At 50.6% G+C, this 57,671-nt stretch carries 52 protein-coding genes and 4 pseudogenes (2 of these 56 cut by a window edge); 38 read left to right on the forward strand and 18 right to left on the reverse strand.

Features of this window, described 5'->3' with window-relative positions; translation table 11 throughout:
• The 3 genes from DB847_RS17040 to DB847_RS17045 all read left to right on the forward strand — a co-directional run.
• Positions 1-352 carry the 3' portion of a glutathione S-transferase family protein gene (locus DB847_RS17040; protein WP_108651779.1) on the forward strand. Its footprint begins 341 nt before the window's first position, so only the last 352 of its 693 coding nucleotides appear in the window; its start codon lies beyond the left edge, outside the window; it ends in the stop codon at positions 350-352.
• A gap of 252 nt (positions 353-604) precedes the next feature.
• Positions 605-787 (forward strand): helix-turn-helix domain-containing protein, encoded by a 183-nt coding sequence (locus DB847_RS25130; RefSeq protein WP_199911603.1) that lies wholly within the window; start codon positions 605-607, stop codon positions 785-787.
• Positions 788-861: 74 nt separating this feature from the next.
• Positions 862-1,506: a substrate binding domain-containing protein gene (locus DB847_RS17045; RefSeq protein WP_199911604.1), complete on the forward strand. Its 645-nt coding sequence runs from the start codon at positions 862-864 to the stop codon at positions 1,504-1,506.
• A gap of 64 nt (positions 1,507-1,570) precedes the next feature.
• On the opposite strand, the gene DB847_RS17050 is transcribed toward DB847_RS17045, so the two are convergent.
• Together DB847_RS17050 and DB847_RS17055 are read right to left on the reverse strand one after the other, a co-directional pair.
• A complete protein-coding gene (locus DB847_RS17050; protein WP_108651780.1) occupies positions 1,571-2,290 on the reverse strand; it encodes an SDR family oxidoreductase in 720 nt (239 codons plus the stop codon).
• Positions 2,291-2,611: 321 nt separating this feature from the next.
• The gene (locus tag DB847_RS17055) at positions 2,612-4,063 is read right to left on the reverse strand and encodes an alanine/glycine:cation symporter family protein (protein WP_108651781.1); all 1,452 of its coding nucleotides are present in this window, start codon (positions 4,061-4,063) and stop codon (positions 2,612-2,614) included.
• 431 nt (positions 4,064-4,494) lie between these two features.
• Here DB847_RS17055 and DB847_RS17060 point away from each other — a divergent pair, with 431 nt between their 5' ends.
• From DB847_RS17060 to DB847_RS17090, 7 genes are all read left to right on the forward strand, one after another.
• On the forward strand, positions 4,495-6,132 hold the full coding sequence (locus tag DB847_RS17060) for a peptide ABC transporter substrate-binding protein (RefSeq protein ID WP_108651782.1): 1,638 nt from the start codon (positions 4,495-4,497) through the stop codon (positions 6,130-6,132).
• A 327-nt stretch (positions 6,133-6,459) separates the two neighbouring features.
• Positions 6,460-7,842 carry an APC family permease gene (locus DB847_RS17065; protein ID WP_108651783.1) on the forward strand — a complete coding sequence of 461 codons (1,383 nt, stop codon included), beginning with the start codon at positions 6,460-6,462 and terminating at the stop codon, positions 7,840-7,842.
• 267 nt (positions 7,843-8,109) lie between these two features.
• Positions 8,110-8,580, forward strand: coding sequence for a CBS domain-containing protein (locus DB847_RS17070; RefSeq protein ID WP_108651784.1), 471 nt, complete (start codon positions 8,110-8,112; stop codon positions 8,578-8,580).
• A 107-nt stretch (positions 8,581-8,687) separates the two neighbouring features.
• Entirely contained in the window at positions 8,688-8,945 is a 258-nt protein-coding gene (locus tag DB847_RS17075; protein ID WP_108651785.1) for a hypothetical protein, read from the forward strand.
• Positions 8,946-9,230: 285 nt separating this feature from the next.
• Entirely contained in the window at positions 9,231-10,019 is a 789-nt protein-coding gene (locus DB847_RS17080; protein ID WP_108651786.1) for a helix-turn-helix transcriptional regulator, read from the forward strand.
• Between the two features lie 90 nt (positions 10,020-10,109).
• Positions 10,110-11,768, forward strand: coding sequence for a LytS/YhcK type 5TM receptor domain-containing protein (locus DB847_RS17085; RefSeq protein WP_108651787.1), 1,659 nt, complete (start codon positions 10,110-10,112; stop codon positions 11,766-11,768).
• A gap of 7 nt (positions 11,769-11,775) precedes the next feature.
• Complete coding sequence (locus DB847_RS17090; protein ID WP_108651788.1) at positions 11,776-12,507, forward strand: LytR/AlgR family response regulator transcription factor; 732 nt, start codon at positions 11,776-11,778, stop codon at positions 12,505-12,507.
• 16 nt (positions 12,508-12,523) lie between these two features.
• Here the strand turns inward: DB847_RS17090 and ggt are convergent.
• Positions 12,524-14,298: pseudogene (gene ggt, locus DB847_RS17095) on the reverse strand (gamma-glutamyltransferase).
• A gap of 428 nt (positions 14,299-14,726) precedes the next feature.
• On the opposite strand from ggt, the gene DB847_RS17100 reads away from it, so the two are divergent.
• Positions 14,727-15,506, forward strand: a complete 780-nt coding sequence (locus DB847_RS17100; RefSeq protein ID WP_159084703.1) for a substrate-binding periplasmic protein — start codon at positions 14,727-14,729, stop codon at positions 15,504-15,506.
• Positions 15,507-15,636: 130 nt separating this feature from the next.
• Here the strand turns inward: DB847_RS17100 and DB847_RS17105 are convergent, their stop codons facing one another.
• Complete coding sequence (locus tag DB847_RS17105; RefSeq protein ID WP_108651790.1) at positions 15,637-16,857, reverse strand: OFA family MFS transporter; 1,221 nt, start codon at positions 16,855-16,857, stop codon at positions 15,637-15,639.
• Positions 16,858-17,372: 515 nt separating this feature from the next.
• Here DB847_RS17105 and DB847_RS26140 point away from each other — a divergent pair.
• From DB847_RS26140 to DB847_RS17120, 3 genes are all read left to right on the forward strand, one after another.
• Positions 17,373-17,795, forward strand: coding sequence for an MFS transporter (locus DB847_RS26140; RefSeq protein ID WP_267897719.1), 423 nt, complete (start codon positions 17,373-17,375; stop codon positions 17,793-17,795).
• A complete protein-coding gene (locus DB847_RS17115; RefSeq protein WP_159084705.1) occupies positions 17,711-18,517 on the forward strand; it encodes an MFS transporter in 807 nt (268 codons plus the stop codon). The genes DB847_RS26140 and DB847_RS17115 overlap by 85 nt, the downstream gene beginning before the upstream one ends.
• A gap of 161 nt (positions 18,518-18,678) precedes the next feature.
• A complete protein-coding gene (locus DB847_RS17120) occupies positions 18,679-19,032 on the forward strand; it encodes a DUF1971 domain-containing protein (RefSeq protein WP_108651793.1) in 354 nt (117 codons plus the stop codon).
• Between the two features lie 42 nt (positions 19,033-19,074).
• On the opposite strand, the gene DB847_RS17125 is transcribed toward DB847_RS17120, so the two are convergent.
• Positions 19,075-19,713, reverse strand: coding sequence for a YIP1 family protein (locus DB847_RS17125; RefSeq protein WP_159084706.1), 639 nt, complete (start codon positions 19,711-19,713; stop codon positions 19,075-19,077).
• Between the two features lie 165 nt (positions 19,714-19,878).
• On the opposite strand from DB847_RS17125, the gene tsaA reads away from it, so the two are divergent.
• From tsaA to DB847_RS17145, 3 genes are all read left to right on the forward strand, one after another.
• Entirely contained in the window at positions 19,879-20,601 is a 723-nt protein-coding gene (gene tsaA, locus DB847_RS17130; protein WP_108651795.1) for a tRNA (N6-threonylcarbamoyladenosine(37)-N6)-methyltransferase TrmO, read from the forward strand.
• A gap of 75 nt (positions 20,602-20,676) precedes the next feature.
• Entirely contained in the window at positions 20,677-21,435 is a 759-nt protein-coding gene (locus DB847_RS17135) for a tetratricopeptide repeat protein (protein WP_108651796.1), read from the forward strand.
• A 1,466-nt stretch (positions 21,436-22,901) separates the two neighbouring features.
• Positions 22,902-23,879 (forward strand): ABC transporter substrate-binding protein, encoded by a 978-nt coding sequence (locus DB847_RS17145; RefSeq protein ID WP_108651798.1) that lies wholly within the window; start codon positions 22,902-22,904, stop codon positions 23,877-23,879.
• Between the two features lie 98 nt (positions 23,880-23,977).
• Here DB847_RS17145 and rsgA read toward each other — a convergent pair whose 3' ends face one another.
• On the reverse strand, positions 23,978-25,021 hold the full coding sequence (gene rsgA / locus DB847_RS17150; protein WP_108651799.1) for a ribosome small subunit-dependent GTPase A: 1,044 nt from the start codon (positions 25,019-25,021) through the stop codon (positions 23,978-23,980).
• A 535-nt stretch (positions 25,022-25,556) separates the two neighbouring features.
• Between rsgA and DB847_RS17155 the strand changes: the two genes are divergently transcribed.
• From DB847_RS17155 to DB847_RS17165, 3 genes are all read left to right on the forward strand, one after another.
• A complete protein-coding gene (locus DB847_RS17155; protein ID WP_108651800.1) occupies positions 25,557-26,189 on the forward strand; it encodes a 2OG-Fe dioxygenase family protein in 633 nt (210 codons plus the stop codon).
• Positions 26,190-26,216: 27 nt separating this feature from the next.
• Positions 26,217-27,455, forward strand: coding sequence for a cysteine desulfurase-like protein (locus DB847_RS17160; protein WP_108651801.1), 1,239 nt, complete (start codon positions 26,217-26,219; stop codon positions 27,453-27,455).
• A gap of 135 nt (positions 27,456-27,590) precedes the next feature.
• Positions 27,591-28,226: a CerR family C-terminal domain-containing protein gene (locus tag DB847_RS17165; RefSeq protein WP_159084707.1), complete on the forward strand. Its 636-nt coding sequence runs from the start codon at positions 27,591-27,593 to the stop codon at positions 28,224-28,226.
• Positions 28,227-28,307: 81 nt separating this feature from the next.
• Here DB847_RS17165 and DB847_RS17170 read toward each other — a convergent pair whose 3' ends face one another.
• From DB847_RS17170 to DB847_RS17200, 7 genes are all read right to left on the reverse strand, one after another.
• Positions 28,308-28,982: a hypothetical protein gene (locus DB847_RS17170; RefSeq protein ID WP_108651803.1), complete on the reverse strand. Its 675-nt coding sequence runs from the start codon at positions 28,980-28,982 to the stop codon at positions 28,308-28,310.
• A 253-nt stretch (positions 28,983-29,235) separates the two neighbouring features.
• Positions 29,236-29,577 (reverse strand): hypothetical protein, encoded by a 342-nt coding sequence (locus tag DB847_RS17175; protein ID WP_159084708.1) that lies wholly within the window; start codon positions 29,575-29,577, stop codon positions 29,236-29,238.
• 227 nt (positions 29,578-29,804) lie between these two features.
• Entirely contained in the window at positions 29,805-30,815 is a 1,011-nt protein-coding gene (locus DB847_RS17180) for a phospholipase D-like domain-containing protein (RefSeq protein ID WP_108651805.1), read from the reverse strand.
• A 729-nt stretch (positions 30,816-31,544) separates the two neighbouring features.
• Complete coding sequence (locus DB847_RS17185; protein WP_108651806.1) at positions 31,545-31,844, reverse strand: hypothetical protein; 300 nt, start codon at positions 31,842-31,844, stop codon at positions 31,545-31,547.
• A gap of 132 nt (positions 31,845-31,976) precedes the next feature.
• Positions 31,977-33,086, reverse strand: a complete 1,110-nt coding sequence (locus tag DB847_RS17190) for an ABC transporter permease (protein WP_234418422.1) — start codon at positions 33,084-33,086, stop codon at positions 31,977-31,979.
• Complete coding sequence (locus tag DB847_RS17195; protein ID WP_108651807.1) at positions 33,083-34,012, reverse strand: ABC transporter ATP-binding protein; 930 nt, start codon at positions 34,010-34,012, stop codon at positions 33,083-33,085. Before DB847_RS17195 ends, DB847_RS17190 begins: the two co-directional genes overlap by 4 nt.
• 9 nt (positions 34,013-34,021) lie before the next feature.
• Positions 34,022-34,948 carry an HlyD family secretion protein gene (locus DB847_RS17200; protein WP_159084709.1) on the reverse strand — a complete coding sequence of 309 codons (927 nt, stop codon included), beginning with the start codon at positions 34,946-34,948 and terminating at the stop codon, positions 34,022-34,024.
• A 157-nt stretch (positions 34,949-35,105) separates the two neighbouring features.
• Here DB847_RS17200 and DB847_RS17205 point away from each other — a divergent pair, with 157 nt between their 5' ends.
• Together DB847_RS17205 and DB847_RS17210 are read left to right on the forward strand one after the other, a co-directional pair.
• Positions 35,106-35,330 (forward strand): hypothetical protein, encoded by a 225-nt coding sequence (locus DB847_RS17205; RefSeq protein WP_159084710.1) that lies wholly within the window; start codon positions 35,106-35,108, stop codon positions 35,328-35,330.
• Positions 35,327-36,925 (forward strand): pyridoxal phosphate-dependent decarboxylase family protein, encoded by a 1,599-nt coding sequence (locus tag DB847_RS17210; protein ID WP_108651810.1) that lies wholly within the window; start codon positions 35,327-35,329, stop codon positions 36,923-36,925. The genes DB847_RS17205 and DB847_RS17210 overlap by 4 nt, the downstream gene beginning before the upstream one ends.
• A 309-nt stretch (positions 36,926-37,234) precedes the next feature.
• Here the strand turns inward: DB847_RS17210 and DB847_RS17215 are convergent, their stop codons facing one another.
• Positions 37,235-37,690, reverse strand: a complete 456-nt coding sequence (locus DB847_RS17215) for a universal stress protein (protein ID WP_108651811.1) — start codon at positions 37,688-37,690, stop codon at positions 37,235-37,237.
• Between the two features lie 99 nt (positions 37,691-37,789).
• Positions 37,790-37,975 carry a hypothetical protein gene (locus tag DB847_RS24490; RefSeq protein ID WP_159084711.1) on the reverse strand — a complete coding sequence of 62 codons (186 nt, stop codon included), beginning with the start codon at positions 37,973-37,975 and terminating at the stop codon, positions 37,790-37,792.
• A gap of 297 nt (positions 37,976-38,272) precedes the next feature.
• Between DB847_RS24490 and DB847_RS17220 the strand changes: the two genes are divergently transcribed.
• The 9 genes and pseudogenes from DB847_RS17220 to bla all read left to right on the forward strand — a co-directional run bounded on the left by DB847_RS17220 (position 38,273) and on the right by bla (position 45,306).
• Positions 38,273-38,671: a DUF2170 family protein gene (locus DB847_RS17220; RefSeq protein WP_108651812.1), complete on the forward strand. Its 399-nt coding sequence runs from the start codon at positions 38,273-38,275 to the stop codon at positions 38,669-38,671.
• A 3-nt stretch (positions 38,672-38,674) separates the two neighbouring features.
• The gene (locus DB847_RS17225; RefSeq protein WP_108651813.1) at positions 38,675-39,364 is read left to right on the forward strand and encodes a PspA/IM30 family protein; all 690 of its coding nucleotides are present in this window, start codon (positions 38,675-38,677) and stop codon (positions 39,362-39,364) included.
• Complete coding sequence (locus DB847_RS17230; RefSeq protein WP_108651814.1) at positions 39,364-40,404, forward strand: potassium channel protein; 1,041 nt, start codon at positions 39,364-39,366, stop codon at positions 40,402-40,404. The genes DB847_RS17225 and DB847_RS17230 overlap by 1 nt, the downstream gene beginning before the upstream one ends.
• Positions 40,397-41,029: a YjfK family protein gene (locus DB847_RS17235; protein ID WP_108651815.1), complete on the forward strand. Its 633-nt coding sequence runs from the start codon at positions 40,397-40,399 to the stop codon at positions 41,027-41,029. The genes DB847_RS17230 and DB847_RS17235 overlap by 8 nt, the downstream gene beginning before the upstream one ends.
• A gap of 17 nt (positions 41,030-41,046) precedes the next feature.
• On the forward strand, positions 41,047-41,463 hold the full coding sequence (locus tag DB847_RS17240) for a DUF350 domain-containing protein (RefSeq protein ID WP_108651816.1): 417 nt from the start codon (positions 41,047-41,049) through the stop codon (positions 41,461-41,463).
• Between the two features lie 179 nt (positions 41,464-41,642).
• A pseudogene (locus DB847_RS17250) lies at positions 41,643-42,079 on the forward strand (DUF1190 domain-containing protein).
• 74 nt (positions 42,080-42,153) lie between these two features.
• A pseudogene (locus DB847_RS17255) lies at positions 42,154-43,244 on the forward strand (glutathionylspermidine synthase family protein).
• Between the two features lie 443 nt (positions 43,245-43,687).
• Positions 43,688-44,182, forward strand: coding sequence for a porin (locus tag DB847_RS17260; RefSeq protein ID WP_108651819.1), 495 nt, complete (start codon positions 43,688-43,690; stop codon positions 44,180-44,182).
• A 233-nt stretch (positions 44,183-44,415) separates the two neighbouring features.
• The gene (gene bla / locus DB847_RS17265) at positions 44,416-45,306 is read left to right on the forward strand and encodes a class A beta-lactamase (RefSeq protein ID WP_108651820.1); all 891 of its coding nucleotides are present in this window, start codon (positions 44,416-44,418) and stop codon (positions 45,304-45,306) included.
• A gap of 375 nt (positions 45,307-45,681) precedes the next feature.
• Here the strand turns inward: bla and DB847_RS17270 are convergent, their stop codons facing one another.
• Positions 45,682-46,125 (reverse strand): hypothetical protein, encoded by a 444-nt coding sequence (locus DB847_RS17270; RefSeq protein ID WP_108651821.1) that lies wholly within the window; start codon positions 46,123-46,125, stop codon positions 45,682-45,684.
• A 743-nt stretch (positions 46,126-46,868) separates the two neighbouring features.
• Between DB847_RS17270 and DB847_RS17280 the strand changes: the two genes are divergently transcribed.
• The 7 genes and pseudogenes from DB847_RS17280 (at position 46,869) to DB847_RS17310 (ending at position 54,698) form a co-directional block, all read left to right on the forward strand.
• Positions 46,869-48,164: an MFS transporter gene (locus tag DB847_RS17280; RefSeq protein WP_108651823.1), complete on the forward strand. Its 1,296-nt coding sequence runs from the start codon at positions 46,869-46,871 to the stop codon at positions 48,162-48,164.
• 88 nt (positions 48,165-48,252) lie between these two features.
• Positions 48,253-49,025 (forward strand): annotated as a pseudogene (locus DB847_RS17285) (type III pantothenate kinase).
• 117 nt (positions 49,026-49,142) lie between these two features.
• Positions 49,143-49,907 (forward strand): substrate-binding periplasmic protein, encoded by a 765-nt coding sequence (locus DB847_RS17290; RefSeq protein WP_108651824.1) that lies wholly within the window; start codon positions 49,143-49,145, stop codon positions 49,905-49,907.
• Positions 49,908-50,067: 160 nt separating this feature from the next.
• Positions 50,068-50,814: a substrate-binding periplasmic protein gene (locus DB847_RS17295; RefSeq protein ID WP_108651825.1), complete on the forward strand. Its 747-nt coding sequence runs from the start codon at positions 50,068-50,070 to the stop codon at positions 50,812-50,814.
• Positions 50,815-51,246: 432 nt separating this feature from the next.
• Positions 51,247-52,539, forward strand: coding sequence for a phenylacetate--CoA ligase family protein (locus DB847_RS17300; protein ID WP_108651826.1), 1,293 nt, complete (start codon positions 51,247-51,249; stop codon positions 52,537-52,539).
• A 137-nt stretch (positions 52,540-52,676) separates the two neighbouring features.
• Complete coding sequence (gene hemA, locus DB847_RS17305) at positions 52,677-53,888, forward strand: 5-aminolevulinate synthase (protein ID WP_108651827.1); 1,212 nt, start codon at positions 52,677-52,679, stop codon at positions 53,886-53,888.
• Positions 53,889-53,996: 108 nt separating this feature from the next.
• On the forward strand, positions 53,997-54,698 hold the full coding sequence (locus tag DB847_RS17310) for a 4'-phosphopantetheinyl transferase family protein (RefSeq protein WP_108651828.1): 702 nt from the start codon (positions 53,997-53,999) through the stop codon (positions 54,696-54,698).
• Between the two features lie 541 nt (positions 54,699-55,239).
• Here DB847_RS17310 and DB847_RS17315 read toward each other — a convergent pair.
• Together DB847_RS17315 and DB847_RS17320 are read right to left on the reverse strand one after the other, a co-directional pair.
• On the reverse strand, positions 55,240-56,112 hold the full coding sequence (locus DB847_RS17315; protein ID WP_108651829.1) for a glycosyl hydrolase family 18 protein: 873 nt from the start codon (positions 56,110-56,112) through the stop codon (positions 55,240-55,242).
• Between the two features lie 311 nt (positions 56,113-56,423).
• Positions 56,424-57,671, reverse strand: the 3' portion of a protein-coding gene (locus DB847_RS17320) for a glycoside hydrolase family 1 protein (RefSeq protein ID WP_108651830.1). It continues 138 nt past the right edge of the window; the window shows 1,248 of its 1,386 coding nt (coding positions 139-1,386); its start codon lies beyond the right edge, outside the window; its stop codon occupies positions 56,424-56,426.

A 57,671-nucleotide genomic window follows, 5' to 3' on the forward strand; every position in this document is an offset into this window, starting at 1 on the left:
CACCTTGACTCAGCGGATCCAGAAGCTGAGTCACGCCTTCGCCAAAGCCGAAGCACAATTCAAAGCAGGCCCCTTGTTCAACGGTGATTCTCTTAGCCGTGTTGATCTTGCCTGGCTCCCATTACTGCACCGTGCCCATATAATTCAATCGCATACCTGTTTTGATATGCTCGAAGGCTTCCCAAAAATGAAAAAGTGGCAACAAGCCCTTATAACAACCGGCCTCACTGACCGTTCTGTTTCAAAGGATTTCGTAGAAAATTTCACAAGCTTCTATCTTTCCAACAAAACTTATCTGGGAAGAGGCGCGGACTGCCCGGCCCACTCAACCGGCGGTTGTGACTGCTGCTAAAGGGTCTAACCGATTCACAGGTGTCGAGCCAAAAGCCGGCACCTTCATTATCTATCATCAAGTGTAAGCCTAACCCAGCTTAACGAGCCCCCTTATCATCCCGACACGCTCCTGACCACAAAGAAAATAATTAGAACCAGCCGCAAGATGAAGCAACTTTATACCGGATTAAAGGCGGGTTATTGTTGCTATATAAACATGAATATAAAATACTGTTTCTTAAAAGAGACTAATCAATCATCAAAACAACATATGCTGAACACCATTAACCTTGCCGACATCCGCTCCTTCGTGTTGATCGCCGAGTTAGGTAACTTTACCAAGGCGGCTGAAACACTCGGGGTATCCCGCTCCCATGTCTCGCGGCAGATCAGCAATCTTGAAAAGCAGATGGGGTCACCCTGCTGGTCCGCACCACCCGTACTCAGCGCCTGACCCGGGCCGGTCAGGAGTTCTATGAAAAGTGTGAAGCAGCCCTCAATGGCATCGATCAGGCGTTGATCGCCGCCGTGGATGATACCCGGTCCGTTCGAGGGACGATTCGGATCAATTGTGTCGGGGGTTACCTGGGAGAGGAGCTGATCGCCGGTATGCTCTGTGAATTTTTGCAGGAGTATCCGGATGTCAACATCAACCTTGATTTTAGCAGTCACCGCATCGATCTGATTGAGGATGAGTTCGATCTTGCCTTTCGGATGGGCAAACTTGAAGACGCAGGGTTTATTGCCAGAAAACTGCTGGATCTCACCATGGTTACCCTGGCAAGCCCCGCCTATATCGAACGCTACGGCGATCCTGAGCATCCCAGAGAGCTTAGTGAGCATCACTGTCTGAGCGGATCGGTCAAAAAATGGAGTTATCGAAACATTCACTCCCCGGAACTAAGCTTCGATGCCCAGATCAGGGGGCAGCTTGAGTGTAAAAATGGCCGGGTGATGCTGCTGGGAGCCTTGGCAGGAAACGGGATCATCCGGGTACCGCTTATCTACTGCCAGCAGGAGGTCCAGCAGGGAAGATTGCGGCGAGTACTCAAAGAGTGGGAGATCCCGGATGTGGAATTTTCAGCCCTTTATCACAGGGATCGATATCAGCCGAACCGGTTGCGAACCCTGATAGAGTTTATGAAAAGCTATTTTGAAAACCTTCGGGGCTAATGCCTTGAATCCCGGCCAAAAAAATGCGCCCTGAGGCGCATTTTTTATCTGAAACCGGGCCCGATTAAGGCTCCTGGCGAGTTGCCGCCAGCACGATTTCACGAATGCAGACATTCTGTGGCTGCTGGTAAGCGAAGCTCACGGCGCGGGCGATATCGTCAGCCACCAGGGGCCCACCCATGGTGCCCTTCCACTCTTCATAGCCATCGCGAATTTCACTGGAGGTGGTGTGAGACAACAGCTCAGTCTCAACGGCGCCCGGTGCAATGGTGATGACGCGAACATTGGAAGCAGCAACCTCTTCACGTACATTCTCTGAGATCGCATGCACCGCGAACTTGGTTCCGCAATAGGCTGCATGGTTTCCAAAGGTCTTGCGACCAGCAATCGAGCTAATGTTGATGATGGTCCCGGTATTGCGGGCCTTCATTGGCGCAAGCACCGCCTGCATCCCGTTCATCAGACCCAGAACGTTGACATCAAACATGGTCTTCCACTCAGCGCTATCTTGAGTATCCAGCTGACCCAGCAGCATCATGCCTGCATTATTCACAATGGCATCGGCAGGGCCATACTCGGCCTCGGCCTTAGCGATCGCCTGCTCAAAAGAGGCCTTATCGGTCACATCGACCTTTTCACACATTGTATTAGGCAGATCCATGGCTTGCAGGCGCTCAATGCGGCGTGCCAGCAGCAGCAGAGGGTGTCCCTCATCACTCAAACGACGGGCAATCGCTTCACCAATACCAGAACTTGCACCTGTAATCACAACGAGCTTTTTCATAACATTTCTCCGATTGAATCATGGGGCAACAAGATGGCCTGAGCCTTAACTGTTGCGATGGAGGTATGCTACGCAAAAGGGATTTGTTGATATATAGGGGTTTAATCAAATCACTGTTGCCATATAGCAACAATATGGGTGCAGCTGATGGTGAAGGGATCAGGGTATTCCATCCTCTCTTGGGAGTAGATCAGATGATTCCGCAGGGGTAGTAAGCCGAAGGAGGCAGTGAAATGGCTAAACAGACCAGGGATACATCGATGCCCAATAAAAAAGAGCCCGGATAACGGGCTCTTTTTATCTCTTTATCAACTTACATCTTTATGATTTAGAAGGTTCCTGAGGTTTTTGGGCGTTATTATCCCAGATCCCCTCAACCACCTTACCCTTGAGTTCAGGGTAGTCATTGAGATCAAAGGTGGGCAGCTTGCCTGCATCCAGCTGGCGGTTATAGTCTTTGGCCAATTTGACCGCGACGCCGGATAAGAGCAGGATCGCGACCAGGTTAATCAGTGCCATGATCCCCATGGAGGCATCGGCCATCGCCCAGACCACAGGTAGCTCCCCCATGGCCCCAAACATCACCATTGCCAGCACACAGATCCTGAACAGGGTCAGTCCCGCCTTATGGTTATGCTCGAGAAAAATCAGGTTGTTCTCGGCATACATGTAGTTCGCCACAATCGAGGTAAAGGCGAAGAACAGGATGGCGATGGCGATGAAGGTATTTCCCCAGCCCCCTACTTCGGCAGACAGAGCCCTCTGGGTGAGCTCGATTCCGGTGATCCCTGAGCCCGGCTCAAACTGCCCGGAAACCAGGATAATTGAGGCGGTACAGGTACAGATCACGATCGTATCCATGAACACCCCCAGCATCTGCACATAGCCCTGGGATGCCGGATGCGGCGGGTAAGGGGTCGCAGTCGCTGCCGCGTTTGGTGCCGAACCCATACCTGCTTCATTCGAGAACAAGCCGCGCTTGATACCGTTCATCATCGCCTGAGAGATGGCAAAACCAACGGCGCCCCCTCCGGCTTGCTCCAGTCCGAAGGCGGACTTAACGATGAGGGAGATGATCCCGGGCAGCTCACCTATGTTCATCATGACAACCACCAGGGCAATCAACAGATAGATGAGCGCCATGAAGGGCACCACCAACTCCGCAAAGCGGGCGATGGCCCGGATCCCGCCGAAGATGATCAGTCCGGCTGCAATCACAATTGCAAGACCCGTCCCCCAGCTTGGAATATTGAATGCCACCTGCATCGCGGCCGAGATCGAGTTAGCCTGCACCGCATTAAACACCAGGCCAAAGGCGAGCAGTAAGCACAAAGAGAACAGGACTCCCATCCAGCGTGCTCCCAGACCCAGCTCCATGTAATAAGCGGGCCCGCCCCGATAGTTCCCGTCATCATCTTTCACTTTGTAAAGCTGTGCCAGGGTACTTTCGGCAAATGCAGTGGCCATCCCGATGATGGCAATCAGCCACATCCAGAAAATGGCTCCCGGCCCTCCCAGGTAGAGGGCTACCGCAACCCCGGCGAGATTTCCCGTTCCCACTCTTGCCGCCAGGCTGGTACACAGAGCCTGGAACGAGGAGATCCCTGCAGCATCGGCTTGGCGGCTGTTTTTCAGAACCGAGAACATGTGGCCAAAGTGGCGGATCTGGATAAATCCAAAGCGGAGGGTGAAGTAAGCCCCGGCGAATAGCAGCAGATAGATGAGGATTTTTCCCCACAGCAAACCATTGATAGCAGCAATCAATTGTTCCATTGTAAACCCTCTTTATCAGGTGTGATCTGTCACATTTTTATTAGCGTTGTTTTTTTAATCGCATAAATTACAAGCGCCGCAGACTAGCATACGCACCAAAAAACAGCGCGTGATCCAGATCACAGTTCAATATTCACAAAACCCCCAGGCAACCAAAAATCCACCAGCAGATCACATAAAACAAACAATGCATCGTAATTCCAAACACAAAAACCGCTTTGCGATATCGAAAATGAGACCAAATTATTGTTTAAGTCTATTTCACAATATGTCACAGCGTAACCCCGGGTCACAATTTGTTTACCTTTACCCTATAGCTATTCACTCCTGGGTAATATTTATGCACTCTGAAGGCTCCATCAAGATTGATGGCATGAATTAGAAATCAAAGGAACACCCTGATGTGACAGTCATTTCAACATGGAGTTTTTATGTCCCCCAATCCTCTTTTTCGATTTACACTTTTTTGCTGTGCTCTCTTCTCACTCGGCTTATCAACCCTGTCTCAGGCCGAAGCTACAAGCCCTTCTACGCAACTCGCCAAGGTTCAGCAGCTGATCCGTGGCAATCGTGCAGAGCCCGCGACCCTGGATCCACAAAAGGTTGAGGGAGTCCCAGCTTCCAACATCCTTGCGGATCTCTTTGAGGGGCTGGTCTCCATCGGCCCACAGGGTATGATGGTTCCGGGAATCGCCACCCACTGGGAAAACAGCAATAACCAGATCTATACCTTCCACCTTCGCCACGCCAAGTGGTCCGATGGAACGCCGTTAACGGCTAAAGATTTCGTGTTTGCCTGGAGAAGAGCGGTCGATCCCAAGCTTGCCTCGCCATACAGCTGGTTTGTTCAGGAAGCCCATATCACAAATGCCGATGCCATCGTCAATGGCAAGCTCCCTCCCTCAAAACTGGGAGTTGAGGCACTGGATCCTTACACGCTTAAAGTCGAGCTATCTCAACCGGTCCCCTACTTTGTGCAGATGCTGGCCAACACTACCTTCTATCCTGTGCCACAAAAGGTGGTTGAGAAGTATGGTGAGAAGTGGACCCGCCCCGAGCACATGGTTTCAGACGGTGCGTATCAGCTTAAAAGCTGGGTGGTGAATGAAAAGATAGTCGCGGTGCGCAACCCCTACTACTGGAACAACAGCCAGACCCATATCAACCAGGTCACCTACCTGCCGGTCACTAAGCCGAACACCGAGGTAAATCGCTACATGGCCGGAGGAATGGACATGACCTACCAGATCCCGACCGATCCAGCCCAGTATCACCGGCTAAAGGAGGATATGGGGAATGAGCTTCAAACATCCGGGGTGATCGGCAACTACTACTACAGCTTCAATATGAAGCGTAAGCCGCTTAATGATGTCCGGGTGCGCAAGGCTCTGGCCTATGCGATTGACCGTGAAATCATCGCCAAAGATGTGTTGGGCGAAGGGCAGCTCGCCGCCTATACCTTTACCCCGCCGGCAACGGCTGGCTTTACCAAACCGAGCCTGCCCTGGGAGAAGTGGTCTCAGAAAGAGCTGGATCAAAAGGCTCTCACACTGATGAAGCAGGCGGGATATGGCCCGGAGCACCCACTGAAAGTCACCCTGCTTTACAGCCCCCATGGTTATGATAAGAAAATTGCTCTCGCCATCGCCTCGATGTGGAAAAAGCTCGGGATTGATGTCTCGCTGAATAATCAGGAGTGGAAGGTCTACCTGGATACGCTCAAGCAGTTTAATTTCGATATTGCGGTCACCGACTGGTATGGGGACTATAACGAGCCCAGCACCTTCCTGGGGCTGTTGCTATGTGGTAACCCTCAGAACAACAGCGCCTACTGCAACAAAGAGTATGACAGCATCTATCAGCACAGCGCCCGTCTGACCACCGCCAGGGAGCGTGCCCAATCCTATGACGCGCTGGAGGAGATCATCAACCGCGACATGCCGGTCGCCCCGATCTTTGACTTCGTCACCACCCGGCTGGTCAAGCCCTATGTCGGCGGCTACTCAGATAACCCGCTAGACAAGGTCTACACCCGCAAACTCTATATCAAGGCGCATCAAGTCAGCTAACTCAGTCCCCCACCTGCCTGTCGCAGGTGGGAGATCTCCTTCCTTAAGGTCCCTTCAATAAAAAGTCAAAATCTGTTGAATTTGTAAAAAGATTAGCTTTCTTTAGCTAATTCACTTTCACCCCGGGAGTAAATATTATATTTTCCTTGCCCTTATCCGTTCAGAATTAAATCTATCCTGACCAGGATAGACTGAATAATTTAGTGTAGTGCTCGCTCTTCCCGCCCGGCAGTCCGATCCAATCTCTGCTGGGTTGTGGAGCAATTAACGGCCGCTGCATACACTCGATTTAACTGTTGAATAAGTCACAGCAAGGTAACTGGCAAGATGAAAGACTCCCTGAAGCCCAAATTTGGACTGTTCACCGCCTTCACCATGGTGGTGGGGACCGTGGTTGGTATTGGCATCTACTTTAAGGCAACACCAATCCTGGCGAATACGGGAGGCTCTGAGCATTTTGCCCTGATCGCCTGGGTCAGCGGCGCTCTTTTGACCATTATCGCCGGAGTCGTGGTCTCTGAGCTTGCCAGCATGACCCAAAACACTGGAGGACTACAGTCGTTTGGCGATCAGACCTGGGGCAGAGCCTTCGGTTTTGTGATCGGCTGGAGTCAGTCGGTGCTCTATATGCCGTTGACCCTCAGTATCATCTCTTTTTACTCGGCTACCTTTACCCTGATGTTTCTGGGGTGGCCCCTTAGCCTTAAAAACCTGATGCTGTTTACCTATGGCTACTACATAGTGATCAACGGGATTAACTTTATCTCCTCCTCCCTGGCCGGTCACCTGCAAAAAGTAATGACAGTGCTTAAGCTGATCCCGCTGCTGGGGATCGCCATCACCGGGCTATTTTTTAGCGGTGACGCCTCCACCAGCCTGCAGATGAGCGGCGCTACTGTCAAAGATCTCTCAGCCTTTACCGCCATCTCTACCGCGATGATCCCTGTGCTGTTTGCCTTCGAGGGGTGGATCTTTGCCTCAACGGTTGCCCGCGAGATCAAAAACCCTCAGCGTAACCTGCCAATCGCAATCATCGGCGGGATCGTGGTAATTGCCGCCGTCTATCTGCTGTTCACCATCGGCCTGTTGCATGTGGCTCCGGGTGCAGAGTACGCCTACAACTCGGGTGAAGTGAATGTGTTCAGCGCGGCCAATGTGCTGTTTGGCCCCCTGGGAGGAAAGATCATCCAGTGCTTCATCGTGATCTCTGCTTTGGGAGTCCTCAATGGCTATTCTCTCTACTCCCTGAGAATGCCCTACTCACTGGCACTTCGCGGTCCCTTCCCCGGTTCCAAAAAACTATTGAAGATATCGCCTCGCACCAATATCCCCAGCAACTCAGCCCTGTTTATGAACTGCTGGACCCTGGTTGTCATCAGCATCGGCTTTGGACTCTATGGACTGGGACAAAGCCATGTGTTTGATATTTTTGGCGATGTTCCGGTAGCTCTCTTCTATATCTTCTACCTGACCATCATTGCCGGGATCTGGCGACTACGTTACACCCGCCCTCAGGCACCCCGCCCCTTCCGGGTGCCATTTTTGCCACTGCTGGCGCTGATCGCCATCCTGGGCTCTGCCTATGCCGTGTATGGTGCCTTTATCTCCCACCCCTACTACATGCTGGGCTCGGTCGTGGTCGCCCTGCTGGGATTGGTTATCTATAAAAAATATAAGATTGCAGCCCAGCACGGCGAACAAGAGCACTAAGAATGACTCCCCACTCAGGCTCTTCGCAGCTGTGAGTGGGGAGAGTCACCTCAGGCGATCCACTAGCTGAACCTCACCTAAACAAATAATTAACATCTATTTTTCATCTTTGAAACTTTCTGTTAGGGTAGATCTCTGCCGGGGAAGATCAGCGAACTCACCTTTTTGCCTTTCATTTCTGATCCCTGACCCTTGGGTCAACCCCTGGTATCTCTTTTCATAACTGCCGCTTCTCACCACCGGGAAGCTGAGCAAGGAGGCCAATCCATGCTAATCCAAGATGTCATGAGTCGTGCTGTAAAATCTGTTTCTCCCGAAACCAGCTTGCAGGAGGTTGCATCCCTGATGTGCCTGCAGCGCTTCTCCTCTATTCCAGTCATCGATAGCCAGGGGATCCTGACCGGTGTGATCGCCGAGCGCGATATTCTTAAGTTCCTGTTTCCGGATATTAAAGATCTGATGGAGAGTCCCAGCGCGATTAACTTTCAGGCCCTGGAACAAGACTATCGCAAGATCTTCTCGATGACAGCTGCCGAGCTGATGAGTAAGCAAGTGATCAGTGTGACGCCCGATTACCCCCTGCTAAAAGCGGTCGCAGTGATGGCTCGCCACAACTTCAGACGCATTCCTGTGACCCAGGAGGGTGTTCTGGTGGGTATGGTCAGCATGGGGGATATTCACCGTGCAACCTTCATCAAGAGCTTTTCAGGCAGCCCGCAGCTCACAGAAACCGCTTGATTTTTATGGCGCCGCCAGGCGCCTGTTTTAAACCTTTGGCAGATCTGCCATCATTAAAACTACACAAGGAGAGATTGCAGCCAACGAGCCGAACTAAGGAGTTGTGGATGCGCCATGTAGCCTGGAATACCCCCTTTCATAAGTACTCTCCCAGCATTGAACTTGCAGGAATCGAAACCGACGATCAGGGATTTATCGTCGTCGTCGCCCCCAATGGCCCCGACTGCTATCCCAAATGGGCGGTCGCCTTCCACAACTTGGTGGCCTATCAGATGCTCCCGGCTCAGACCTCCCTTCCCCAGACGTTTCCCCTTCCCCCGGATGCTACCCAGTGCAGCTATATTATTGAAAAATCCCCTGGATAGAGGAACTCACCCGCTTGGCTCGTCTGGGTCTTCAACAACCTTTCACTTTGTGCCATTATCTGCTGCTTGGACAGGGACACGTGTTGCATCTGATCGCCGATGAGCAGCCCAGCTTTATGCCGATTAATCAGCCGCGTCATTTCAAATCCAAAAAGGTGTAGATTTTTTAAACAATTGAGGGTATAAATACGCACCTTAATGGGCTCACAGCTGAGTCACTTTGAATTTTTTGGTGCTGTATTCACCTTTCTCTAGCGCTCTATTGACTTGCCTAAAGGAGTCGAGATGTATTCGCAACCTGCTGCACAATCTATCCAACCTGCTCGTATTCGTCATGCTGAAATGGTCAAAGAGTTGACCGGTAGCCTCCTGGATATCGAAGGGGTCGTAGCCTGTGTCGTCATGATCATTCTTCGTGGCGGAGAGCGCAGCTGGCTTAGCTGCAGTAAGAGTAATAGTAACAACCAGGTCAGTTGTGACTTCTTTAAAAATGGCCTGTATCGTGCCGATATCCTAACTCAGGGAGCCTTTCTCGGTAAAAACCGGGTGATCTTTCCTGAGGAGTATGTGCACCTGGATGAGCTGGAAAAAAGTTATTTCCAACACCTGCTGAGCTACGGCCTGCACCGCTGCTATTCGCTGGCGCGCAGCTGCTCGGATTGTCATATTCTGGTTCACTGCTACAGTGATGAATCTCCGACAAACCCGTTCCAGTTTTATGAAAGAACGGTTTCACCGCTGGAGCAGTTTACCGCGCAATTTATTGATCGCACCATGGAGCTCTACTGTGAGGAGCTGCCGCAGCTGAGTTACTCGCGCTTCTCCCAGGACGAAAAATACCGTCAGCATGTCCTGACACGTCGCTCCGACCTGCCTGAAACCCAATTCAGTCGTTCAGAGCTGCAGGTCCTGTACTGGAGTGCTCAGGGTAAGACCGCCGAAGAGATCGCCTTTGTGCTGGATATCTCTCACCATACGGTCAAAACCTATCGCCACCGCTTGATCAAAAAGCTCAATGCAACCAATATGACCCATGCGGTCTATCTGGGAAAACAGCTTTCGCTGATCCCCTAAGCCGGTGGTCGCACCATGAATCCCAAGAGGACCAGGGCTTGCCCTGGTCTTTTTATTTCCCATCACAATAAAGCAGGATGAGGCACAGGTATGTATCAGGAACAGTTGATGATGTTACTCGGGGTATTAGAGCGAGCGGCGTTACTCTTCATGGTCCTGTTCCTGCTGACCCGTACCACACTATTCCAGCAGCTGTTTAAAAAGCGCGAGTTCAAACCCACGGAGCTTGCTCTGATCTCGGGATTATTCATCCTGTTTGCGGTGTTCAGCACCTATACCGGGATCCGGGTAGCCGGCTCCCTGGTAAATGTGCGGATTATCGCGATCCTCTCCGGTGGGATCCTGTTTGGTCCCTGGGTCGGCATTCCTGCCGGGCTGATCTCCGGAGTTCACCGCTACATCATAGATGTGGGTGGTGTCACCTCGATCCCCTGCCTCATCTCCAGCATAGTGGCAGGCCTGCTCGGAACCTGGATCCACCTGCGCTGCAAGAAAAATCAGTACTGGATCTATGGCATGCTCAGTGCCATGACCTGTGAGATCCTGACCATGCTGCTGATTGTCGCGCTCTCTCCCCAGAGCGGCCCGGGGATCGTCAAGCTCATCGCGTTTCCTATGATTGCCGGCACCGCCTGTATTGGCCTGATTATCAAGCTCATCCAGGGGCTGGATGATGAGATGGAGCTCATCGCTGCCCGCCAGGCCAAGCTGGCACTGAACATCGCCAACCAGACCCTTCCCTACTTTCGGGAAAATCATCCGGACTCACTCAAGCGGGTGTGCCAGATCATCCGAGACGACATAGGTGCCGATGCGGTCGCCATCACAGATACCCAGGAGGTCCGGGCCTATGTGGGAGTCGGTGAGCAGGCCCATTCCTCGGATAAGCTATGGGAGATAAGCCCCATCACCCGCCAGGCGGTCCAGAGCCGGCAGTTGATCCTAAGCAATGATCTCACCGATAACCTGTTTCGCTCTTTGCTGATCATCCCGCTGACCGAAAATGAACAGATCTCCGGGACCCTCAAGATCTACTACCGCAAGAAGCACAAGATCACCCAGTCCCTCCAGGAGATGGCGATCGGCCTGTCCCATCTCATCTCGACCCAGCTTGAGGTATCACGGATTGAGCAGCTCAAGAGTATGGCGAGCAAGGCGGAGTTTTCGGCACTGCAAAGTAAGATTAATCCGCACTTTCTGTTCAATGCTCTCAATGCCATCTCCTCTCTGATACGGATCCGTCCCGATGATGCCAGAGCCCTGATCGCACATCTGGCGGATTTTCTGCGCTTTAACCTGGAGCGCGGCCAGGAGATGATCGATCTTCAGGAGGAGCTCAAACAGGTCAGAGACTATATCTCCATCGAACAAGCCCGCTTTGGTAAAAAACTTAAGGTGGAGTTTGATGTGGATCCCGTGGATTGCCAAATCCCCTCTTTGTTGATCCAGCCTCTGGTGGAAAACGCGATCCAGCACGGCATCCAGCCCAATCGGGGTCCGGGGGTCGTCACCATTATCGTCAAACAGCTAAGCGATCGGATCAAAATCACGATCCGCGACTCGGGTCGAGGGATCAGCCACCGGGTGATCGAGCGACTGCGTCTTGGCAAAATGCCAAGCCAGAGCATCGGCCTGATGAATGTCGATCAGCGGGTGCTCCTCACCTATGGTCACAGACTTGAGATCAAACGGCTGGAGCCCGGCACCGAGATCTGCTTTTATATCCAGGAGCATCCGGAAAAAAAATGAGGCCATGATGTTAAAAGCCATAATTGTTGAAGATGAGTACCTGGCGCGCGAAGAGCTGAGTTACCTGGTTGGGGCTCACAGTCAGATCGAGATTAAAGCATCTTTTGAAGATGGGCTGGAGGCCTTTAAGTACCTGCAGGATCACAAGGTTGACCTGGTGTTTCTGGATATTAACATCCCCTCGATTGACGGCATGATGCTGGCGAAGACAATCGCCAAGTTTGCAGAAAAGCCACTGATCATCTTTACCACCGCCTACAAGGAGTTTGCGGTGGATGCCTTTGAAGTTGATGCCTTCGACTATATACTCAAGCCCTTTAATGAAGAGCGGATCTGCGCCGTATTGCAGAAGATTGAGGCCAGGCAGCTCATCCGTAATCAACCCGGCTTACCCGGGGCCCCCACAGTAACCACCATCAATCTGTACCGGGATGGACGCATCCTGGTGACTGAGGTAGCCGAGATCAATTATGCCGTCGCCGACGAAAAGCAGACCCTGGTCTTTACCGCCAATGGCCAATTCTCGGTGCCAATGAGCATCAGTGAGCTGGTTGAGCAGCTGCCCGCCGAAAGTTTTTTTCGCTGCCACCGCTCCTATTGCATTAACCTTCGCAAGATCAAAGAGATCACCCCCTGGGTGAATAGCACCTACCTGCTTAAGCTCTATGATGAGAGCCGGGAGATCCCGGTCAGCCGCAGCAACCTCAAGCAGTTTCGTCAACTGCTGGGATTAAAGTGACCAACCGGTAATTAGGCTACTGTGCCTTCGCCTCACCAATGGCTAAGGCCCCGGGGCGCCTTGGATCGGCGACTCCCAGGGTCCCCTTTCCTTTGCCCAGATACTCCACACTATTGGCAGAGCCCATCGCATTGAAAGGCACGACCTGATGACCCATCTGCTGCAGCCTTGCCAGGCTGTCCTCGCTGATCCCCTGCTCATAGCTGAGCTGATCCGGCCAGAGCTGGCTGTGGATCCTCGGTGCACTGACACTCCCCGCTAGGTTGAGCCCCTGATCGATACGGTTGAGGATCACCTGCAAGGTGGTGGTAATGATCCGACTGCCTCCCGGGGTACCGGTTGCCATGAAGGGCTCTCCCTCGGGGGTCAGCACCAGAGTCGGAGTCATTGAGCTCAAGGGGCGCTTGCCGGGGCTATGGTGTTAGCTTCTCCCTGAATCAGGCCATAGCTGTTGGCGGCGCCAGGTTTCGCGGTAAAGTCATCCATCTCATTATTGAGCAGGAACCCTGCTCCCGGGACCGTATAGCCATTGCCGTAGCTCCAGTTCAGGGTATAGGTGTTGGCCACCATGTTGCCCGCCTGGTCGATCACCGAGTAGTGGGTGGTATTGTTACTCTCAAGTCCCACCGGCTTTAAGTAGGAGATCTTGATCGCCGGGGTATGCTTGCTGGCATCTATCTTTTTAACCAGGGTGCTGGCATAGCTTTTTGAGAGCAGCTTCTGTTGGGGGATATCCACAAAATCGGGATCACCGAGATAATAGTTGCGATCGTTATAAGCGTAATTCATCGCCTCGGTCAGCAGATGAAAATAGCGGGCATTGTTACTGCCGATGACCGGCAGATCATAGTTCTCAAGGATGTTGAGCATCTCTACCAGGGTGATCCCTCCTGAGCTGGGAGGCGGCATGGATAACACAGTATATCCGCGGTAGGTTCCCCGCACCGCAGGCACCACCTTAGCCTGGTACTCTTTAAGATCCTTAAGGGTTATAGAGCCCCCGTGTTGCTCCATGGCCGAGACGATCTGATGAGCAATCTTTCCCTGATAAAAAGCCGAAGCTCCCTCTTTGGCAATCAGTTTAAGGGTGCTCGCCAATTGGGGCTGCTTCCAGAGAGTTCCAGGGGGAAGGGCCTTACCCTCTTTGGTGAAAAACTTATGCCGGGAGCTTGGGTCTTGTTTCAGTAAGCCGGAGGCTGCATCAATCGACTCTGATAGCTCCCTGGTCACAATAATCCCATCCTCGGCAAGCTTGATCGCAGGCTGCATCACCTGCTTAAGGGTCAACTTGCCATATTTGTGTTGTGCCAGGACAAGCCCTGCCACGGTGCCCGGAACTCCGGAGCTCAGATAATGGCGGGTCGCAAGGGCACGGTTCACCTTTCCCTTGTCATCCAGATACATATCATGAGTAGCTGCCAGCGGAGCCATCTCCCGATAGTTGATCGCCACAGCCTTATGCTCTTTGGCGAGCCAGACTAGCATAAAGCCACCACCACCAAGATTTCCCGCCTTAGGAAGAGTCACCGCCAACGCAAACCCGGTTGCCACCGCAGCATCCACGGCGTTACCCCCCGCTTTTAGGATCTCTGCGCCCACCCGGGCTGCTACCGCCTCCTGAGCTGCCACCATCCCCCCGGGAGACCAGACGGGATGATAGAGCTGGCGACTCTCCTGAATCGCTGGCACCACCTCGGGAACACCAGCCCTGGCAACAGCCCCAATACTGGTGATACCAACCAAAAATGCGACCCATAGTCTTAGTAACATGCTCATCTCCCTGCTGATCATTTTGCAATCACCTTATGATAAACCGGAGCTGAACGACAACCATAAATCGTAGTTTTCTTATATTAAATTCACAATAGCTAAAACATTAGGTTCTCCAGGAAGCCTATCCGGCTATAGCTATCCATGCTTATGATCCAGCAATTTTTGGCATGCCGGTTCCGCCTGCCTTAGCGCTACTGGTATCTTGCTTTTTACCCCGCCAGCAACCACCATTTATGATAAATGCCGTTGGGGTATCGCCTTATGTTTTTCCACCATCACAGGCCGCAAATACGACTGTCATCTCTCTTAAGCGACCTTGCATCTAATCCGGATCCCTTGTTGTGATGAGTCCCTGGTTGCTTCATATAATAACCAGATATCAATCGGCTCATAATGCCTGGTCGAAATACTTCAGCGACTCAAGGTATCAACTTAAATTGATTCGAATGTTCTCTTTCTTTTTAATTCGATTCAAAAAAATATTAATCATTATTCTGTTGGCTCTATCTATTCCCCTTAGCCATTCATCACAAATCGTTAATGTCGGTGGCTATATCTTCCCTCCCTTCGTATTTGTAGAGTATGGCCAATATAAAGGTTTGACCCTGGATCTAATCAAGGCACTGAACCAATATCAGGAGGAATTCAAATTTCAATTTGTACCTATCTCATCCAAAGGCAGGTACTCTTCATTTGAGTCAAATAAATTTGATCTGATTTTCTTTGAAGATAAAAAATGGGGATGGGATGGATATCCTGTTGTTTCATCAAGGGTTATCCTGACGGGTGGAGAGAAGTACATCGCCCTGTCAGTACCGGGAAGAGATCGAAGCTACTTTGATGACTTTAGTGATAAAAGGATCTCCGTTGTTCGAGGTTATCACTATGGATTTGCAAACTTCAATGCCGATGAGGTATTTTTAAAAACAAAATTCAATGCCCATATCGTCAACTCTCCAAAATCCTTGATTAGGCTAATTCTCTTAGGAAGAGATGATATAGCAGTGGTGACAGAATCATATCTGGAGTTGTACTTTCAAGAAAACCCTATGGATAAAGATAAAATCATTGTCTCTGATAAGTATGATCAAATATATCAGCACACAATTTTACTGAGAAAAGGTAGTGCCTTGAGTCTCAACGAGCTCAATGACTTGCTAAACGGCATGAAGCAATTCGGCATATTAAACGAGATCTTTTCTTCATACAATCAACCAAAACCCTGATGTCAAACCAAATAAAGCCTTTAGCAGGGAATAGTTTCTATATTAATCCTACAGTCAGGATTTTAGTTGTCATAGATATAATCAGGGGGCCTATAGCCCCCTTTAAAAGATGTTCAGAGTCAATCACCCCTTAACTGGCAGATATCGCCACCTCGGGAGTAACAGGTTCTTTTGCAGAGGATCTGACGGGTGTCAGGGTCAAAGAGAGTAGCAGTGAAATCACCAGCAGGCTGAAAATCACCCAGAAGGTTGCAATGAAACCACCAAACAGGGATGCCACGATCGATCCCAGCAGGCTACCGATCCCAAAGCCAAGATAGATGAGACCATAGTTCTTGGTCAGATGCTCCAACCCAAAGAAGTCACTCACCAGGGAAGGGTAGACGGTAATAGAGCCACCAAAGCTTATCGCGATGCAGGCAACTGCCAGATAGAACAAGCTTTCGTTGAGCGGAACAAACAGCAGCAGGCAGATCCCGACCAGGCTAAAAGTCAGCGCGATGCTGATCACCCGGATGCGCAGCATCTTGTCAGACAAAACCCCCAGTGCCAGACGTCCACCCAGGTTGGCAATCGCAATCACGGCAACGGCATTGGCTGCAACCGAAGTGGTCAGATGCACATAGTTTTCCCCGATATCCTTGGCAACCCCGATCACATACAGGCCGCTCATACAGGCTGTCAGGAAAATCAGAGCCAGCATCCAGAACTGAGGGGTCCGCATCGCCTGAGGCAGAGTCAGGTTGCGCACCCTGTTCACTCCCTTGACCAGCTGCTGCTTAGGCGCATCTGTCATCATCAATCCACCCAGGATCACCATCAGCATGGCGATCACACCCCACAGCTGGAAAGTCGCACTCAGACCAAAGGCTCCCAGAAGTTTGGTATTGATAAACTTAAAGCCCAGGCTTCCCAGGCCATAAGCACCGATTGAGAAAGCCGAGATCAGGCCTTTACGCTCGGGGAACCACTTTACACAGTTGGAGAGGGTCATCAGGTAGCCGGTCCCATCGGCAAAGCCCACCAGCAAACCGGCAAAAATATACAGCATCATCAGGTTACTGACATAGGCGGTCAGGAAGAAGCTGCCTCCTAATAACAAACCTGCAGCAATGGTCACCGCCTTGACCCCGAAGCGCTCCTGCATCTTGCCGGACAGTGATGAAGCAACCGCCAGGGAGAGCGTCAGAATACCAAAGGTGAAGGCCACACTGCTGAGGGGCTCATTCAGTTTACTGGAGAGCTCTGCATTAAACAGGCTCCAGGTATAGACAGAGCCCAGTGCAAACTGGGTCAAAATGGTCCCCAGCAGGGTCATGATGCGAATTCTATTGGTGTTGGATTGGTCCATGATGACTACTCTTGTTTCGCCTGATTGTAGTTTCGAAGGGGGAGAAAACTCCCGAATGGATGGCAAAATTACAAAGAAACCACACGAAAACAACAGGTATGGCGAGATAAAAAATGAGATGCATCGGGCAGGAATGAAATGCAAACATAGTGCATGAAATGCAACTGTTCAGCTATGGTAACAAGCTTATAACCTTAGGTGATATATTATTTCCAAAAACCTAGAAATATAAATTGACCTTGGCTGAATATTCCCTTAACTTGGAGTGCAATTCATCATCCGGTGCCACGACTACCATTTATCAGACGATGCATCACCCGGCTCGTAGATCTTGATTTTATAATCCGTTCGGCACCATCCTTGGACATTAAGGGGAGCGTCATGCAAAAGCTCACTGCACCCAGATATTCCTTAGCCTACGGCTGGTTTATGTGGCTACTGATCACACTGTTTTACGGGTTGGATTATTTTCAACACACGGCCCCAGTGTATTGATTGAACCTATTGCAAGCACCATGCATACCAGCACACAGACCATCGGCGATCTGATGAGTGTCTACTTTCCTGTTTATGCGGTCTTTCAGATCCTTGCCGGCTACCTGCTGGATCGCTACAAGCTACGCTTGATCCTGAGCCTTGCGGTTGCCATAGTCGCCGGTGGTTTATTGATGATCGCCATCCCCTCCCTTGGCGCCATTCTGGCTGGCCGGGTACTTATTGCCATCGGCTCTGCATTCGCTTTTCTCGGAGCATTAAAAACCGCCTCTATGTGGCTTCCCGAGAAGGTGTTTCCAGTCGCCGTGGGCCTGATTAATACCATGGGAGTCCTGCTGGGGGGATCTTCGGCCAATATGTGCTCAGTATCATCATCCAGGATTATGGCTGGCAAAATGCGCTCTACTATATTGCACTGGTTGGCTTTATTCTGGCTGCAGTGATCCTGCTACTGTTTCGTGAACGCAGACCAGCGCTACCACAAATCTCAGAGACTCCCTCTTCCGGCCACGGAGTTCTGCTCTGGTCGGTGATGCAAAGCCCCGGAGTCTGGGTTCTGGCTCTGTATGCCGGGATCATGGTGGGCGTGGTGGTGATTGGGTTCTCTGAGCTCTACAATGTGATTTTCACTCAGAAGATCCTGGGGCTTGGTCAAGAGCAGGCGGCCTCGATTACCATTTTGACCTTCATCGGCATCGCGGTCGGAGGGCCCCTGCACGGTGCAATCTCTTCGCTGTTTCGCAAAAACACCAGCTGGATGCGGATCTCTGCCGTCATCACTCTACTGCTATTTGCAACGGTTCCACTTTTTATAGTGACCGGGGTAAAAAGTGTGTGGCTGGTCCGGGTGCTCTACTTCAGCCTGGGCTTTTTTGTTTCCAGCATGCTGTTAAGCTTTGATGTGGTGCGCAATATTGTCCCAAGCTCACTGCACGGCACCGCTTTTGCGCTGATCAACCTGACCATCAGCCTCATCGGTTTTGCCTTTCAGATCATCCTGGGGCATCTGGAGAGCGCTCTGCAATTTATGGACTCTCCAGTGCACCCACTGCGCTCCTATACGCTGTCACTGCTGCTGATCGCCCTGCCGCTGTTGATTGCTGTGCTACTGGTGATATTCAAAGTAAAACCCAATAACACAGAGCCACTGCTCGACCCCAACTAAGGTGGCCACTCCGATCACTTCAGTAAATAGTAACCGGTCCGCTGTAGATCCCCGGGCCGGGCCAAAAATCGAGTCTGACCCGTCTCGACTCAAGGTTGGTCAATTACAGACTCAAAAAGCTCGGCCACCACAGGTGGCCCCCAAGAGTTAAGGAGAAGCAGATGCATACAAATGATAACTCTCTTCCACAAGGCGCGGTTAAGGTTGGATCGACACCCAGTTTTACTCAGGATACGGTCCCACAGGGGCTGCTGAATAACCACCTGGCGCCCAAAGGTAAATTTGGGTGCCTGGTCGTCGAGCAAGGCTCTTTGGAATTTGTCTGGGAAGATGACTCATCCAAGGCTATCAAGGTAACCCCTGAGCAGCCTGTACTGATTCACTCAGAGCGCTTTCACCATCTAGTTATCACAGGTGAAGTCCTGTTCCATGTTGATTTTTACCGCGAGTCAGATAAGGAGGGCGCCATCCCCGAAAAAATGGGAGAGCGCCCGGGGCAAAGCTTTATCAGCTAACCTGAATAAGCATGATTCCGGAGAGCTGCTCCGGAATCATGCTTATGCAGTGAAATGGATCACCAGCCCACTGATGACTCCCAGCGGGATCACAACCACCAGACTTGCTAAAATTGCATTCCCCAAGGCTTTCCAGGCAGAAAAACCCTGAACCTCCGCCAGGCACTTCAAAAACACAATATAAGCCCAGACGATGATCACCAGCTTGATTAAAGCAATCATCAGCACCGCCAGTGACATCCATATCTCACCGCTAAATTCAGGGGGCTGGCTGGTGAAAATAATCGGTCCGAACAGAGCAAAAGAAGGGATCCAGAGCAGGAGTGCCCAGATCTTCGGCACCGACGACCAGGCATGGGCAGCTCTAAGTGCCAGCTGATCCGCTTGCCCTCCCAGCCAGCGGCCGGTCCAGCCCAGCAACCAACTCCCGACATAGAGGACAACCACTCCCAGTACTGCTCCCCCGACAATCGCCACCAGCAACAACCAGGGAAGTGCTAAACGATCGCCCAAATTACTATCACCACTGCGCTCCAGCGCCTCTGCGATTCCGGCAACCATCGCAAGGCATAACACCATTTTTCTGGGATTATGCTCGACAATCTCACGGATCGTCGCCCGGGGGCGGATCCAGATAGAGAGCCAGGGGTTACAGGCTCGTTTCACCAGGTCATCATTCATTACTTCCACTCCACTCACTGCATCTATGCTCTGTATGAATCCATTGATTGTAGAGGGTTCGATGCTGAATGAACATCTCCCCAGACTTGAATTCATCCCCCTCAGGCTTCGCCAACTCCGGCGGCTGTGTTAAATTGAGCCACTCGGTTTTCTCATCCTGACATTATGAATCACAATATCGAAGCGATCGGGACTGTTTACTCCCCCTATCGCGACAAGTTTGCAGTACCCCGTCAACCCGGGCTGGTTCCCTCGGCCAAGGGGTATATTGAATTGAAAGCCCCCTATGATGAGGCGGAAGTTGTCCGTGGCCTTGAGGAGTTCTCACATATCTGGGTGCTGTTTCTTTTTCATCAAAATATGGACAAGGGGTGGACTCCGACTGTGCGCCCTCCCCGCTTAGGCGGCAACCGCCGGGTCGGGGTCTTTGCCAGCCGCTCTACCTTTCGCCCCAACGGCATTGGCATGTCGGTCCTCAAGCTGAGTCATGTAGAGCAGCAATCGGGAGCTATCCGCTTATGGGTCGAGGGGTTGGATCTGGTGGATGGCACCCCTGTCGTCGACATCAAGCCCTACCTTCCCTATGTGGATCAGCAGCCAGATGCTCTGGGGGGGTTTGCCCCCGATGCCCCGCAAACCCAGATGCAGGTTGAATTTAATGATGAGGCCAAACAAGCGTGCAAGCAGCACAGCCGGAAGCACCCTGAACTCAAAATGCTGATCACTGAGCTGCTGGAGCAGGACCCCCGCCCCGCCTACCGTAAAAAAGATGAATCACTGCAAAGCTATGGAATGAGCCTTTACCACCTCAATATTCGTTGGGAGGTTGAGGGAGATAAAACCCGGGTCATCGAAATTGTGCCTTCCGGGGAGCTGATTTCACAATAGCCTGATGTCACTGAGTTAAATTAAGTTACCAGCCACGCCATAGAGAGCGTTGATTGAGCTAAATTGGAGAATACTATGAAACGCAGCCTGGTTTTGATCGCCGGAGTTCTGTTTACCAGCCAGCTATTTGCCAACAGCCTGACCGATGACCTGATGCAGCAGGCAAAAGATGGCGTCGCCAAAGCCCAGGAACAGATCGGTGTCCTGTATGCCAAGGGCAAAGATGTGGTGCAGGATCATGGCTCGGCGATTGAGTGGTTTAAAAAATCGGCAAACCAGGGGTATGCCAAGGCCCAATATGATCTTGGGATCGCCTACACCAAGGGCTATGGCGTCACTCAGGATTATAAAGAGGCAGCCAGCTGGTTTGAAAAATCCGCCGAGCAGAACTATCCGCCTGCACAGTATGATCTTGGCCTTCTCTATCTGTATGGCCGGGGTGTTCCTCAGAACTACGACACAGCGATCAAGTGGCTGGAGCAATCAGCCAAGCTGAAACTGCCTCGCGCTCAGTACAAGTTGGCTTCACTTTATGACAAGGGTGTCGGGGTCCCGCAAGATCACCGGCAGGCGGCAGATTACCTCAGGCAAGCTGCCGAGCAGGGCTATACTCAGGCTCAATTTACCCTGGGCTCTTTCTATGCATCCGGCAAGGGACTGACTCAGGATTATCAGCAGGCCTATATCTGGTACTCGCTGGCTGCCGCTAAGCTTAAAGGCAAGGAGGAGGCGGATGCCATGGTCAAGCGGGATCAGGCGGCGCGCCACCTGAATAAAGATCAACTGGAGAAAGCTCAGCAAACGGCTCGCAAGCTGTTTGATGCACAGAAGTAAGGTGTCCTCTGGATCTCCCGACTAAGCGATAAGGGGAAGACGATCTTCCCCTTATGATCCCCTCTCTCCCCGATATCTGTGCTATAGGCACCAATCAATTGACCGAAGGTCAAGCTATCCAGATTCGCTTTACACCAAAAGCGAGCCTTTTATATATCCTGCGGATGGCTACTTGCCACTGCGTGACAATTGTCGGTCTCGCCCGACTGGCGAGTCACTTTTCTATCAAGAAAAGTAACCAAAAGTTCGCTCCGCGCTGCGAGTCCCTCCGCAAAGCTGCGCGCAACTCGGCATCCTGCCTCGAAAACAAAATAGTGGATTTATCGTTCGCCTCGGCGCTCGCTAACGGGGTTTAAACTCCCCTTTGATTCGCACCGAAGGGGCACGTTGGTGTTTGAGATTGAAGGATATGGATATCCTGAAAGCAGGGTCGAGCCATGGATGGCTCGTTTCTGCGTATCTCATAAAACCAGTGGCTCTGAGGATCAACGCGAATCAGGGGGCACCCTCGGGGTTGTTAGGGGAACTGGGTGAGCAGTTCCCTTGACCCGTAGTCCGCGGCCGGACAATTGTGCCACAGGCACAAAAAGCTGACCGCAGGTCAAATCACTGAAATTCACTTTGTACCAATAGCGAACTTTCATTGTGCTGCGCACGGCTGATTTGCAGCTTTGCTGCAAGTGCTGGTGTGACCGGCGGCAGGCAAAAGAGTGCGCTCGCCCGCACCCTCTTGCATCTCCCCGGGCGCCCCAAATCTCGCTTTACCCTCGTCTCACCTAAGGATCAAGGCACCACTTAGACATCACGTCCATGTGATGACTAAGCTCTCGCGATATCCCTATCGCTCAACCTTAATCCTTAACGGTTCGCCTCGGCGCTCGCTCACGGGGGGATCATGTTCCTTTCTCCGACTCAACTATAGAGGAAATCTAAGTTTTTATGGGTTAGAGGCAGGATGCCGAGCCACGCAGGTCGATGTCGGGGCGTAATTGCGTGGCAATGAAGCGAGAAGCAGGGATGCTGAACTGGGGAAGCCTATAGGGACATAGGCGCATCGTTCCGAAGTGAGCCTTTGGTTACTTTGAGCGATACCAAAGTAACTCGACCGCCAGGCGAGTATCGCTATATGACGAATCCATCAATCCAGACGGCTGCAAGCCAAACAACAAAAATATCTGGGTGTCCTTGGGAGTGCAGAGGAGGTTGGACAAGCAATCCCCTCTGGTCGCAGTCCGCGACCGGACACCTGTGCCACAGGCACAAATTAGCTGACTGCAGATCAATCCATTGAAATTCGCTTGAAGCATCTGCCACCAGACAGCAGATATCACAACAGCCAGGATTGGATCGTCAAATTTAACTCCTTTCAAATTGGGAGCTCAGCCTCTAGCTTTAAAGTATCGGAAGCTCGGCTCTGCGGAGCCCTGTAACCTTACGAAACGAGGTACTTGCAGATGAGATGTTGGATGCTATGCCTAACTCTGGTGCTGTTTTTTCCCGGCTTTTCTTATGCAAAGAGCTCAAAAGTCCTGGTGATCGAGAGCTATCATGCTGAGTATCCATGGAGCCAGAGTTATCGGGAAGGGCTTGAGTCGACCCTGGGTCCTGACTACCAGCTTGAGTACTTTGAAATGGATACCAAGCGCCTCCCTCAGAAACAACACCTCAGAAAAGCCGAAGCGGCCTGGGAGTCTTTTTTGAAAACTAAGCCGGATCTGGTTGTGCTGGCTGATGACAATGCGACCCGCTATTTAGGACCTATCCTGGCACTTCAATCCATCCCTGTGGTCTATCTTGGGCTAAATAATAACCCAAGGGATTACAGCGTATATGGAGCAAAAAATATTACCGGAGTGCTGGAACGCCCCCTGATCAAACGAGCCATCGCCTCGGCAGGAAGCATCTTCACTCCCCGTCCCAGACAGGCGCTCCTGTTGCTTGATAACAGCAAAACATCTCTGGCGATCTTTCAAGATCTTGCCCAAGGAAATCCCAGCCCAACATTTTCTCAGATCCGGGTCGATATCCGCTTAGTGGGTGAGTGGAATAGCTGGAAACAGCTGGTCTTAGAGAGCAAAAAGAACAACTATGATCTGCTATTTGTTGGCCTGTATCATACCCTGCTTGACCAGAATAATCGTCACATCCCAGCCGGTGAGGTGCTACGTTGGACCTCTGAGCACACCCCAATTCCCCCCTTGGGGTTATGGGAGTTTTCAGTTGGAAAAGATAAGACGATCGGTGGGCTGGTACTTTATGGTAAAGAGCAGGGAGTCGAAGCGGCTCGCCTCATCCAACAGATCCTCAATCAGGGGGGCTCGCCGGGTCAGATAAGACCTGTGACCGCACAGAAGGGTCACTTCCTGTTTAGCAAGACGCAGTTAACCAAATGGCATGTTAAGCTGCCCGATAAGATAGAGAAAAAATCCAATTGGGTTGAATGATCACCAGAGTCAGGCCATCTCCCGCCTTACAGACGGGAGATGATCCCAATTTGGCAACGCAAGTCACCATCACTCGTGGAGCCTGATCCTCTATATATTTAATCGCGTTTCTTGCGCTGCCGGACCTCATTTTTTACTGAGCGATAGAAGCGCCCCAGAGAGCGATCCCGGGCGCGCTTTTCGGCCAGAGATTCACGGTTCAACGCCTGCTCGCGAAGTAGCTTCAGGTAGTTGGTCAGACGCCTCTCATTTAAGCTGCCAGAGCGGATGGCTGCCCGTACCGCGCAGCCCGGTTCATCAAGGTGCTGACAGTCACTAAAGCGACACCTATCTGCCAGAGCATCGATATCGGCAAAGGTCTCGCGGATACCGGCCTCACAATCTGCCAGCTGCAGCTCTCGCATGCCCGGGGTATCGAGTAAGATCCCGCCAGTTGGCATAAAGTGCAGCGAGCGCCCGGTGGTGGTGTGACGTCCCTTACTGTCGTCCTCACGAATCGTCCCGGTCTTCTGCATCGTTTGGCCCAGCAAGGTGTTGATCAGGGTGGATTTACCAACCCCGGAGGAGCCGAGCAAGGCGATGGTTTTACCCGGCCGACACCAGGGTTCAAGGACCGTCACGCTCTGGGGATCCAATCCGTTGACGGCTTCCACCATCAGCAGCGGATCCAGTGTCTGTACTTGTCTGACAAACCCACCAGGATCGTCACAGTGGTCGGCCTTGGTGAGTACAACCACAGCTTCGGCTCCGGCCTGTTTGCTCAGTACCAGATAGCGCTCAATACGACTTAAGTTAAAGTTCTCGTTCAATGAACAGGCCACAAAAACCGTATCCACGTTAGCAGCAATCAGCTGAGTGGCGACTTTGCTGCCGGATGCCTTGCGGGAAAACAGGGACAAGCGCTCCAGCAAACGAACGAACCGCCCCTGACTATCCAACAGTAGCCAATCTCCCACTGTCAGCTCGGGCATATTCGGGGTAAGCTCCAATCGCTGCCGGCCGCACTCTCCGATAAGCTCAACCTCACTGCGGTGTTGAGCCATGACTCGCAGGGCAGTGAGATTTTGCCACTCTTCGAGGGTGAATTGTTGCTGAAAAAATGCAGACCAGCCCAGTTTGGGCAGGGAGTAGTTTGTGATCATAGAAACCCCTGACGCATAGCGCCATAAAGATAAGATATCAGGGGCAATTGGCCCCGGCTTAGAAACCGGGCAGCGGGCTCAACTTAACAGTGAGGCTAACGCACTACCCGGAAGGTGGTTACTACAATCATCAATACCCTCCGGTTCAAATTCGTTTTTCGAGTGGCCACTATATCAAACACCACCGCAAGGTCAAATTCGGCCCCTCCACTGCAGCATGCAGGTAACAGATGGCAAAGTTCTCATCGCCACTTATCTAAACGCTCCCGGGCTCTGCTATTAACCTGCAGGCCAGACTTTGAGACCCTTTATGCAACGCAGGCTCCCTCAGGGCCGCTCTCAGCAGAAACACACCAGAGCCATTCCCAGCCTGCGGACAATGACAAAATGGCGCCACCCCAATCTTTTATTCCAAAACAGACGTCATTTTCCACAAAAAATTCGATCCTGATCACCTAAATACAAAAATAAATTGGTCGATGTGAAAAAAGGTGCTATTTATATTAACTCAAAATTAACAAATGAGTAACATGAAATGGAGAGCACTTTTCTTATCGAAGCGTTTCAGGCGCCCGGCCAATACGCAGAAAAACTGGGTCAGTTCTTTGAAACCCTCGAGCCCGATCCCTACCTTGAAAGCAACTGTCGATTTCGAGCTTTTTCCCGCTATCGGAAAAGCGAGCAAGGCATTGAACGCTTAGATGGCAACAACTTCATGCAGTCCTCGGATGTAAACCGCCTGATTGGTGATGTTGAACGCAGTTTCGAGCATATTTCACCTGAGCTTGAGCAACAAGCTGAGTTCCAATACCTGCTGAATGCTTTTATCGAGCGGACCGGTATTGATAGCGAAAAAACTCCGATTGGAGTGCATCAGATCCGGGTGACCTGCTCCTGTGATCTTTCAGGCTCCCCGGCCCCTGAAGGGATCCATCAGGATGGTTTCAATTTCGTTGGGATCTTTTGTGTCAGGCGTGAGAATGTTCGTGGTGGCTATACCCAGATCTTCTCTGCCCCCGTCGATCAGCATCCTCACCTGAGCAGTACCCTTGAAGAGAACCAGTTCATCATTCTCAATGATAAGCGCTACTTTCATTATGTTTCCGAGATCCAGCCCGCTGATAAACAGCAGCCTGGGGTGCGCGATGTCTTTGTCCTCACAGCCTGATATGCAACCACTCTTCTGGAGTCACATATGACCTTTTGCCCCAAGACCGTCCGGGAGCAGTTCCCGGCCCTGCAGCAGCAGATCAAAGGATCTCCTGTATGCTTTTTCGATGGACCCGGAGGCTCCCAGGTCCCCCAGTCCGTATTAGATGCGATGACAAACTACCTGGGACGCTACAACTCCAACCTGGGTGGCTCGTTTTTTTCAAGCCATAAGACAGTTGAGCTGATGGAGCAGGCTCGCCAGCATGCCCAGGCTTTACTCAATGCCCCATCGGAGCAGAACATAGTATTTGGGGCCAATATGACCTCCCTGACCTTCCTGCTGAGTCGGGCTATCAGTCGCAACTGGCAAGCCGGTGATGAGATCATAGTGACCGCACTGGATCACTATTCAAATGTCTCAAGCTGGCAGCAAGCCGCTCAGGATAAGGGCGCTGTCGTTCATCAGGCCCGGATCAACGAAGATGACTGTACCCTGGATTACGAGCACCTGCTTTCACTGATTACCCCAAAAACCCGGCTGGTTGCCCTCAGTTACGCCTCAAACACCACGGGATCTCTGGTCGATGTCAAACCCATCATAGAGGCAGCCCACCAGGTTGGGGCCCAGGTTTATCTGGATGCCGTACATTTCGTTCCCCATCGGTTAGTGGATGTCCAGGCACTGGGCTGCGACTTTCTGGCATGCTCAGCCTACAAGTTTTTTGGTCCCCACCTGGGGATCGCCTATGTTGCACCGAAGTGGCTGCACTCTCTGGATCCCTACAAAGTGGAGCCAGCCACCAATGAGGGGCCTGGTCGTTTTGAGACCGGGACCCAAAGCTTTGAGGCACTGGCTGGCTTGGTGGCTGCTATCCGCTATATGGCCCAGTTCTCCTCGCCTGAGCTATCTCTTCGCCAGCGGTTGGTTCATAGCTTTGAACAGTGTCAGGCCCACGAGATGGAGTTAAGTCGCTACTTTCTGGATAAACTGGCCCAGCATTCTGACATCACTCTTTATGGGATCTCAGACAAAAACCGAATCCATGAGCGAACCCCAACCTTTGCACTGCGATTCAAGGAAGCGATGCCATCGGATATCGCTCAGGTTCTCGGTACCCACAATATCTGTGTCTGGCATGGGCATTTTTATGCACTGGGCTTATGCAGGCAGCTGAGGCTCCTGGATAGAGGTGGTGTACTGCGGATCGGCTTTATGCACTACAACACCCGGGATGAAGTTGATTCTTTATTTGATGCGCTTCAACCATTTTTGATCCGATAGCCCGGACAGGGGGGCTCCCCCTTTGTCTGTCACCCCTTTTATAAAGGCCGCCGCTTATCTTAACGACGCTACATTGAAGAGTTAAATCAATTGATTTAAAATCGGCAATCAGTGAATGAACAAAGTGTGCCGGATATGAGCAAACGAGAACAAAGTAAGCAGCGGCTCCTTGAAGCGGGCCTGAATGTCTTCTCCAGATATGGCTACCTCGGTGCCACCACCCGCACCATAGCTCAGGAAGCACAGACCAATATCTCAGTCATCGCTTACCACTTTGGCAATAAAGAGGGGCTATATCATGCGGTGATTGAATCTTTTATCTCAGACATTACCGAACAGCTGGGTCCCGTGGTCTTTCATCTTGGACTCCTGCTCAACGAAAGTCACCCTAAGAGCTATTACCAGGACAAGCTGATCCTGCTATTGAGTAATATCACCCTAGCCACCCTTGACCCTGTCACTAAGAAAATTGGCTCGATCATGATCCAGGAGCAGATCAACCCCTCTGCCGCGGCTGATATCATCTTCGAACGCTATACCAGCCAGATGCTGGGGCTGGTCAAGTTGCTACTGGCAAAGATTACGGATCTCAGTGAGGATGAATCCACTATTCTGGCACAGTGCCTTATCGGCGAAGCCTTGATGTTTAACATCATGAATGTGAATCTAACCCGGATGCTTGAGGTGACAAAAATTGGAGAAAAGCAGGTTCAATTGCTGCAAAAGATTATCGCCAAACAGGTGAAAAGCTATCTCACAGAAGAGTCATAATGAGGCAGAGCTCTGATCCGCAGCAGCTGGCTCAGGGGTGACTCCTGAGCCAGCTGCTTTATCGGTTGAAAACCGCAGAAGCTATAGATAACTGGGATTATTGACGATAGGTGCATCTACAGGTTTTTCAGCCGGTTTGGCTGCACCCTGAGCAGATGGCGCTGTTGCCTGGTCCGCTGGGGCAGGTGCTGGCTTGACAGGTGCGGGAGCAGGCTTGGCTGGCACCACTTCTGGCTTAATGGCCGGTGCTGGTTTAACCGCCACTTCCTGATTCACAGGTGCCTTGGTGGCCTTCTTGGTTTGAGCCGGGGTTGACGGCTCTTTTAGCTCCACCAACTCGCCCGAAACAAAGACACACTCCCGGCGCTTTTCACTCTTGAAAAAGCCTCCTACCGTGCGATGCTCGGTTCGTTGCTCAACCCGCACATTGACCAGGAGATCGCCATCAATCCCCTGCTTTTGGCCGTTACGGATCGCGTTATCCATCGCCCGTTGCATCACATTCTCTTTGGGTCCCCGTAGATAAGCAAGGGTCTTAGGATCAACCTCATAGCAGGCCTTGCCTGTGACCAGAGAGCGGTTGGCAGCCAGCTTATCGTAATCAAGACCCCGGACATCAAAGGAGGAAGCGGCAGTGAAATGCCCCAGCAGCTGGTTACTATCGGGTGGGTTAGAGGCGCATCCTCCAATGAATAGGGCCCCGGCGGCTACCAGCAGAGCCCCGAGATGTGGGCCCGCTACAGATAATCCTTTCATCAATGATTCCCCTGTGATGCTGAAAACACCCCTAAGTGTATCCTTTAAGCCCCTTGATTGCAGCCCGGGAATGGAGTCCGGATGCTATAAGAGTGAAGTCATTCAAATCCCCAATCTGCCAGCCACCGGTATCGGGAATAAGGGTAAGCTGCCCAAGGTATGGCACCGAAGGCGAAAGGCAAGCCAAAGGAGTCATCATGGACAAAAATCGTAACGACCAGGTGACTTAACTGTTATTTGGGCAAGGGGCTTATTAGTTGCGAGTGATAGGCTCCAGAATCTCCATGATCTCCGCAGGCCTGAACTCGACCAACTTCCCTTCATCTTCAGGTAGCGGGCTCCCCTCTGTGCCTGAGCGGCGATAATTGATCCCAGGGATAATCACTTCCACCCTACCCTTGAGACGATCGGGCTTGATCTGAGTAATGGTGACCAGATAGCAGTAGGTTTGGCTCTCTCGGCTGAGCCAAACATCGCGTTGATTGGAGCTGGTACTGAAATAGAGATCCTGGATACGAAATCCAGGTTGGTGAATATCCCAAAGCTGATCCTGAACAGACAGCCCCGTATGCGTGCTCACAGTATCCTTTGTCATCATCCTATTGCTCCGTCGTACTTCCCATGTACCACTGCACTTCACATGTCTGTCGCAAGAAGCTTTCAAGCTTCAGCTGGAACAATCATACATCTAAGTATGGACAGCTAACTATCAGTTTTGCTTAATTTTTATTCCCAGCCTGTTAAATCTATCAGGGTAAGGATAATCTTTCAGGATCAGTATGAGCCAGCGCTAGCTGGCTCGGCTGGGACATTCAATATCCTTTAATTCAGCGCCATCGGCTGCTGCCCACTCACCAGCTCACTAACCGGATAATGAGGTGCCGCCATATCCTGCTTCAGGGTTGAGGCAAGTGTCTCAATCACTCCGGGATCGGCTGTGATGATCCCAAGCTCGCGATTTTTATTCAAAGAGTTGCTGGTAAAGTTTTCTGAACCGATAAACGCCCTGTGAGAATCAGCCAGGATCGCTTTGGCGTGAATAAACGGAGAGTCATCTCCGAGGATCTGCAGTTTCGCCCCCTGATCATAGAGGCTCAGCAGACAATCCCGGCTCCAGGAAAATGGGTCTTTACTCACAATGATGGTGACCCTGACACCCCGATCCAGAGCCCGGTAGAGGGCTGATACTACATCCGGATCTGTCATCTCAAGAGCGTAGATATCCAGGCTGGAGCTGGCACTGTCGATGAGACGGACCAGTGAAGAATCGGCATTGATCGGGCTCCATACCAGCTGGCTCCGGGACAGCGCCTCTGGGCTCAGGCTTGGGAGCTGATGCAACCAGTCTTTTTCAAAGACGGCCGCTATCTGCTTGACCTGCTCACGCTCATCGGTCAGCACCATGAAATTACGGGTGTTCGGATAGTGATCAAATGTCATGTTTCCGGTACTGATGAGAGCCTGCTGATCATCAAAAATAAAGGTTTTTTGATGGGTATAGGTAAAGTCCGGATTACTGGTTTTCACCTCAACCCCCTCGTCTCGAAATGATTTGATAGCAGCCGTGACCGAGCTGTAGTCCCCATGAGTCCGCGAGGTAAAGAGCACCCGAACTTTTACCCCACGTTGCTCTGCCTGACCTAAGGCCTGGATCAGCACGGGATCGGTAAATTGATAGATCACCACGTCGATTTGCCGACGACTTTGATGGATCAAATTGAGGATCGGCTCCTGCATCGCCTGGGGTTCAACAAAGAGTGTTTGTTTAGCAAACACAGGGAGACTGGTGAGAAATAATAACAGTAGCACAGAGAGTTTTTTTAAAGACAACATGGTTCAATCCTTGATTGTTTTAATTATTTCTATGATCAAGATCTCAAATATGAATGATTTGTAAGTTAGGTCGGGCAAATAGTCATGCGAGCAACTCTGCCGCTTTGACATATTGCTTCTGCATTTTTTATTGTGCCGAATATGTCTTAAACTGACTTTTCATAGTGAGATTGAAGATATTGATATCTCTAAATAGCTGTCCTATTCATGCTACATCTGTTGATGTGTGCCAGTAGACACGCTATGAATCCACCCATGGAAACTTCATCTGGTCATCCATGACGCAGAGGCCCAGCTTATTCACAACTCAACTACCGCCCCAGTAATCTACGATTTGGAATAGATATTTAGGATAAGCTCAATATCCGCCATGCATGCTGAAGAAGTTTTAACTGGTTTTCAAGACAACTGAGGATCTGATTTTCCAAAAACAGAAAAATAGGGACAAAAATATAAATTAGTGGCGTCACTGCATTTTGATAGCTCGCCAATATATAAATAGCCAAAGGGATTATTATTCACCTTAAGCGGAATAATAATCCTTTTATCTGAGCTTGATTATATTAATCATGGGTTATGTCTCAGATCCATTGCTCATACAAAGGTGTACTGATTTCAAGGTCACCAACCTTCTGCCGCAGGGATGCGGCAGCAGAGGTTCCATGGAAGGATACACACCGTGTTGGTGAGACATGAAATCAGACATCAACAACAGATGTGAAACACTACCTAATCATGAAGCTCCCAGCGCTCGATCAGCCCCTCGGCGAACTCATCTCCCAAATATTGGTTCGATTTGATCCCTTGGCGGGCAAGATCCAACATCAGATAAAGAGCCTCGGATAAGCGGTTATCAGTCTCCTGGCTCAGAGCATTGATGCAGGAGTGGAGATCACAACGAAACCTGTGATGCCACAGGTTAATCGCCAATTCACCAAAACAGCGACGCTGCATCGCCAGCTCCTTAAGGCGTTCCAGCGCCAAAACCTGCTGCCCGCTAAGCTCAAGCTGTGAGTCCTGAATTTTCATCTCTTTCTCCTTCTAAATTTCCTCAAGCTATCTTTTCAGGAAACACACTCTGTGGCAACCAGAGCTCAGGTTTGAGAGTCCTAGTCACCTGACAAGGCTACTCCAGGGTCTGCCGATAGCGGGTCAGGCCAATCACCCCCACCACCAGCATAAAAGCGAGGATGGGCCATAGTTGGGGCAATAGCTCAATAAACCCGTTGCCCTTGAGCATGATCCCCGCACAACCCTCAGGAAATGGGTGACAGGCAGTACCTCACCAATCCACTGAGCCCACTGCGGCATCCCCAAAAATGGGAACATAAAACCGGAAAGCAGGATCGATGGTAAAAAGAAGAAGAAGGTCATCTGCATCGCCTGTAGCTGGTTCTTTGCCAGGGTCGAAAAGGTGATCCCCATCATCAAATTTGCCGCGATGAAAGGTAGCCCAGCCAGAGCCAGCATCCACAAGCTGCCGCGCATCGGAACCGCAAACAGCACTATGGCTGAGATATAGATAAGTGCCATCTGGATATAACCTACCAATAGATAGGGTATGATCTTACCTATCATCACCTGCAGTGGCCGCACCGGTGTCGCCAGCAAGCTCTCCATGGTGCCACGCTCTCGCTCACGGGTAATCGCCAGGGAAGTCACCATCACCATGGTCATGGTTAAAATGACCCCCATCAGACCCGGCACTATATTGTATTGAGTCTTCTGCTCCGGGTTATATTTCTGATGCACGATGAGCTGAAACGGCTCGGCCTTGGGATTGAGATAGCCCAATCCATCCCGTGAGAAGGACTCATCAAACACCTGGCTCGCTAATTGCTCCAGGGTATTCACCGCATTGCCGGTCGAGCCGGGATCCGAGGCATCCGCCACCACCAGGATCTCTGGGCGCTTTTTGGCAATCATCTCATGGGTAAAGCCTGCGGGGATCTCAACCACAAACAGGGCATCCCCCCGGGCCAGACTTTGCTGGGCCTGCGCAAGGGAGCCATCGGTGGAGACGATTTTAAAATAGTTGGTATTCTCCATGGCGGTGATCAGAGTTCGCACCTGGGGCGACTGATCCTGAGTGACCACTATGGTCGGCAGCTGCTTAGGGTTGGTGTTTACCGCATAACCAAACAGGATCAGCTGGAGTACCGGGATCCCGAGCACCATAGCGATGGTAACCTTATCACGCTTGAGCTGTAAAAACTCCTTGATAACGATCGCCCACAAGCGCCGCAGATAGAGTGCAATTTGCTGAGTCATGAGAAGTTATCCTCCTGAGTCTGCATCAGGTGCATGAAGACATCCTCCAATCCCGGGGGGATCGATCTTAACGTAAAGCCATCCCCGGCGACCGCCTGCAACCTTTGCAACAACCCGGATCCTCGATTAGCGCTGACATGAAGCTTCTGACCAAAGGTTGCGACCTGGAGTACTTGAGGGATCTGCTGCAAGCGAGTACTCAGCTCGCGTAACCCCTCACCCGTCACCTCCAGCGTCTCAATGCCAGCCTTGTCTATCACCTCCCGAACACTTCCATTGACCAGCATATTGCCATAGGCGATGTAGGCCAGCTTGTTACACTGCTCGGCCTCATCCATATAGTGGGTACTCACCAAGGTGGTGATCCCCTGATCGGAGAGCCGGTGGATCTCATCCCAGAAGTCACGACGAGCGGTGGGATCGACCCCAGCCGTCGGCTCATCCAAAAGCAACAGCTCAGGCTCATGGATAGTCGCCGCTGCCAGCGCCAGTCGCTGCTTCCAGCCACCCGATAAATTTCCCGCCAGCTGCTTTTTACGCCGCCGACCGATTCCCAGGCGCTCGATGGCTCCAGCAACCCGCTGTTTTCGACGGTCAACATCAAACAGGCGCCCGATAAAATCCAGGTTCTCCTCAATACTGAGATCCTCATACAGGGAGAACTTCTGGGTCATGTAACCCACCCGGCACTTGATCTCTTCAGATTGCTCCAACACATCATAGCCAAGACAGCTCCCCTGTCCGGCATCCGGTGTCATCAGGCCACACAGCATCCGAATCGTGGTGGTTTTCCCCGAGCCGTTGGGTCCAAGAAAACCATAAACATCTCCTCGTTGAACCTTGAGGGCCACATCATTGACCACCCGTCGGCCATCGAAACTCTTGGTGATCCCACTCACATCGATCACCCAATCCTGAGTACTCATCATGACTCCTTACAAGATGACACTGATAGGTTGCCCCGGATGCCAGGACTGCTCTTTGGTGAGCACGGGCTTGGCCTCGATGCGATAAACCAGGCTGGAGCGGGTCTGCTCGCTGTAGATCACCGGCGGTGTATACTCGGCCTTGGGTGAGATATAGCTGACATGAGCCAGGTAATCTTTGTGGGAGTGGTCGATGCGAAAGTGAACCGCCTCACCGAGCTGAAGATCACTAAGCTCAGTTTCCGGGACATAAAAGATCAGTTTGATTTGAGATGGCACCAAGACAGAAACCACGGGTGAATAGGCCTGCACCTGCTCCCCCCTCTGATAATAACGATCATAGATGAATCCATTATCCGGCGACTGGATCTGTGACTGAGCCAGATCCCAACTGGCCTGTTTGACCTCACTTTGGGCCACCTTGACCGATGCTTGTGCCGACTGGAGCTGTCCCTGGCGACCCACTGCCTGCTCGGACAGTTTTAACTGTGCCTTGAGCGCAGCAACGGCGGCCTGACTCTGCTCTGCAGCCGATTGTTGCTGCTGATACTCCTGAAATGAGATCAGCTTACGCTGATACATGCTCTTGGCCCGCTGATAGTTCGCCTGATCATAACGCGCCTTAGCCTGAGATTCATTGAGCTGTGCCCTGAGATTTGCGATCTCCGGAGCCCGTTTACTCGCCTTCAGATCCCTAAGGGTAGCCTGGGCCTGTGCCAACTTAGCCAAAGCCTCCTGCTGCTTATAGTGCAGCGGCTGACTATCAAGCTCGAACAGGGTTTGACCTGCTTTGACCAGCTCCCCCTTCACTGCGGGCAGAGCAGTGAGCTGACCACTAACCGGGCTGGAAACATAGGTCAAGTCCGCCTCAACATAGCCCTGTGCACTTGGCTGCCCCGTGCCACAACCTGTCAAAAGCGACGCCAGTAAGGCCATCGCGGCCCCCACACTCCACCTGAAATATCTGTTGCCAGTCAGCATCTTCGTCTCCGAACTCTTCAACTCATCATAAGGTCACAACCAAACTAATGAGGCACAAATTAAATCATTTGATTTAATTAATCAAGTGATTGAAATTGAACTCAGGGCTCGGATGCAACTCGTCAAAATTCAGGCAGTTGGGAAAAAACCGGAAAACATATCCCCAAACCTGGCAATAACGGAAATAAAAACAAATATTTTCAATAAATTAGCTGTTCAGGCTGGCTTTTTGCTTAATCAGGGAGGCAACCAGATAGCCGCTCTGCTGGCTCATCTGAACAAAGAATTCAGCCCCAGAGGTACGGGAGGAAATAACCTGGCAGGGAGCCGAACATGACAACACAACAGCAAATTAGACAGTTTTTTCAGTCCCCACAAACCCATGACAACCGAATTAGCCAGCTTTTGGAATACGCCCTGAAAATCCTGGATGGGCAGCGCCACGGCACACGGATTGGCCAATATGAATCCACTGACTATGAGGAGCTTGCGGCTCAGAGTCATTTTCCTGAATCGCTGAGCGATGAGCAGAAGGTATTGGATCTGTTGCTGGAGCTCTACCAGGGAGTCGCGCTGCTAGAGCACCCGATGACCCAGGCCAATGTGCTCCCTCCTCCCTCAACGCTGTCTGTGGTCGCGGATGCACTGAGTGCCCGCTTCAATGAAAACAGTATCTGGGATTACTTTGGAATCAGCGCAGCCCGCGCCGAGGTAATGGCCGTTGCCATGATGGCCGATCTCATCGGCTACTCCAAAACCGCGGCCTCAGGGCTTTTCACCTTTGGTGGCAGCGGCTGTAATCTTTACGCTACCCGGATCGGTATTGAGAAGGCATGCCCAAACGCCAAGCAGCAGGGTCTGCATCAGAAGGTTCAGCTGTTTTGCTCTGAACACTCCCACTACAGTATTAAGTCGGCCGCAATGTGGAGTGGTATCGGGCTGGATAATATTCGCCCCATCCCCTGTCATCTGGATAACACCCTGGATATTGATGCTCTGGAAAGAGCGATGGAAGCGAGTATAGCTGAAGGAGCCAGGATTGGTACCCTGTTCGCCACCATGGGAACCACAGATGCCTTTGCCCTGGATCCCCTGCAAGAGATGCATCAGTTAAAGCTTAAATTTGAAAAGCGTGTGGGCTACTCAATCCATCTGCATGCCGACGCCGTCATCGGTTGGCCTTACCTCACCTTTGATCAAGCAAGCATTGCAAAGCTGCCAAAAGAGCTTCAAAGCGGGGTTTTGGCCATTAGCAACGCCATCACCGAGCTTAAGCTGGCAGACTCTATCGGCATCGATTTTCACAAGACCGGCTGGGCCCCCTATATCTGTAGCCTGCTGATGGTCAAAGATGAAGCTGATCTGCTGAGTCTTGCCAAGTCCAAGGCTCAGATGCCCTATCTCTACCATGATGAAGGCCATCAGCCCGGAACCTTTACCCTGGAAAGCTCACGGCCTAATTATGCCCTCAAGGCTCTGGCCAACATGCTGCTTCTGGGAAAGGCCGGATACCGCCAGCTGCTGACCCACCTGCTGCAGACGGCCCACCAGCTGAGACAAAAAATCGCCTCGCGTCGGGAGATGGCGGTATTAAATGAGCAAAACCCCGCCTTTGTCACCAACTTTAGGATCTATCCCCCGCTATTTGGCAGCCAGGGTGGACGCGAGCTATTCAGGCTTGAGCAATCCGGTGAGCTAACAAAGCAGCAGACTCTGGAGGTGAACGACTATAACCGCAGGATCGCCGAGCTGTTATTCCAGCAGTCGACCCGGGATGGGGGACCGTTGATCTCTTTCACCCAGAGCTACCAAACGACTCCCCAGGGGATCCCGATCCTGGCCCTTAAATCCTACCCGATGAGCCCCTTCATCGAAGCGCAGCATATGCAGGAGTTACTCACCCAGATCGATCAGATCAAACAACTCCTATAACCAGCCAAAGGGGATCCATCTGTGATCCCCTGAAGATTATTGAGGGTGTTTGATTCCTTGTGGGCACCGGCCTTAAATCTCACTAAGAAACTGTGTAAATCTGTCCCTGGAGTCTTTGCTGGCAAGACAATCATTCCTTATCTACCAGCTCGGTATCTCTACCTTGAAACCTCTGCTGCCGCATCCCTGCGGCACAAGCCCGGTAACCTTGAAATCAGGACATCCCAGGATAAACAACGGATCTGAAACGTCACCGTCGATGTTAGCTCCCTCATCGGACTGAAAGTAACTTAATTCAGATCATAAAACCTAAAATGTTGGCTCTGACTTTTTAGGTTGAACCGGGACAACAAGACGATCACATGAGACATGATTCAGTAATTTACTCGCGGTTGAAAAAAGAAAATCAAAGAGCCCAGAATAATGAGAGTGGATTAAAAGATCAAAGTTAAACTTATTGATAAGCTGAGGTATTTTATCACTCACTCTTCCCGAGACAATCATTTGATGCTCGAATTCAAACTTAGCACAGGATACTAAATCTCGCATTTTCTGCTCTTTATCGTCTATCTCAAAGGGAATATAGATATTAGGATCGAACTGTACCGCAACAGGAAAGCCAGCACCAGCAGGGCTATCTATACAGGGGTAAACATGGACCAGTGACGCCTTGCTTTGGTATACCCGGGCAACCGAAATTGCTTTAGATATGAGTTGTTCGTTATCTTTTTCAAGATCAATGTAGATCAAAATATTTTTATACATTCTACATCCTTATTAATCTTACATAACTTGTTTTCTTATATTATGTATGATTAAACTTAAATCCCATTTAATTGCTTTCCGACCCGATAGGTGTCCCATTCATGATTTTACCTCCCAATATTCACAAATAGAGAGTAAATCACTAATAACATAATTAAGCTCAATTCGACTTACTCTATAGGGTAACAGCGTAGAAAAAGCCTCTACTAGCTCATCATATTGACTAATTGCCTGGCTATTTCGAGCCGTTGAACGCTGATAGTGTGCTAAAAATATTTCAATCATCATTTTCCTCCCTGAAAATCGAAAACATGGCTAAGCCATGAATCCTTCTAACCATGCTAGCCCAATGCCATCAAGCCTCAAATGGGTCATTCCCCTAAGTTAACTTATCCATAAGAGATCCCTCCTCTGTGCCCGGAGTTGCTCATAAAATCTACCTCAAGCAGATTCCAGTGAATGAATCTGCAGCGACTCGAGTGAAATTGCATGTGAGTTCTCCGCAAACACTTTTCATCCCGGCTATTTCCAGACACTATAGGCAGTGTGAAAAAACCAAGGAACTTGAAGAAGGAATCAACGATGGAAGAACTTCAACTGAAAATCAGAGATTACCTGGCTGAGCAGCACCCGGAGTGGAGCATCTCACAGGAGCAGGATACCCTGGTGATCGATAACAACGAGGGGCTTGAGGCCTTTCTGGCGGTTTCCGGAGAGCAGATCCTGATCGAGAGCCTGCTGTTTCCCGTCACTGCAGTCAAGGATCCAAATGCCTTTAATGCCACGGTTCTAAGGACCCATAAGCTGTTCCCGCTGTCGACCGTTGGCATCTCCACCATAAATGGTGATGAGTATTACAGCGCCTTTGGTGCCCTGTCGGCCCAATCCAAGCTGGAGAGTATCTCCATTGAGGTTGCAGCGCTGTTCAATAACGTCGAAGCCTTTGTCGAGTTTTATCAAGATTACCTAGCAGGAGCCTAACCCATGAGTGTTTGGAGCAAGATTTTTACCGCCATCAAGGGCGGGGTGAACGAAACCGCAGAGAGTATCGCCGACAGCCAGGCGCTGCGGATCCTGGAGCAGGAGATCCGCGAGGCCAAAGAGGAGCTGCGCCGCTCGGATGAATCTCTGGTGAGCATCATGGCAAAGGGCAAGATGGCCCAGCAGAAGGTTGATGCCCTGCAGAGCAGCATCGGCGAGTATGAGGAGCACGCCCGTCAGGCCGTCGCCAAAGGCGAACAACAGCTGGCCCTGGAGTGTGCCCAACGTGTTGGCAAGCTCAAGGGTGAGATGGAGGGTGAACAGGCATACCGGGAGCAGTTTGCTCAGTCGGAGCAGACCCTGCGCAATAACATCGCTCAGGCCAAAGATAAGCTTAAACAGCTCGAGCAGCAGCTGGATATTGTCAAGGCTACCGAAACCGTACAGAAAGCCCAGGCCGCCGTCTCCTCACGCAATGTCGGGGCCAATGCTAAGATGCGCACCGCGGTCGAGTCTCTGGATCGGATCAAGCAAAAGCAGGCGGAGCGTCAGGCACAGCTGGAGGCCTCCGCCGAGCAGGCGGCCGAAGAGTCCGGGGATGCCCTGGAGAAAAAACTGCAGCAGGCCGGGATCTCTTCTGGTGGCACAAGCTCAGCCGAAGATGAGCTGGCACGGATCCTCGGAAACAAATAATGACAGTCTGGCTCTTGCTCAAACGCTGGGTCAGAAGTCGAGTCTATCAGCTGACCACGGGGCGCAACCTGCTGCTGGCGGTATTGCTCTATGCCCTGGTGATCTGGCTCCTGCTGGTCAGCGCAGGTGAACAACAACTCACTCAATCTATACCCGGTTACCTGTATTGGCTGGTTGTGACCGCTTCCACCGTGGGCTATGGGGATCTCTCCCCGACCACTGAGATCGGCCGGCTGCTGGTTGCTCTGTTGGTGATCCCTTTTGGACTGGGCCTTTTTGCCGCCTGTGTCGGACGGATCGCCGCCTGGGTGGTGCATCACTGGCAGCGCGGATTATTAGGAGAACGAACCTTGAAGATCAAAGACCATGTGATCGTTGTCGGCTGGAATGGACAGCGTACCCTGCGTCTGCTAAGGATGCTGCTCCGAGAAGAGCGGAATCGGCGTCGAATCGTCCTTTGCGTATTAAAGGATATTCAAAACCCGCTCCCCGATGAAATTGACTTTGTTAAAGTTGAAAGCTTTACCAATGCCGATGAGATGGAGCGAGCCGGGATCCGCGATGCCTCCTGCATCATTCTCGACAACCCGGAAGATGATATGACCCTGTCGGCGGCTCTGTTTTGTGTGAGCCTTAACCCTCAGGCACATCTGCTGGCCCACTTTAAGGATGAGGCTCTCAGCGAGCTTTTAAAACAACACTGCCCCAATGTGGAGTCGGTCCCCTCGGTTGCCGTGGAGATGCTGGCCAAGGCCGCCATCGATCCAGGCTCCAGCGCCCTTATTCATGAACTGCTTAATACCCACACCGGGATGACCCAGTACTCGGTGCAATACCCCAGGGAGCAGCCGGCCACCACCCTGGGCGCCCTGCTGATGGGATTCAAGGAGCACTATGATGCAACCCTGATCGGGCTTAAAAATAACGGCAGCATGCTGGTCAACCCGGGTCTGAAAGAGCCGATCCTGCCGGGCTCATTACTCTTCTATATCGCCGATGAGCGGGTTGTGGATATCGATTGGAGCAAACTCAATGTTTGATCTGTTTAAGAAGAAAAAAAATAATCCAACCCCTAAGGTCCCGGAGATCCTGGGACTACGCCTGGGGGGCGCCATCGAGCTGGATGCGTTGCGGCTAAAGCTCATCGAACCCAAGCTCATCTTCGAAGGAGCCAGCTCCAAGCAGCTGATCCAGGCGGTCGGCGAGGTCAGACTGGATGAATCATCACGGCTGCTGCGCTTTTACACCGATGATGATGGCTTTATTCAGGTGCTGCTCCAGGGTGGCAATACCGATGCCCATGTGGTGGATGTGAAACTGTGGTACTACTACGATACCCGGCCCCTCGATGAAGCCAGCGAGTGGGAAGATCTGTTGGAAAGCGGCATCGTCAAGCCAAACTGGCAGCTTGAGGGACACAGTTTTTCTCCGACCTGGCCTAACACCCGTCCGGTGGCCGTCACCGAACATACCTGGAGCGAGGATGGCACCCGTAGCGAGACCGATCAATTCATGATGCTCTATGAGCGCCAGGCCGATGATGAGCTGGCGGAATTTGTGCTGATCTCAGCCGAAGAAAAATTTTATCAAAACCAACCCGAGCGCGCCCTGGTACTCAGTACCGGTATCAACCTGGGACCGGTTGATTTTAGCGTGATTGGATAACCTGGAGATTTATAATAATGCAGATGCTTGCTCACTCTCTGGCTGGAATCGCTCCTTTTGCAGCCTACTTTGTTCTGTCTCTTGTCTTCCTGCTCCTGTTCAAATGGATCTATGTGATCATCACTCCCTATGATGAGTGGAAGCTCATCAAAGAGGATCGCAATACCGCCGCGGCGATCGCCTTCTCGGGGGCCATTCTGGGGTATAGCGTCGCGATTGCCGGGGCCGCGAAGAACTCGGTGAATGTGGTGGATTTTATTGTGTGGGCGGTGGTGGCCCTGATTGCTCAGCTCATCGCCTTTGCCATTGTGCGCTTTGGCCTGATGCCTAAGCTCATCGAGCGGATCAACAATGCCGAGATCTCAGCCGGCATAGTGTTAGCCGCGGTCTCCCTGTGTGTAGGACTGCTCAATGCAGCCTGTATGTCCTACTAGGAGGAGCCATGAAACGCAGCAAGAAGATCTCCCTGCGGCGCATCGGTGAGAGACGCCGCTTTGCCTTGGCGCCGGTCAGCCTGGCCGTCGCCAGTGCGGTATTGCTCACCGCCTGTGACAGTGAAAAGCCGATGTACTTCCAATCGGTCAATGATTGCAGCGATCAGTATCCGGATCAGATGCAGCAGTGCGAGCTTGCTTATAAGCAGGCACTGGCCGAGGCCGCGCAAACCGCCCCGAAATACCAGAATATGGCGGCCTGTGCCGCCGACTTTGGTGACAACAGCTGTGTCCAATCCCCTCAGGTGGCTGGTTTATGCCGATGATGGCAGGCTTCATGTTTGGCCGGGTCTATAACTGGGGACGCTTTGGTTACGACTACAACTACTCCCCGGCTTATCGGCGCCACTCGATGGGAACCACTATTTTTAATCCAGGGGGCAGCTATCGAACCACCACCACCCATAAATCCGGTGAGGTGTGGCATCCTAAACCCAAGGCGGTGCGAACCATCTCCCGGGGTGGCTTCGGCTCCACGGCTTCAGCAAAGTCAAGCTGGGGCAGCAGTCGTAGCTGGGGAAGTAGTCGTTCCAGCAGCCATGGTTGGGGGGGCTGATGTTTCGTCGCGATAATCCCGAACGTCCTCGCTGGCGGGATCAGGCCAAGGAGCTCGGATTTGGCTTTCATACTATGTATGGCGAACCTTACTGGGATGAGACCGCTTACTATCAGTTCAGCCTCAGGCAGATAGAGCAGGAGCTTGAAGATCCAACGGCCGAGCTACATCAGATGTGCCTGGAGGTGGTCAATACCGTGGTCCGCGACGAGCAGTGGTTGGAGAAGTTCCAGATCCCATCCATGATGTGGCAGCAGGTCTATGACTCCTGGCAACGTGGCGATCCCTCACTCTATTCCCGACTCGATCTGGCCTATAATGGTCAGGGCCCGGCCAAACTCTATGAGAACAATGCCGACACCCCACCAGCCTCTATGAAACAGGGTTCTGGCAGTGGTTGTGGCTGGAAGATAACGTCAACCTGGGGCGAGTGCGCCGCGATGCCGATCAATTCAACCTGCTGCAGGAGGCATTGATCCGCCGCTTCAGGGAGCTCAAACCCATGTATCCCGGGCAACGTCTCTATTTTTCCTGCTGTCAGGACAGCATAGAGGATCGTGGAACCGTCCAGTATCTGCAAGATTGTGCCGATGAAGCGGGCCTGGAAACCGGCTTTGTCTATGTCGAAGAGATCGGCCTGGGTGAGGGTGGCTACTTTACCGATACCCGGGATCAGGTGATCGAGTGGATGTTTAAGCTCTATCCCTGGGAGTTTATGTTCCGCGAAGCCTATGCAGAAAACCTGGCAACCGCCGGCGTTAACTGGCTGGAGCCGATGTGGAAGTCGGTGCTCTCCAACAAGGCGCTGCTGCCGATGCTATGGAAGATGTTTCCGGGGCATCCAAACCTGCTACCGGCTTACTTTGCCGATGATCCCAAGTGCAGTGAACTTTCAAGCTTTGTGCGAAAGCCGCTGTTCTCCCGCGAAGGAGCCAATATCCAGATCAGCCGTGATGGTCAGTCCCTGGCGCAAAGCGACGGCCCCTATGGTGAAGAGGGGATGATCATCCAGGCCTATCATCCCCTTCCCAAGTTTGGGGATAACTATGCGCTTATCGGCAGCTGGCTGGTCAATGACGAGCCGGTGGGGATCGCCCTTCGTGAAGATACCGGGCTCATCACCCAGGATCTCTCCCGCTATATTCCCCACATCATTCTCGATTAATTCCATTTAATCGCCGGGCTCAAAGGGCCCGGAAATATCAACCCGGGGTATAAGCCCCGGGAAGATTAAAGATCCATTATCGACATCTGATCTACTTTGATAAGCTTGTGACAAAAGCTGCGTCATCCAGACGCAAATTACGCCTCAATTGGATCATGCTTTTGAAATGACAAGCTTAAGCTGTGTATCATCTTAGGCTCTGTTGACGTATCCAATTTTGAACCTGTTGCCCCTGTAAATGGCCTGTTCGCGACACAATCACGCGGTTTAGTTGCTCTAAATAAGTGATGAACAACAATGAACAGGGCTTTTTCAGACGCAACCGAAGGGCAGTGGCAAGCCTGAAACGTCAACAGAGTCTGGATTGCAGACCCGCCAGAAATATAGCGCCGGTAAGAGTTGTCCGGTCATAGATCTCGATAACAAATAAATAAGGAAAAAAAATGAAAAAGACGCTGATTGCTTTGGCTCTTATTGGAATAGGCAGTACAACGTCGGCCTACGCTGACTCCCTTCTTTATGGTGGTGTTTCGGTTGGCCGCTCCAGTCTCGGCAGTGAAGATGCGACCTCCTACAGTGCCCATGTTGGCACTGGTATTTTACCTTTTATCGGGGTTGAGGGAGGTTACACCAATCATGGTAACTTCAGCTTTGCTAATGGGGATGTTTCCGCTGACTCCTGGTACGCCGCACTCAAGCCAAGCATTAATATCGGTCCAGTCCAGCTCTATGCCAAAGGGGGCGCCCACTATTGGGATCTGAAATCAGACAATAACCCTGATTATAAAAATGATAATGGTACTGATTTCATGTATGGCGTGGGTGCCGATTATGAAATCTTTGGCCCCCTCACCCTTGGCGCAAACTACACCAACTACAACTTAGCTGGCAGACATGTTGACTCTTTCAACCTGACCCTGTCTCTGAACTTCCTATAAGACTCAATCAAATCCACTCCGACAACCACAGGGAGCCCGCTCCCTGTGGTTCACTTCTCAGCCCCCATCCCAGAAATCTGGATAAACTCAAAGCCGGGTGACAAGTTCTGATTAAAGATTCAATTTAAAGCACTCCTTGCGGTTTACATCAGGGACTAAAACCGCCATCCTTTGCGCTCAGAAGTTCCCCGTCAGCAGAGGGGGCATAAAAATGAAACAAACAAAGAGTCCCTATGTTAAAAGATCACCTTCGAAAACTCCTGTTAGCAACCGCTATTCTGATGGGGATTTCAGCCTCTGTCGCCGCCAAGCCACTCCAGAAAGAGTTTGCATCTTTGGAGCAATCCGCCCACGGGAGATTGGGTATTTACGCCATCAATACCGGCAATGCACAGGAGCTAGGCTACCGGGCGGATGAGCGGTTTCCCCTTGCCAGCACTTTTAAGGTGATCGCGGTCAGTGATCTCCTGCAAAAAAGTGTGACAGCCCCTGAACTAATGCAGCATAAGGTCAACTTCAATAAAAAAGATCTGGTCAACTACTCACCTATCACTGGCAAACACCTTGAGTCGGGGATGACCTATGCCGAGCTGAGCGCGGCGGCCTTACAGTACAGTGACAACACAGCAGGTAATTTGATTGTTAAGCAGCTTGGAGGGCCTTCCGAGGTTACCCTCTATGCCCGGCAGATCGATGATCAGGAGTTTTACCTGGAGCGCTGGGAAACCGAGCTTAACTCAGCCACTCCCGGAGATGTGCGCGATACCACCACCCCAAAAGCGATGGCAATCACCCTTAAACGATTGGCATTTAAAGATGTGCTTCCAAAGGCTCAGCGTCGCCAGCTCCTGGAGTGGATGAAGGGAAACACCACGGGGGATGCCAGCATCAGGGCCGGTTTGCCTCACGGCTGGACCGTGGCAGACAAGACGGGGGGCGGCAGTTACGGCTCGACCAATGATATCGCCGTCATCTGGCCGAAAGAGAAAGCGAAAGGGAAAGGGAAAAGGAAGGCCCCCTGGGTTATCGCCATCTACTTCACCCAGTCTAAACAAGATGCTCCTCTGCGCAAAGATGTGATTGCGGCAGCCACCCGGCTCATCGTCAAGCAGTGGACGAGTTAACAGATTATGGGCAGGTGCAGCATCTCGCTCTCCTGCTCTTCCCCCTTCAAAACACAGTCGCCGATATCAGCTCTGGATTTACCCACGAGCTTGCTCCCCTCTGAAATCTTCTACCCAAGGTTCTGCTGCCGATTGGACGAAGAGAAAGGACAAGAAGGTTGAAGCAGTCATTCAAGTGTGAACTTGAATAAGATCTCACGGCACTCCTCATCCTATACATCCATATTTGATACTAAGTCGAGCCGCTTTCCCCTGCTGTTTGGGGCGCCAGGGAAATTAAATATGCTATCGACAAATAAGAGATGTAGCAGTTACTTTTATAAATCCCGCTAACTGAAAATAGAAGTAGCTTTCAGTTAGCGGCATAAAAAATGGTTAGCCACCAATACTAGATGAGTAGTTGGTTACATTTTGCCACTCTCCATTTTTTTGCTCTAACGTGATATTAGTGATGTAATCTGCAACATGACCAAATGATCCTAGGTCTTGAGTCGATTTATCTTTAAAGGTAATAGTGACCTGATCATGTGCAAAAGTCCGACGACCATCAACCGGAGATTTTTTACACAGGCTCATCGCGTGGGTTTCCTGAATACTACCAATAGAAGGATCGTAAGCCATGTTATTATGTGTCGTATCCCATCCTGAGCTGCAGGTTTGCCTGACAGCGATGTGAGTAATGTCTTTGGCACTCTTACCCGTATTACAAGCCCCACTCACACCATCTTTAGTGCAAGATATAATGACATTGTAATGCCCACCTGCAAATGCACTTGATGCAACCAGACACAATGATGCGACAACTAGCTTTAACTTCATATCCTTATCCTTAATAGATATTTGTTTATATAAATAATAAATGCACAACACTGAATAATTATTCCTAAAGTAAATGGAAGAAATAACTACCCATTGCTGGATAAAATAACACCACGTGATGAAACCCTGTGTGGAATCATGGCTAATATTACATGATAAAAATATTAAATAAAGTCTGTTTTTTAATTTTTGCAAAGACTGATTCTGACGTATAGGTATACCAATCAGCATTAATTAATCAGCCAAGAATATAAATATCGACCTGGAAGGATAATAAAAAATAACCAGCACCTGAAATAACTATTAAATATATTATGGATAAGGATTCAGCTTCTTAAAAAAACACTCGCTATTCCATTTAAAACCTGAAGGTTTAGCTTATTTTGCATCAAGTTCGATATACAGAGAATCTCGCTACTTATATATTATTGTAAGGAATCGAACAATATCAGTACGCTTTTTGAGCGGTTCTGGAGTGCCAGACTACTTCATGGACCCGGATATCCGCCAGCATGGCGATAAACCAAGCGCCCCCCCAACTCCTTACCCTGATTTTCTGAACGCTGCATCAAAGAGATTGAGCACCCGCTTGCATGAGATGCATTGTCAAGACACCCTTGGGGTTTTGACAAGCCATAGCAAGCTCCATAAAATCTGCAGCGCCAGGCAGTGATCCCATAGACACTGACCAGGGCTTTCATCTTTAAATCTAAAAACTGAAACTTCTCCTGAGGACTTGATCGATGCGACAGGTACTAACACGGGTCTTTGCTGTCATCATGACGGCAGAGTTTGGCGGTAATCTATTTACTCCACTGATCACCTTCGTTTTTTTTGCGACCAACAGTAGCCTATTTTCTGAGCCCACCTCCTTTGCTAAACGCACCATGCTATATGGTCTGTGTCTTAGCCTTGGCAAGATATCCAGCCTCGTCGCTAATACGGTGGTCACCGCCCTTTCTGACCGGCTGGGGCGTAAATTTGCCTTGAACGCTTCGCTGCTTGGGCTGGCACTCATGGGCGCCATGGGAGTCGCAGCTCTTCTCACCCATCAGCCCCTGCTGCTGATCACCGGATTTATCCTGTTTAACCTCTTGAATGTTGATAAGCCGGCCGCCCTGGCCATTGTCGGAGATGTGAGCAACCAGGAGAACCGGGTGACTCATATGGCCGTATTACAAACGGTTATCGCCCTGGGCGCCTGCCTGGGACCGATTGTTGGAGGGCAGATCGCCGATAGTACCTTTGGCCTGCAAACCGCTTACGCCCTACCCTTTGCCGTTGCTGGTCTCATCGGCTTGCTTGGATTATGGATGGTAAGCCTGTGCACAGAAACCTTTCCGGCCGAGCGCCGCAGTAATAACCTCAAGCTTGGGTCGATGCTCAAGGGTTACTTCGCCCTGCTCAAAACCCCAGGGATCTGGCCTATTTTGATACTGCTGATCCTTTGTCAGATAAGCTGGAGTACTTACTATGAGTTCATTCCCCCCATACTGAAAACTCATTTTCACTTCTCGGCAGGACAGGTGGGCTGGTTTGTAGGGATGATCGCCTTCTGGCTCATCCTGGGAACCGGGGTCATCATTCACCTGCTCAAACGGTTCCTCTCCACCAAAGGGATCCTCTGGGTGTCCGCCATCTTTGTGTTTGTCGGCATCAGCTTTAGTCTGTTGGCCAGCCTCTCTCCCGGATCCGAGTTTAGCCAATCGATGATCTGGATCGCTTCGGTGCCACTGGCGGTGGGAGATGTGATCTTCTACAGCCTGCTGGTAAGCTTTCTTTCCGAGAGTGTGAGTGCAGATAAGCAGGGACAGGTGATGGGACTCAACTACATAGTGATCACCCTGATCTGGTCCGGGACTGCGGTTGTGGGCTCTTACCTGATGACAATCAATACCCAGTATGTCCTGATGATAGCCCCAATAGGAGGCCTGGGACTGCTGATCGCGATGGGCTTTTTCCCCGGAGCTTTTTGGTTCCTCCGGCAGGCTCCCCACAGGACAACAGCAGATGTGAGCAAACCTCTGCAGGCAAATTGAATCCATTTGCCCCGGATGCACATTAGGTTTAGGCTCAGTTGACGAAGCAGAGCCTAACTATGACAGAAGCTAACAAGAGACAAATCTTATGATTTTATGCCTGGATGTCGGAAATACCCATATTTATGGCGGTGTATTTATACAAGGGGAGATCAGCTTTCGGTTTCGCTATGACACCAAGCAAATCCATACCTCAGATCAGATCGGAATCTTTTTGCGAAGCGTACTCAGAGAGAACAGTATCGATCCAACCAAAATTGCAGAGATCGCCATCTCCTCAGTGGTTCCAAACATCGACTACTCATTGCGCGCAGCCTGTATCAAGTATTTTTCGATCACCCCATTTGTGCTGCAGGTGGGGGTCAAAACCGGCCTTAAAATTAAAACGGTCAATCCAGCCGAGGTAGGTGCAGATCTCATCTCAGAGGCGATCGCAGCCATCCACCACTACCCCAACGACAACATCATCATTGTCGACTTTGGAACCACCACCACCTATACCGCGATCAATACGCGCCAGGAGTTTCTGGGGTTACCATACTACCCGGGATCAAGACCTCGATGGAGGCTCTCAAGCGAAATGCCGCGGCCCTGCCTCTGGTGGAGATCCTCAAGCCAGATATGATGTTAGGGCGTAACACCAATCAAAGTATCCAGGCGGGTCTTTATTACAGCCAGCTGGCAAGTCTCAAGGAGCTGACCCAGGGGATCACCCGGCAGTGCTTCAGTGACAAAGCCCCGGTGATCATAGGAACCGGTGGCTTTGCTCACCTGTTTAAGTCCGAGAATATCTTCAGCCAGCTAATGCCAGACCTTGTTCTTAACGGGCTCTACCTGGCACTTGCAAAGAATAGAAAATAACCTCACAGCCAGAAAAGGGGGCTGTCTTGTCTCCCCCCTTTTCCATCTCTGGTGCCTCAAAAAAAGCTCCCGTTCAACTACAATTTAAATCAACCCCAATAACTTCTGCTAAAGCTTATGAAGCCTTGGATCAGGAAAACAGTACTCAGCAGCCTGATTTCTCTGTGGCTTTTCAACCTCCCTGTTCATGCTCTTTCTATCTACACCGAAGAGTCTCCCCCGGGAAGTTTTATCACTCCGGATGGAAAACTCTCTGGCATCAGTGTTGAAATCGTGCGAATGATTCAAAAAGAGCTGGGGGATATTTCACCCATTCAGTTAGTTCTGTGGAAGGATGGTTATTATAAGCTTGAAACCCAGCCTGACACTATGCTGTTTTCCACAACCCGAACCCCGGAGCGGGAAAAGCTGTTTCACTGGGTTGGTCCCCTGTTTGAGGTTCAATGGCTACTGATCGCCCAAAAGAGTGCCGGGCTGAAAATCAACTCCCTTGAAGATGCAAAAAAACTCACAAAGATTGGTACTTACCATGATGATGCCCGGGAGAAATTCCTGATTAGATCCGGCTTCAAAAACCTTTACTCCGTCAAGAAAGCCAAGCAGCTCCCCATGTTGCTCCACAGGGGCCGAATTGATGCCTTTGTTTCCACGAACTTAGGTGTGAGCAATATCTGGAGTAAGTTTTACTTTGCCAAGAACCCAAGTGATATTTTTGAAACCATCTTTACATTCAAAACCTATTCTCTGTATATGGCATTCTCCAAGACCACTAATCCGAAAATCATCAATAACTGGCAAAGAGCTTTTGATAAGCTTCTCAAACAGGGAGAGATTAAACAGATTAGAGACAAGTGGTTTAACAAAACGACACGTCCGGACTAAGACTGAGTCGGCAAGTCATCAACTGCAGAACCAAGCCCGAAATTTCAACAAGCTCAGGTCGCCTTATCATTCATCAAATATCAGCGCTCACAGCAACAAGAAGAGCTCTTTGTTGTGAACTAAACTTGGGCTATATGACACTGGTTTGTCCGGTAACAGGATGATGAAATCCTCTATATTGTGCGCTCTTCTACTCACTTTGGGTATCCTGGCCGACCGCTCTCTCGCCCGGGAGGTACAGGTTTTCAGAAATGAATCGATGCCATTTTGCGGCACTGTTGATGGCAAAGATGCCGGAATGGCGGTCGATATTCTAAACGAGCTTTCCAAATATGGTGGGCCAACATTCAAATTCACCACCCTGCCCTGGGTTCGGGCCCAGCGCTATGTTCAAAAGACTCACAATAGCGTAATCATCCCGCTGACCAGAACCTCGCAAAGAGAGAAAAAATACCGCTGGATCATCGAACTTTTCTCGCATCAGCTTCGTTTGACCATCAATAAAAATTCAAACAGAAGAGAGCCACTGCCCTCCCCACTCACGATTGAAGACGCCAAAGACCTCAGGGTTGGGATCATCCGTGGCTCGGCTTTCCTACCCAATTTAAGGGAGTTTGGCTTTACCGAGATCATTCAGGCCGACACGGCGCAAGACAATGTAGAAAAGCTCAAGGCCGGTAGCATCGCCGCTATGGTGGAGTCTCAATGGGTCGATAGCTATAACTGGAAACACGCCGGTATGGGTCCCGGGGATCTCCTGATAGGCCCGACCTTAAGCAAGACCCAGCATATCTATCTGGCGGGAGCCCCGAACTTCTCTCCTGAGCTAGCAATTCAGATTCAAATGACAATGGATGAATTGAGGAAAAGTGGTCGGCTCGATGAGATACTGGATAAATGGAGGTGACATCATGCTCAATAGTCATCCTGAGATTCACTGTAAATTAATAGAGTAAAAATAATCACCCTGGGCGATACAGTGTCTGGTGACAATAATTAACTAATAATAAATAGGTTGATTTTTGTTCATTTTTAATTATATGCCTGATAAGATATTTAATTTGTTAGAGTTTATCAAGCTACATCCCTGAGTAGAGAAAAATCTAAATTAGATATTTACTGAATAACCCAAAAGAAAAGCCAGCCAGTTAAAAACAATACAAATATTCAATTGATTTATACTGATAAACGGGACTATCATTGTTGTGATTTTTTTGTTAAAGGCTCTGGAGTATTCATTGAATAAACCATTTTAAATATTATTTGTGAACAAGGGAATTATACCACTATAGTAAATTATAATTTCATCATAATCAGTCTAAATTAAAAGAGCATATAAATGGAATTTAAACTTTTAAAAAATCATCATACCGCAACCAGAGAAGAACATCAGGATTATTCGGATACTCTTTTTCATTTAACTATTTCTCAGTTAATGAATCATCCCTACTATAGCAATGTATTAACAGGCTTTCCTGCCGGACAACATCACTTCAATGATGATACACCCATCCTGACAGGAATTAAGCTTGCCCAACTCACTAAAGACAATCCACTTTCAATGATTGATGATCCATCAGGCATAGGGATCACCATTTGCTCTGGCGGAAGCACAGGAAAAAGAAAAGCGATTACCCACTCCCGGGATTTTTTTCAAAGAATGATCGACCTTGGGGTGCGGGCGGTACAGGCTTCCTCGATAGAAACACCTAAGGCGGTGGCCAACTGCTTCATGGCCGGAGATATGTCGGGTGCCTTTACCTTTGGCGAAGGGATCTGTGACAAGCTGGGGGTACACTATTTCCCGGTTGGCTCAAAAATTGATCCCCTGTCTCTGGGAGAGATCATCGAAGACTTTAAGATCGATACTCTATTTTGCACCCCGTCATTTGCATACTCACTGGCGCACAGAGCTTCAAATCTGGCGTCTTTCTCGTCACTCAAATCGATCTACTATGTCGGTGAACTGATGACCAACCGGGACGCTGAATATATTCAAAGCCGCCTGAATGTTGCCATTCGCTCACTCTCATACACCACCAGTGAGCTGGGGCCCATCGGCTATCAGTGTCAAGGCTGTGCTCATGATACCTATCATATCAATCATGATGCCGTTCATATTGAAATCATAGATCCTACCAGCCATAAAATACTGCCCGATGGTCACAAGGGAGAGGTATTGGTTACGACCTACCTGAATGATGGGACACCTTTTTTGAGATACAACACGGGTGATCTTGGGATGATCCACCAGTCCTGCAACTGCTGTGAGAGACAAAGTAAAACCATCCAGCTTTTTGGCAGGACTAAGGGCTCAACCAAGGTGTGCGCCTTCACATTGGAAAAGAGCCTGGTTCTGGATGTCGTCTCTGAGATCGTTCCGGCAACCGATAATGATATTCAGGTTGTGATACGGGGTAACAAGGTCGATCTTAAGTTGCAGATATTACTGGATAGCGACAAGTTTAGCTCGCAAGAGCTGACCCTGATCGAAAATAAACTGACAGATAACTATATCTTTAAGAGAATCATCTCACAAAGTGAAGTCCTTGATTTTTGTGTTACCAGAAAACATCGCAGTGACTTTAATAAATCGCGGATGCATAAAACTCCTTTTTTCATCCACTCCTAGCCTAGCATTATGACTGTTGTAAATTACACAGAAGCAATCACCGATGCCGAGGTCACTTAAGCGAGCCCTCGGCTAAGGTGATATTCTTAAGAAGGTTATTGGATTAAGCTCGTTCACTGCGTCGTCAGGAATAAGACATGAATAAATATGATAGTTATATCCGAATGGTTGAGCAGCTCAATAGCAAACACCAAATAAGAGACTATCTTGAGATAGATCAGTCTCAGGGATGTTTCCCCTATATAAGAGTAAACAACAGGGAGTGTATCAGCTTCTCCACATGCAACTACCTTGGATATACGGAACATGAATCGATAAAGCAATCAGCCATTGATGGAACGCTGGACTTTGGTGTAGGAACCGGGGGCTCCCGATATATTGGTGGAACCAGCTCAATCCATCATAAGGTCGAAAACAAAATAGCTCAGCTCCACAATAAGGAAAGTGCTGTTTTATATAATAATGGCTATATGGCCAACCTCGGAACCATCCCCTGTTTAGCCCGGGAAGGTGACATCATCTTCTCTGATGAGAAAAACCACGCCAGTATTATCGATGCGATTCGGCTCAGTAAAGCGAAACGGGTGATCTGGAAGCATAACGATCCCCGGGATCTTGAGCAGAAAATCTTGCAAAATCCCTGTGAGGGCAACCGACTCATCATCTGTGAGTCTCTGTATAGCATGGATGGTGATTTTGCCCCCCTGCGTGAGATCGTTGAACTCTGTAAAAAACATCAATGTCTGCTCTATCTTGATGAGATCCATGCGATTGGCGTTTATGGCCACAATGGTGCTGGCTATGCGAGTCAACTTGGGCTGGAAAATGACGTGGACTTCCTGATGGGAGGAACGGCTAAGGCTTTGGGATCCCTCGGAGGCTATGTCTGTCTGCCACGCTGCGTCGAGCAACTCATCAAATCCCGCTCCCGCTCATTTATCTTCACCATCTCCTTGCCGAACTTGATCCTGAATACGATCTCGACCGCCGTCGACATCTGCCAGAGCGATCAGTTATCCAGGGCCACTCTTCAGGAGAACTCTGATTATATGAGAGAGAAACTGGAGCATTATGGTTATGATTATCTGAACTCCCAATCTCACCTGTTTCCCATCATGATTGGTGAAAGCGGCGAGGCAAAAAAAGCAACGGCACTTTTTCTCAGGGAGGGGATCTATGTCCAGGGCGTGCAATTCCCCACGGTACCGGAGGGAGAAGCCAGGCTCAGGGTCAGCGTTACAGCAACCCATAGCAAGGCGCAGATTGACTTCTTTATCTCGGTTCTGAATCAGCTCAGGGAGCAAAAAGCCGTTAAGTTCAGCGGCCACTGTGCATTGACTTACTCATAAAGCTTTCTCTTAACAGGTATCCCACAAAGCGGGGTACCTGCCCGGTTTGATACCCTCATTATAAATTGCCATAATCACAACACTTCAGACTCAGGTGATGGTAGTTTCGTGGCAAGTGACTCATTTATCCAGCTACTCGATGAAAGCTTTCCATTAGAGCTTAAACAGATCGCTGCTGCAGAAGCCTCTTTCATTATTTCGGAATATGACAGGCGGCTGTTTTCCAAATACGAAATCGATTTTCCGGCTGAGCTCAACAAGGCCGTTCCTAAACGTTGCGCCGAATTTCTTGCCGGACGCTATGTCGCCCGCCATGCCCTTGAGCAACTCAGCGGCACTGCATATCAGATCCCGGCCGCGCCTGATCGCTCTCCCATCTGGCCTCAGGGGATCATAGGGTCCATCAGTCATACCAACACCCAGGCGCTGGCCATGGTTGCTTATGCCAGAGATCATCTGCTACTTGGATTAGATCTGGAAAACTGGATGGAGCCGGTGCTGGCCCGGGAGCTTTCCGACCAAATCATCTGTCCGCAGGAAAGAAAACTCCTCGCCGATAGTGAGCTTGAGTTCCACCAGGGATTAACCCTGATATTTTCCGCCAAGGAGAGCCTTTATAAAGCGCTCTTTCCACAGGTAAAGCGCTTTTTTGGCTTTGAATATGCCCGGGTGAACAAGATAGATCCGGATTCTGGAACATTTGTGATCTCTTTGACCCGAACTCTTACTCAAGCCTACCCTGCAGGCTGGCAGATCAGCGGGCGCTATCTGCGAACTGCAGATACGGTGCTCACCCTTGTCAGCGATTAAGTGAACTCCCCTGAGCCCGCTGAAGTTTCAGCGCAACCTCATTTAATCCATGCCCCTGTTTCATACCGACAATAGTCATCAGCGCTCGCCCTGAATGGCAGCTTATACCACGAGCTCCCGACAACAGAGATGACGGCTTTTTAGAAGCTCAAATCGAGCATACTTCTACAAAAGCCACCCAACAAGCTTAGTCAGGGATCACTCTTAAGGGCTCCCAAAATAGGGTATCCCTCACGGGATACCCGGGGCTTATACCAAACCAGATGATTAAGTGATCAGAGTGTTGTTCACTCCAACTTGGATAAGCTGTGAGCCATTTAGCCCGTTGGCAGCATGGATGCTGGCATCGAGCATACAAGGGTAAGTTGCTCCCAGAGCAACGCACGCGAAGCAGGAAGCTGAGCTGGAAAGGAGCCTCATGGAAGAGGCTCGAACTTGCTGCGTGGCGCAAATGGCTCATGGATTATCAGAGCAATCCGATCACTTTTCTTTCGTGATTAGTATTACTCAATAGCCTGAGTGGTTAAACTGCAAGCTTAAGCTACTTCAGACAGTTGGGGGACACAGCAACCGACTGTTGATACTCAGCCTCAGCAATGGAGGAGAGAAAGCTTTGGGAGTTATTCGTCACGTTATACACCATGGCTCCGCCATACCCCTCCTGCATCGTATCACCGATCCATTGAGCTGCACTCTGTGCTGAATTATTGGTACTTACTCCCAAGGCAAGATCGGCCTTAGACATGCCATAGCCGAGGTACTTAGGCAGGCGTCCATCAGGCCCACCAGTCCCATAGCTCATCTCCCACCCCTGATCCAGGTAATCGGCTAAGCTGTGCCCCTGATAATGGCCATTGAAATTTAGCCCGTCTCTAAATAATGCTTTGCTGAGGATCTTGCCTTTAAACTTAGGGTTTTCCTTGAGTGCCTGTGCAATCATGATCATCGATGTATCATTCCCGGCACAGGAAGAATATTCATCATCAATATCAATGCCATCAAGATCATATTTCTGCACCACATCCGCCAGTTGATCCGCAAACTTTTTGGCGGCTGCCGGATCTGTCATACAGGACCAGCCTGCATTTTGGTGGTTGCCTAAAATAGTCAGTAATACTTTGATCCCCTTGCCATGAAGCTCCTGGACCTCACTGGTGTTATCTAGCACATGCTTGACCTGAGGATTGAAATAAATCTCCGGTTGATTGGGATCACTGCCATTGATGTTAGCGGCAAAAATAGATGTCATATCAAAAAATGGCTGCCCGGTTTTTTCCAGAAGGTAACAACCGACATTTGAAAGCGCATTGGAATTCACTTCAACATAAGACATGTTGTAAAAAGCGTTCGCTGTCAACGGTGCTCCCATCACAGCCACCAACAATGAATACTTGAGTTTTCGAAGCACTGACATAAATCCTCCGTAATGATAGTCAGTTCATGAAACAAATTCAGAAAAAGGCTCCAGGTCCATAGAGAGCTATGGACCTAATCGGCTCTTTAAAAAGAGATGCTGCCAATCCGCAGCGTTCTCAGCATGATGAGCAGCTGCCAAAACTGTCAATCGGATCCCCTGCAAACTATTATCGGGATCACAAATCATTGCCATAAAAAACCAAGGAGCGTGCAGAGCCTCTCTTGTGTTTTTGTGTGATCAGCGCAGATGTCCAATAGCCATGAAGATAAAGGCGAAAGCTATTCCCTTCCCCCTGCTGGACACCAGAACTATCCATCAAAGCCATTATTAAGAGCGAGCTCTCGGAACCAGTGACCGCTTTGCTTGATAGTGCGCTGCTGGGTTTTAAGATCGAGCCTGACCAATCCATAGCGGTTCTTATAGGCATTACACCAGGACCAGTTATCGATAAAGGTCCACAGGTGATAGCCCCGGCAGTGACAGCCCTCATCGATCGCCCGGTGAACCCACCTCAGGTGATCTTTGATAAAGTCGATTCGATACTGATCATCAACCTCTCCATCCCTGATAAAGCGCTCTTCATTCTCGACCCCCATGCCGTTTTCAGAGATATAGGTGTCGATGTTGCCGTAGTTGTCACGAATATTAACCAGGCAGTCATAGATCCCCTTCTCATAGATCTCCCAGCCCCGGTGCGGGTTGATCTTACGCCCCGGCATCTCATAATGATCAAAAAAGAACTCGGGCAGCATGGGAGCCTCGGGATTCGGCAAGCTCTCCCGCGCCTTGACCCGCCTCGGGAAGTAGTAGTTCACCCCTAAAAGATCGATCCGCTGGCAAGCGATCAGTGACAGATCATCCCCCTGACACTCAGGAAGCAGCTCATGCTCCCTAAGCAGCTCAACCAGAGCCTGTGGATACTCCCCCTTCACCGCAGGATCGAGAAAGGAGCGGTTAAACAGCAGATCAGCCACCTCCGCCGCCCTGAGATCGGCCGGGTGCTGACTGCGTGGATAAGAGGGGGTCAGATTCAAAATAATACCGATCTTGCCCTGCGCCTCACTGGCTCGAAATTCAGACACGGCGCCGGCATGGGCCAGCATGGTATGAAACCCAACCTGCACAGCCCGCTTAAAGTCCACCACATTCGGGTAGTGGGCATCATAGAGATAGCCCATCTCAACCGGCACCACAGGCTCGTTGAAGGTAAACCAGTGATTCACCTTAGAGCCAAACTCCTCAAAACAGAACCTGGCATAGCGGGAAAACTGCTTCACGACCTCCCGGCTCTCCCAGCCACCCTGCTCCTGAAGCGCCATTGGCATATCGAAGTGATAGAGGTTAATAAAGGGCTCAATTCCAGCGGCATCCAGCTTATCCAGCATCTTGTGATAGAAATCGACCGCCTCGGGATTGACCTCATTACCACCGTCCGGAAACAGCCGCGACCAGGAAATTGATGTTCGAAAACTATTATGGCCCGTGGCCTGCATCAGCTCGATATCGGTCTCCATCCTGTGATAAAAGTCGCTCGTGACCTCAGGACCAACTCCGTT

The organism is Dongshaea marina (genome assembly GCF_003072645.1).
Classification (GTDB): Bacteria; Pseudomonadota; Gammaproteobacteria; order Enterobacterales; family Aeromonadaceae; genus Dongshaea; species Dongshaea marina.

Bases quoted from the DNA above. Each gene is read 5' to 3' on its own strand.
- DB847_RS25130 (WP_199911603.1), top strand. From the start codon at position 605: ATGCTGAACACCATTAACCTTGCCGACATCCGCTCCTTCGTGTTGATC.
- DB847_RS17050 (WP_108651780.1), bottom strand. From the start codon at position 2,290: ATGAAAAAGCTCGTTGTGATTACAGGTGCAAGTTCTGGTATTGGTGAA.
- DB847_RS17055 (WP_108651781.1), bottom strand. From the start codon at position 4,063: ATGGAACAATTGATTGCTGCTATCAATGGTTTGCTGTGGGGAAAAATC.
- DB847_RS17060 (WP_108651782.1), top strand. From the start codon at position 4,495: ATGTCCCCCAATCCTCTTTTTCGATTTACACTTTTTTGCTGTGCTCTC.
- DB847_RS17065 (WP_108651783.1), top strand. From the start codon at position 6,460: ATGAAAGACTCCCTGAAGCCCAAATTTGGACTGTTCACCGCCTTCACC.
- DB847_RS17070 (WP_108651784.1), top strand. From the start codon at position 8,110: ATGCTAATCCAAGATGTCATGAGTCGTGCTGTAAAATCTGTTTCTCCC.
- DB847_RS17075 (WP_108651785.1), top strand. From the start codon at position 8,688: ATGCGCCATGTAGCCTGGAATACCCCCTTTCATAAGTACTCTCCCAGC.
- DB847_RS17080 (WP_108651786.1), top strand. From the start codon at position 9,231: ATGTATTCGCAACCTGCTGCACAATCTATCCAACCTGCTCGTATTCGT.
- DB847_RS17085 (WP_108651787.1), top strand. From the start codon at position 10,110: ATGTATCAGGAACAGTTGATGATGTTACTCGGGGTATTAGAGCGAGCG.
- DB847_RS17090 (WP_108651788.1), top strand. From the start codon at position 11,776: ATGTTAAAAGCCATAATTGTTGAAGATGAGTACCTGGCGCGCGAAGAG.
- DB847_RS17100 (WP_159084703.1), top strand. From the start codon at position 14,727: ATGTTCTCTTTCTTTTTAATTCGATTCAAAAAAATATTAATCATTATT.
- DB847_RS17105 (WP_108651790.1), bottom strand. From the start codon at position 16,857: ATGGACCAATCCAACACCAATAGAATTCGCATCATGACCCTGCTGGGG.
- DB847_RS26140 (WP_267897719.1), top strand. From the start codon at position 17,373: ATGCATACCAGCACACAGACCATCGGCGATCTGATGAGTGTCTACTTT.
- DB847_RS17120 (WP_108651793.1), top strand. From the start codon at position 18,679: ATGCATACAAATGATAACTCTCTTCCACAAGGCGCGGTTAAGGTTGGA.
- DB847_RS17125 (WP_159084706.1), bottom strand. From the start codon at position 19,713: ATGAATGATGACCTGGTGAAACGAGCCTGTAACCCCTGGCTCTCTATC.
- tsaA (WP_108651795.1), top strand. From the start codon at position 19,879: ATGAATCACAATATCGAAGCGATCGGGACTGTTTACTCCCCCTATCGC.
- DB847_RS17135 (WP_108651796.1), top strand. From the start codon at position 20,677: ATGAAACGCAGCCTGGTTTTGATCGCCGGAGTTCTGTTTACCAGCCAG.
- DB847_RS17145 (WP_108651798.1), top strand. From the start codon at position 22,902: ATGCTATGCCTAACTCTGGTGCTGTTTTTTCCCGGCTTTTCTTATGCA.
- rsgA (WP_108651799.1), bottom strand. From the start codon at position 25,021: ATGATCACAAACTACTCCCTGCCCAAACTGGGCTGGTCTGCATTTTTT.
- DB847_RS17155 (WP_108651800.1), top strand. From the start codon at position 25,557: ATGGAGAGCACTTTTCTTATCGAAGCGTTTCAGGCGCCCGGCCAATAC.
- DB847_RS17160 (WP_108651801.1), top strand. From the start codon at position 26,217: ATGACCTTTTGCCCCAAGACCGTCCGGGAGCAGTTCCCGGCCCTGCAG.
- DB847_RS17165 (WP_159084707.1), top strand. From the start codon at position 27,591: ATGAGCAAACGAGAACAAAGTAAGCAGCGGCTCCTTGAAGCGGGCCTG.
- DB847_RS17170 (WP_108651803.1), bottom strand. From the start codon at position 28,982: ATGAAAGGATTATCTGTAGCGGGCCCACATCTCGGGGCTCTGCTGGTA.
- DB847_RS17175 (WP_159084708.1), bottom strand. From the start codon at position 29,577: ATGACAAAGGATACTGTGAGCACGCATACGGGGCTGTCTGTTCAGGAT.
- DB847_RS17180 (WP_108651805.1), bottom strand. From the start codon at position 30,815: ATGTTGTCTTTAAAAAAACTCTCTGTGCTACTGTTATTATTTCTCACC.
- DB847_RS17185 (WP_108651806.1), bottom strand. From the start codon at position 31,844: ATGAAAATTCAGGACTCACAGCTTGAGCTTAGCGGGCAGCAGGTTTTG.
- DB847_RS17190 (WP_234418422.1), bottom strand. From the start codon at position 33,086: ATGACTCAGCAAATTGCACTCTATCTGCGGCGCTTGTGGGCGATCGTT.
- DB847_RS17195 (WP_108651807.1), bottom strand. From the start codon at position 34,012: ATGAGTACTCAGGATTGGGTGATCGATGTGAGTGGGATCACCAAGAGT.
- DB847_RS17200 (WP_159084709.1), bottom strand. From the start codon at position 34,948: ATGGCCTTACTGGCGTCGCTTTTGACAGGTTGTGGCACGGGGCAGCCA.
- DB847_RS17205 (WP_159084710.1), top strand. From the start codon at position 35,106: ATGCAACTCGTCAAAATTCAGGCAGTTGGGAAAAAACCGGAAAACATA.
- DB847_RS17210 (WP_108651810.1), top strand. From the start codon at position 35,327: ATGACAACACAACAGCAAATTAGACAGTTTTTTCAGTCCCCACAAACC.
- DB847_RS17215 (WP_108651811.1), bottom strand. From the start codon at position 37,690: ATGTATAAAAATATTTTGATCTACATTGATCTTGAAAAAGATAACGAA.
- DB847_RS24490 (WP_159084711.1), bottom strand. From the start codon at position 37,975: ATGATTGAAATATTTTTAGCACACTATCAGCGTTCAACGGCTCGAAAT.
- DB847_RS17220 (WP_108651812.1), top strand. From the start codon at position 38,273: ATGGAAGAACTTCAACTGAAAATCAGAGATTACCTGGCTGAGCAGCAC.
- DB847_RS17225 (WP_108651813.1), top strand. From the start codon at position 38,675: ATGAGTGTTTGGAGCAAGATTTTTACCGCCATCAAGGGCGGGGTGAAC.
- DB847_RS17230 (WP_108651814.1), top strand. From the start codon at position 39,364: ATGACAGTCTGGCTCTTGCTCAAACGCTGGGTCAGAAGTCGAGTCTAT.
- DB847_RS17235 (WP_108651815.1), top strand. From the start codon at position 40,397: ATGTTTGATCTGTTTAAGAAGAAAAAAAATAATCCAACCCCTAAGGTC.
- DB847_RS17240 (WP_108651816.1), top strand. From the start codon at position 41,047: ATGCAGATGCTTGCTCACTCTCTGGCTGGAATCGCTCCTTTTGCAGCC.
- DB847_RS17260 (WP_108651819.1), top strand. From the start codon at position 43,688: ATGAAAAAGACGCTGATTGCTTTGGCTCTTATTGGAATAGGCAGTACA.
- bla (WP_108651820.1), top strand. From the start codon at position 44,416: ATGTTAAAAGATCACCTTCGAAAACTCCTGTTAGCAACCGCTATTCTG.
- DB847_RS17270 (WP_108651821.1), bottom strand. From the start codon at position 46,125: ATGAAGTTAAAGCTAGTTGTCGCATCATTGTGTCTGGTTGCATCAAGT.
- DB847_RS17280 (WP_108651823.1), top strand. From the start codon at position 46,869: ATGCGACAGGTACTAACACGGGTCTTTGCTGTCATCATGACGGCAGAG.
- DB847_RS17290 (WP_108651824.1), top strand. From the start codon at position 49,143: ATGAAGCCTTGGATCAGGAAAACAGTACTCAGCAGCCTGATTTCTCTG.
- DB847_RS17295 (WP_108651825.1), top strand. From the start codon at position 50,068: ATGATGAAATCCTCTATATTGTGCGCTCTTCTACTCACTTTGGGTATC.
- DB847_RS17300 (WP_108651826.1), top strand. From the start codon at position 51,247: ATGGAATTTAAACTTTTAAAAAATCATCATACCGCAACCAGAGAAGAA.
- hemA (WP_108651827.1), top strand. From the start codon at position 52,677: ATGAATAAATATGATAGTTATATCCGAATGGTTGAGCAGCTCAATAGC.
- DB847_RS17315 (WP_108651829.1), bottom strand. From the start codon at position 56,112: ATGTCAGTGCTTCGAAAACTCAAGTATTCATTGTTGGTGGCTGTGATG.